This is a genomic window from Streptococcus sp. 449_SSPC (assembly GCF_001073005.1).
In the GTDB taxonomy this organism is placed as follows: domain Bacteria; phylum Bacillota; class Bacilli; order Lactobacillales; family Streptococcaceae; genus Streptococcus; species Streptococcus salivarius_F.
The window spans coordinates 1-57671 of the sequence record NZ_JVGR01000030.1 but is presented as its reverse complement, the minus strand read 5'-3'; the positions used below and the strand labels follow the sequence as shown (position 1 = coordinate 57671).

At 41.3% G+C, this 57671-nt stretch carries 53 protein-coding genes, 3 tRNA genes, 1 other RNA gene, 1 pseudogene and 1 riboswitch; of the genes and pseudogenes, 48 read left to right on the top strand and 10 right to left on the bottom strand.

The genetic code is table 11. The features are described 5' to 3' along the window. The first annotated feature begins 34 nt into the window (after nt 1–34). From ald to ADH51_RS08430, 4 genes are all read left to right on the top strand, one after another. The gene (gene ald / locus ADH51_RS08445; RefSeq protein ID WP_048676091.1) at nt 35–1147 is read left to right on the top strand and encodes an alanine dehydrogenase; all 1113 of its coding nucleotides are present in this window, start codon (nt 35–37) and stop codon (nt 1145–1147) included. A 221-nt stretch (nt 1148–1368) separates the two neighbouring features. Beyond that, nucleotides 1369–1731 (top strand): hypothetical protein, encoded by a 363-nt coding sequence (locus tag ADH51_RS08440; RefSeq protein WP_048676088.1) that lies wholly within the window; start codon nt 1369–1371, stop codon nt 1729–1731. A 36-nt stretch (nt 1732–1767) separates the two neighbouring features. Beyond that, entirely contained in the window at nt 1768–2568 is an 801-nt protein-coding gene (locus ADH51_RS08435) for an alpha/beta fold hydrolase (protein WP_048676085.1), read from the top strand. A gap of 141 nt (nt 2569–2709) precedes the next feature. Beyond that, nucleotides 2710–4026, top strand: coding sequence for an FAD-containing oxidoreductase (locus tag ADH51_RS08430; RefSeq protein ID WP_002886137.1), 1317 nt, complete (start codon nt 2710–2712; stop codon nt 4024–4026). A gap of 219 nt (nt 4027–4245) precedes the next feature. Here the strand turns inward: ADH51_RS08430 and ADH51_RS08425 are convergent, their stop codons facing one another. Next, entirely contained in the window at nt 4246–4809 is a 564-nt protein-coding gene (locus ADH51_RS08425; RefSeq protein WP_048676081.1) for a nucleotidyltransferase family protein, read from the bottom strand. A gap of 262 nt (nt 4810–5071) precedes the next feature. Between ADH51_RS08425 and mvk the strand changes: the two genes are divergently transcribed. The 16 genes from mvk (at nt 5072) to ADH51_RS08345 (ending at nt 26526) form a co-directional block, all read left to right on the top strand. Further along, nucleotides 5072–5950, top strand: a complete 879-nt coding sequence (mvk, locus tag ADH51_RS08420) for a mevalonate kinase (RefSeq protein WP_048676078.1) — start codon at nt 5072–5074, stop codon at nt 5948–5950. Beyond that, nucleotides 5932–6876, top strand: a complete 945-nt coding sequence (mvaD, locus tag ADH51_RS08415; RefSeq protein ID WP_048676075.1) for a diphosphomevalonate decarboxylase — start codon at nt 5932–5934, stop codon at nt 6874–6876. The genes mvk and mvaD overlap by 19 nt, the downstream gene beginning before the upstream one ends. Next, nucleotides 6869–7864, top strand: coding sequence for a phosphomevalonate kinase (locus tag ADH51_RS08410; protein WP_048676072.1), 996 nt, complete (start codon nt 6869–6871; stop codon nt 7862–7864). The genes mvaD and ADH51_RS08410 overlap by 8 nt, the downstream gene beginning before the upstream one ends. Nucleotides 7865–7912: 48 nt before the next feature. Further along, on the top strand, nt 7913–8917 hold the full coding sequence (fni, locus tag ADH51_RS08405; protein ID WP_048676069.1) for a type 2 isopentenyl-diphosphate Delta-isomerase: 1005 nt from the start codon (nt 7913–7915) through the stop codon (nt 8915–8917). 464 nt (nt 8918–9381) lie between these two features. Next, nucleotides 9382–9537, top strand: a riboswitch (M-box (ykoK) riboswitch). Between the two features lie 224 nt (nt 9538–9761). Continuing rightward, nucleotides 9762–12422: a magnesium-translocating P-type ATPase gene (mgtA, locus tag ADH51_RS08400; protein WP_048676066.1), complete on the top strand. Its 2661-nt coding sequence runs from the start codon at nt 9762–9764 to the stop codon at nt 12420–12422. Nucleotides 12423–12706: 284 nt separating this feature from the next. Further along, nucleotides 12707–14089 carry a bifunctional UDP-N-acetylglucosamine diphosphorylase/glucosamine-1-phosphate N-acetyltransferase GlmU gene (gene glmU / locus ADH51_RS08395; RefSeq protein WP_048676063.1) on the top strand — a complete coding sequence of 461 codons (1383 nt, stop codon included), beginning with the start codon at nt 12707–12709 and terminating at the stop codon, nt 14087–14089. Between the two features lie 73 nt (nt 14090–14162). Beyond that, nucleotides 14163–14711: an NUDIX domain-containing protein gene (locus ADH51_RS08390; RefSeq protein WP_002886219.1), complete on the top strand. Its 549-nt coding sequence runs from the start codon at nt 14163–14165 to the stop codon at nt 14709–14711. Nucleotides 14712–14714: 3 nt separating this feature from the next. Further along, on the top strand, nt 14715–14975 hold the full coding sequence (gene macP, locus ADH51_RS08385) for a cell wall synthase accessory phosphoprotein MacP (protein WP_048676060.1): 261 nt from the start codon (nt 14715–14717) through the stop codon (nt 14973–14975). 66 nt (nt 14976–15041) lie between these two features. After that, on the top strand, nt 15042–15734 hold the full coding sequence (locus tag ADH51_RS08380) for a 5'-methylthioadenosine/adenosylhomocysteine nucleosidase (RefSeq protein WP_048676057.1): 693 nt from the start codon (nt 15042–15044) through the stop codon (nt 15732–15734). Between the two features lie 392 nt (nt 15735–16126). Further along, nucleotides 16127–19153 carry a Spy0128 family protein gene (locus ADH51_RS08375; RefSeq protein ID WP_048676054.1) on the top strand — a complete coding sequence of 1009 codons (3027 nt, stop codon included), beginning with the start codon at nt 16127–16129 and terminating at the stop codon, nt 19151–19153. A 130-nt stretch (nt 19154–19283) separates the two neighbouring features. Then, a complete protein-coding gene (locus ADH51_RS08370) occupies nt 19284–20282 on the top strand; it encodes a glycosyltransferase family 4 protein (RefSeq protein ID WP_048676051.1) in 999 nt (332 codons plus the stop codon). Next, nucleotides 20283–21605: a glycosyltransferase family 4 protein gene (locus ADH51_RS08365; RefSeq protein WP_037610833.1), complete on the top strand. Its 1323-nt coding sequence runs from the start codon at nt 20283–20285 to the stop codon at nt 21603–21605. It begins immediately after the preceding gene. A 458-nt stretch (nt 21606–22063) separates the two neighbouring features. Further along, nucleotides 22064–22459: a hypothetical protein gene (locus tag ADH51_RS08360; protein ID WP_048676048.1), complete on the top strand. Its 396-nt coding sequence runs from the start codon at nt 22064–22066 to the stop codon at nt 22457–22459. 44 nt (nt 22460–22503) lie between these two features. Continuing rightward, complete coding sequence (gene thrS / locus ADH51_RS08355) at nt 22504–24450, top strand: threonine--tRNA ligase (protein ID WP_048676045.1); 1947 nt, start codon at nt 22504–22506, stop codon at nt 24448–24450. A 49-nt stretch (nt 24451–24499) separates the two neighbouring features. Beyond that, entirely contained in the window at nt 24500–25438 is a 939-nt protein-coding gene (locus ADH51_RS08350) for an alpha/beta fold hydrolase (RefSeq protein ID WP_048676042.1), read from the top strand. A 29-nt stretch (nt 25439–25467) separates the two neighbouring features. Continuing rightward, the gene (locus ADH51_RS08345) at nt 25468–26526 is read left to right on the top strand and encodes a DUF3114 domain-containing protein (protein WP_022495921.1); all 1059 of its coding nucleotides are present in this window, start codon (nt 25468–25470) and stop codon (nt 26524–26526) included. Between the two features lie 73 nt (nt 26527–26599). On the opposite strand, the gene ADH51_RS08340 is transcribed toward ADH51_RS08345, so the two are convergent. The 5 genes from ADH51_RS08340 to ADH51_RS08320 form a co-directional block, all read right to left on the bottom strand. After that, nucleotides 26600–26791, bottom strand: a complete 192-nt coding sequence (locus ADH51_RS08340) for a PspC domain-containing protein (RefSeq protein WP_002886147.1) — start codon at nt 26789–26791, stop codon at nt 26600–26602. A gap of 56 nt (nt 26792–26847) precedes the next feature. Beyond that, nucleotides 26848–27525, bottom strand: a complete 678-nt coding sequence (gene trhA / locus ADH51_RS08335; RefSeq protein WP_002886236.1) for a PAQR family membrane homeostasis protein TrhA — start codon at nt 27523–27525, stop codon at nt 26848–26850. Further along, complete coding sequence (locus ADH51_RS08330) at nt 27518–27967, bottom strand: DUF1836 domain-containing protein (protein ID WP_002885964.1); 450 nt, start codon at nt 27965–27967, stop codon at nt 27518–27520. The genes trhA and ADH51_RS08330 overlap by 8 nt, the downstream gene beginning before the upstream one ends. Before the next feature lie 168 nt (nt 27968–28135). After that, entirely contained in the window at nt 28136–29407 is a 1272-nt protein-coding gene (locus tag ADH51_RS08325; RefSeq protein WP_021144513.1) for a hydroxymethylglutaryl-CoA reductase, degradative, read from the bottom strand. Between the two features lies 1 nt (nt 29408). Next, the gene (locus ADH51_RS08320; protein ID WP_021144512.1) at nt 29409–30575 is read right to left on the bottom strand and encodes a hydroxymethylglutaryl-CoA synthase; all 1167 of its coding nucleotides are present in this window, start codon (nt 30573–30575) and stop codon (nt 29409–29411) included. Nucleotides 30576–31046: 471 nt separating this feature from the next. Between ADH51_RS08320 and ADH51_RS08315 the strand changes: the two genes are divergently transcribed. The 9 genes from ADH51_RS08315 (at nt 31047) to ADH51_RS08275 (ending at nt 37833) form a co-directional block, all read left to right on the top strand. Next, nucleotides 31047–31907, top strand: a complete 861-nt coding sequence (locus ADH51_RS08315; protein WP_048676038.1) for a thymidylate synthase — start codon at nt 31047–31049, stop codon at nt 31905–31907. A gap of 107 nt (nt 31908–32014) precedes the next feature. Next, complete coding sequence (locus ADH51_RS08310; protein ID WP_048676035.1) at nt 32015–32518, top strand: dihydrofolate reductase; 504 nt, start codon at nt 32015–32017, stop codon at nt 32516–32518. Between the two features lie 4 nt (nt 32519–32522). Further along, nucleotides 32523–32693, top strand: coding sequence for a hypothetical protein (locus tag ADH51_RS10135; protein WP_002886174.1), 171 nt, complete (start codon nt 32523–32525; stop codon nt 32691–32693). Between the two features lie 17 nt (nt 32694–32710). Further along, nucleotides 32711–33937, top strand: a complete 1227-nt coding sequence (gene clpX / locus ADH51_RS08300; RefSeq protein ID WP_002890340.1) for an ATP-dependent Clp protease ATP-binding subunit ClpX — start codon at nt 32711–32713, stop codon at nt 33935–33937. Nucleotides 33938–33946: 9 nt separating this feature from the next. Next, nucleotides 33947–34546, top strand: coding sequence for a ribosome biogenesis GTP-binding protein YihA/YsxC (gene yihA / locus ADH51_RS08295; protein WP_048676032.1), 600 nt, complete (start codon nt 33947–33949; stop codon nt 34544–34546). A gap of 129 nt (nt 34547–34675) precedes the next feature. Beyond that, nucleotides 34676–36052, top strand: a complete 1377-nt coding sequence (locus ADH51_RS08290; RefSeq protein WP_048676029.1) for an amino acid permease — start codon at nt 34676–34678, stop codon at nt 36050–36052. Nucleotides 36053–36063: 11 nt separating this feature from the next. Next, nucleotides 36064–37014: a homocysteine S-methyltransferase gene (gene mmuM, locus ADH51_RS08285; protein ID WP_048676026.1), complete on the top strand. Its 951-nt coding sequence runs from the start codon at nt 36064–36066 to the stop codon at nt 37012–37014. Nucleotides 37015–37126: 112 nt separating this feature from the next. Continuing rightward, on the top strand, nt 37127–37381 hold the full coding sequence (locus tag ADH51_RS08280; RefSeq protein ID WP_002886199.1) for a DUF1912 family protein: 255 nt from the start codon (nt 37127–37129) through the stop codon (nt 37379–37381). 74 nt (nt 37382–37455) lie between these two features. Then, nucleotides 37456–37833 (top strand): helix-hairpin-helix domain-containing protein, encoded by a 378-nt coding sequence (locus ADH51_RS08275; protein ID WP_002885939.1) that lies wholly within the window; start codon nt 37456–37458, stop codon nt 37831–37833. A 121-nt stretch (nt 37834–37954) separates the two neighbouring features. Here the strand turns inward: ADH51_RS08275 and plsY are convergent, their stop codons facing one another. Next, complete coding sequence (plsY, locus tag ADH51_RS08270; protein ID WP_048676023.1) at nt 37955–38596, bottom strand: glycerol-3-phosphate 1-O-acyltransferase PlsY; 642 nt, start codon at nt 38594–38596, stop codon at nt 37955–37957. Nucleotides 38597–38733: 137 nt separating this feature from the next. Between plsY and parE the strand changes: the two genes are divergently transcribed. The 14 genes and pseudogenes from parE (at nt 38734) to ADH51_RS08205 (ending at nt 50819) form a co-directional block, all read left to right on the top strand. Continuing rightward, a complete protein-coding gene (gene parE, locus ADH51_RS08265) occupies nt 38734–40683 on the top strand; it encodes a DNA topoisomerase IV subunit B (RefSeq protein ID WP_048676020.1) in 1950 nt (649 codons plus the stop codon). A 155-nt stretch (nt 40684–40838) separates the two neighbouring features. Beyond that, nucleotides 40839–41387 carry a hypothetical protein gene (locus tag ADH51_RS08260; RefSeq protein WP_048676017.1) on the top strand — a complete coding sequence of 183 codons (549 nt, stop codon included), beginning with the start codon at nt 40839–40841 and terminating at the stop codon, nt 41385–41387. Between the two features lie 618 nt (nt 41388–42005). Further along, on the top strand, nt 42006–44462 hold the full coding sequence (gene parC, locus ADH51_RS08250) for a DNA topoisomerase IV subunit A (protein WP_048676007.1): 2457 nt from the start codon (nt 42006–42008) through the stop codon (nt 44460–44462). 156 nt (nt 44463–44618) lie between these two features. Beyond that, nucleotides 44619–45650 (top strand): annotated as a pseudogene (locus ADH51_RS08245) (branched-chain amino acid aminotransferase); the annotation flags it as partial. Nucleotides 45651–45768: 118 nt separating this feature from the next. Beyond that, on the top strand, nt 45769–45999 hold the full coding sequence (locus tag ADH51_RS08240) for a DUF2969 domain-containing protein (RefSeq protein ID WP_002886057.1): 231 nt from the start codon (nt 45769–45771) through the stop codon (nt 45997–45999). A gap of 60 nt (nt 46000–46059) precedes the next feature. Then, nucleotides 46060–46140, top strand: a tRNA-Tyr gene (locus ADH51_RS08235). 68 nt (nt 46141–46208) lie between these two features. Next, a tRNA-Gln gene (locus tag ADH51_RS08230) sits at nt 46209–46280 on the top strand. 120 nt (nt 46281–46400) lie between these two features. Beyond that, the gene (gene rpsA / locus ADH51_RS08225) at nt 46401–47603 is read left to right on the top strand and encodes a 30S ribosomal protein S1 (RefSeq protein WP_003094841.1); all 1203 of its coding nucleotides are present in this window, start codon (nt 46401–46403) and stop codon (nt 47601–47603) included. 68 nt (nt 47604–47671) lie between these two features. Continuing rightward, nucleotides 47672–47743: transfer RNA gene (locus ADH51_RS08220), tRNA-Arg, on the top strand. A gap of 252 nt (nt 47744–47995) precedes the next feature. Beyond that, nucleotides 47996–48345, top strand: a transfer-messenger RNA (tmRNA) gene (gene ssrA / locus ADH51_RS09705). A gap of 45 nt (nt 48346–48390) precedes the next feature. Beyond that, entirely contained in the window at nt 48391–49011 is a 621-nt protein-coding gene (locus tag ADH51_RS08215; protein WP_048675996.1) for a DUF3862 domain-containing protein, read from the top strand. Between the two features lie 82 nt (nt 49012–49093). After that, entirely contained in the window at nt 49094–49558 is a 465-nt protein-coding gene (locus ADH51_RS08210) for a TVP38/TMEM64 family protein (protein ID WP_239682185.1), read from the top strand. 33 nt (nt 49559–49591) lie between these two features. Beyond that, entirely contained in the window at nt 49592–49777 is a 186-nt protein-coding gene (locus tag ADH51_RS10230; protein ID WP_239682184.1) for a hypothetical protein, read from the top strand. Nucleotides 49778–49856: 79 nt separating this feature from the next. Next, nucleotides 49857–50819 carry a Gfo/Idh/MocA family protein gene (locus ADH51_RS08205; RefSeq protein WP_048675993.1) on the top strand — a complete coding sequence of 321 codons (963 nt, stop codon included), beginning with the start codon at nt 49857–49859 and terminating at the stop codon, nt 50817–50819. 45 nt (nt 50820–50864) lie between these two features. On the opposite strand, the gene ADH51_RS08200 is transcribed toward ADH51_RS08205, so the two are convergent. The 3 genes from ADH51_RS08200 to ADH51_RS08190 all read right to left on the bottom strand — a co-directional run bounded on the left by ADH51_RS08200 (nt 50865) and on the right by ADH51_RS08190 (nt 54048). Next, the gene (locus ADH51_RS08200; RefSeq protein ID WP_002885967.1) at nt 50865–51167 is read right to left on the bottom strand and encodes a DUF1827 family protein; all 303 of its coding nucleotides are present in this window, start codon (nt 51165–51167) and stop codon (nt 50865–50867) included. A gap of 9 nt (nt 51168–51176) precedes the next feature. Next, on the bottom strand, nt 51177–51635 hold the full coding sequence (locus ADH51_RS08195) for an NUDIX hydrolase (RefSeq protein WP_002885978.1): 459 nt from the start codon (nt 51633–51635) through the stop codon (nt 51177–51179). Nucleotides 51636–51777: 142 nt separating this feature from the next. Next, complete coding sequence (locus ADH51_RS08190) at nt 51778–54048, bottom strand: ATP-dependent Clp protease ATP-binding subunit (protein WP_037620401.1); 2271 nt, start codon at nt 54046–54048, stop codon at nt 51778–51780. A gap of 242 nt (nt 54049–54290) precedes the next feature. Between ADH51_RS08190 and argF the strand changes: the two genes are divergently transcribed. The 5 genes from argF to tnpA all read left to right on the top strand — a co-directional run. Then, the gene (argF, locus tag ADH51_RS08185; protein ID WP_048675988.1) at nt 54291–55271 is read left to right on the top strand and encodes an ornithine carbamoyltransferase; all 981 of its coding nucleotides are present in this window, start codon (nt 54291–54293) and stop codon (nt 55269–55271) included. Nucleotides 55272–55339: 68 nt separating this feature from the next. After that, on the top strand, nt 55340–55570 hold the full coding sequence (locus ADH51_RS08180; RefSeq protein WP_002885970.1) for a DUF1797 family protein: 231 nt from the start codon (nt 55340–55342) through the stop codon (nt 55568–55570). A gap of 313 nt (nt 55571–55883) precedes the next feature. Then, the gene (locus ADH51_RS08175; protein ID WP_002886081.1) at nt 55884–56564 is read left to right on the top strand and encodes an amino acid ABC transporter permease; all 681 of its coding nucleotides are present in this window, start codon (nt 55884–55886) and stop codon (nt 56562–56564) included. Next, nucleotides 56564–57298 (top strand): amino acid ABC transporter ATP-binding protein, encoded by a 735-nt coding sequence (locus ADH51_RS08170; protein WP_002886191.1) that lies wholly within the window; start codon nt 56564–56566, stop codon nt 57296–57298. Before ADH51_RS08175 ends, ADH51_RS08170 begins: the two co-directional genes overlap by 1 nt. 196 nt (nt 57299–57494) lie before the next feature. Next, on the top strand, nt 57495–57671 hold a 177-nt coding region (tnpA, locus tag ADH51_RS08165; RefSeq protein WP_048675224.1), incomplete at its 3' end, for an IS200/IS605 family transposase.

The following is a 57671-nucleotide window of genomic DNA, read 5'->3' as shown; positions in this document are numbered from 1 at the left end:
TTTTACCTTATAACTTCCGAATAAGGAGAAACGTATGTTAATTGGTATTCCAAAAGAAATCAAAAATAACGAGAACCGTGTGGCTCTAACGCCTGCTGGGGTGCAAAGTCTTGTAGCTAAAGGTCATGAAGTCCTTATTGAAACCAATGCAGGTCTTGGCTCTGGTTTTACTGATGCAGACTACGAAAAACAAGGTGCCAAAATTGTTGCAACTGCTGCTGAAGCATGGGCAGCTGAGCTCGTAGTTAAGGTTAAGGAGCCTCTTGCTGCAGAATATGGTTTCCTTCGTGAGGATCTCTTACTCTTTACCTACTTGCACATGGCAGCAGCTCCAGAATTGGCAGATGCTATGGTCAATGCTAAGACAACAGGTGTGGCTTACGAAACAGTACGTAGCCAAGAAGGTCACCTACCACTTTTGGTTCCAATGAGTGAAGTTGCAGGACGTATGGCTGTTCAAATCGGTGCGCATTTCTTGACTAAACAAGAGGGTGGCTCTGGTGTTCTCCTAGGTGGTGTGCCTGGTGTTCCTAAAGGTAAAGTAACGATTATCGGGGGTGGTGTCGTAGGGACACACGCAGCCCGTATCGCTCTTGGACTTGGAGCTCAGGTGACTATCCTTGATATCAGTGCTAAACGTTTGTCTGTCCTTGAAGAGGTCTTTGGTAGTCAAATTCAAACGCTCATGTCAAATCCGTTCAACATTGAGGCAAGTGTTCGTGATGCTGACGTGGTTATCGGTGCAGTTCTTATCCCAGGGGCAAAAGCACCAAAACTGGTTACTGACCATATGGTTAAACAAATGCGTCCAGGTTCAGTTATTGTGGACGTTGCTGTCGACCAAGGTGGGGTTGTTGAAACTGCGGATCGCGTGACTACTCACGATGAGCCTGTTTATGAAACACATGGTGTTCTTCACTATGCCGTTGCCAATATCCCAGGAGCTGTGGCACGTACATCAACTATTGCCCTTACCAACGTCACTTTGCCTTATATCGAAGCCCTTGCAGGAAAAGGATTCAGAAAAGCCATTAACGACGACGAAGGTCTTCGTCAAGGGGTTACAACCTACCAAGGTCATATTACTAGCAAACCGGTTGCAAAGGGCTTAGACAGAGAGTATACATCAATTGATGAATTGGCATAAATAGATTATTTAGCATAAACAAAGAGGAGTCGCACCATGATTTGGTTGGCTCTTTTTTTGTGGTCTGAGACAAGAAGTGAATCATTTTTTTGCTAGTTGAGGGGTGAGTACTTGCAAAGGATGGATTTTTTCTAATTTTGGTCTTATTTTATGCTATAATGAGTAGAAATATTAAGGGGAGTAATGAGTATCTATAATGCTTGCCATTAGGAGGTTTTATCGTGGCCAACCATATTCGCGTTTTCACAGCAATTGTTTTCTCTCAGCTTGTCGTTCTTTATTTTGGTTTTCGTATGGATGTCTCTTTGACTGAACTGCTAACTACAGTAGTTGTGGCATCCCTGGTTGAGATTATTTATCATGTGAGGCTTGTTCGTAAGATAGGAGCCAATATTTCTTTTGAAACTTTTTGGAAAAATTGTGACCAACTTTTTAGAAAAAATGCTGTGCTATTGGCTATTTTAGTTTGTGACCTACTTATTTTTAAAGGTGGGGATTTCATGGCCTTCACTCTTTGGCAAGTTACCTTTGTTGTTTTGGTAAGTATTATCATCATGGCATCAAATAATGCCCCGGACGCATGATACTACTTAAATCTTACAATAGAAAGTGTGTAGATAATGTTTACCATTCAAAGAAATCATTTGTCGGACCCAGGTGTAGATTATGTCACTTTTGGTAAGGGAGACAAAACTCTTATTATCATTACGGGATTAAGTTTGCAACGATTAGGTGATATGTCCAACCTGACTATTTACTCACTATTTTATCGATACGCTAAGGAGTACAAGGTCTATATTTTTGATAGAAAGGACCATATCGAAGAAGGCATTTCAATTGAAAATATGGCTGATGACCTCTACCATTCTTTACAAGAATTGCATATTGCTAATGCCTCTATCATAGGTATATCACAAGGTGGTATGATTGCTCAGCTGTTTGCTATCAAGTATCCTCAAAAGGTGACTAGTCTGGTGTTAGCTCTGACATTCTCTCGAAATAATGCTATTAGTAGAGAAACCATCAGAGGATGGATAGAGATGGCAGAAAATGGTGATATGGACCAGCTAAATATGGATTCCGTGAGTAAATCATTTTCGTCACCTGTTTTAAAGAAATTATATGTGATTAACAGATTATTTTTGAAGTCTGTAAGCAAGGAAAAACGCCATCGATTTGTTGGTTTAGCCAAGTCAATTCTAGCCTTTGATTGCTATAGTTCGCTTGATAAAATCACTTGTCCGACCCTTGTTCTGGGAGCCAAAAACGATTTGGTTCTGGGAGTGGATGGTGCAAGGGAACTTGCAAATAGCATTCCAAATGCTTCCTATCACGAATTTGACAAACTAGGACACGCGACCTTTATTGAAAGTAAGCAATTTAATAAAATGATATTAGAATTTCTGCGAGAAAACACTTAGGTAGTGGACTTATGAAAATCTATTAAAATAGAATGAGAAAGGGGTTACAGTGGAGCTTGTAGCCTCTTTTTATTTCCAGTTCAAATATGTGCAGTCTGAAAAATTAAATGATAGAATGGCGATAGATAGGAGGATACAGAAATGTTAAACTATGATTTGATTGTTATCGGTTTCGGTAAAGCCGGTAAAACTCTGGCTGCTAAGATGAATGCAGCTGGTAAGAAAGTTGCTGTCATCGAGCGCAGTAAAGCGATGTATGGTGGTACTTGCATTAATATTGCTTGTATCCCAACTAAGACTATGATTGTTGCGGCTGAGAAGGGCTGGTCATTTGACGATACCATGAAAGAACGTGGTGCAGTGACTGGTCGTCTTAATGCTAAGAATTATAAAATGTTGGCAGACAATGGCGTTGATGTCATTGATGCAGAGGCACATTTTGTGTCAAATAAGGTTATTGAAGTAGTGGCTGGTGATGATCGCCAAGAGCTAACAGCTGAGACTATTGTCATCAACACAGGTGCCGTGTCTAATGTCTTGCCTATTCCTGGCTTGACAACAACTAAGCATGTCTACGATTCAACTGGTATTCAAACCCTTGAAGCCTTACCAAAACGTTTGGGTGTCCTAGGTGGTGGTAATATCGGCCTTGAATTTGCTGGCCTTTATAACCGTTTGGGAAGCCAAGTGACTGTCTTGGATGCAGCGACTAGCTTCTTGCCACGTGTGGAGCCATCTATTGCTAAGTTGGCCAAGGAATACATGGAAGAGGACGGCATTGTCTTTGAGCAAGGTGTTAAAACTTCCGAAGTGAAAAATGACGGTGATGAAGTTGTCGTTGTTACTGACAAAGGTGAGTTCCGTTTTGATGCACTCCTCTATGCGACAGGACGCAAGCCTAATATCGAACCTCTTCACTTGGAAAATACTGATATTGCCTTGACTGAACGTGGTGGTATCCAGGTCAATAAACATTTGGAAACAAGTGTTCCTGGTGTCTTTGCAGTTGGTGATGTTAATGGTGGTCTTCAATTTACCTATATCTCACTAGACGATTTCCGTATTGTCTTTAATTACCTAACTGGTGATGGTAGCTATAACCTTGAAACACGTGGAGCTGTTCCAACTGCTATGTTTCTCAACCCACCTTTGGCACAGGTTGGTCTTACTGAAGATCAAGCCAGAGCAGCAGGTGGACCGGTTGCAGTCAAGGAACTTCCAGTTGCTGGCATGCCGCGTGGCCATGTTAACGGTGATTTGCGTGGTGCCTTCAAAGCTGTGGTAAATCCTGAAACTAAGGAAATCTTGGGTGTGACCCTCTTTGGTCAAGAATCTCATGAAATTATCAATCTAATTACCCTAGCTATGAATCATCACATTCCATACACAGATTTAGCTAAACAAATTTTCACTCACCCAACTATGGCTGAGAACCTAAACGATTTGTTTGCGATTTAAAATGAAAAGAGCCGAGAGGCTCTTTTTTTATGTAGAAGAAAAATTTTTCTAAGACTTTCCTTAGGTGAGTACGGTCGTCAGCGACCTTCTTCGAAGTTCCATGACTAATTTTTGAGCCTAAGGTCTCAAAAATTCCGAGTTCCTGAAACTTAATAGTTCCAGGAACTTTTCTCACAGCGGAAAGTCTTGAAGAAAGTAGATCTCAAATAATAGTTTAATCTATTTGATAAATTCTATAGAAATGTTGGGCCATATTGTATTCCAATTTTTCTTCTTTACTCTCTCGTTATAGACCGTTTGTCGTTCTTTATCTGAAAAGTAATGCGGTGTGGGTGATACTCTGAAGTTAATCAAATCGTCTGTTCCAAAAGGAATAAATACCTCTAGTTCCTGATTGTCATTTAGTCTAGCAGCTATAGCAGTACATTTTTCGGGAAATTTTGAAACAGCATCTGTAGAGCTGATATACTTTTCAGTATTAGGACTATGTATATTCATATAATACTGATTTTTTATTTCCCAATTGTATTCAGGATGTCTTCTCTTTATCTGATTCTCTATTTCAACAGTTCGTTCATATGATATATTTTTATCAAAGAAAATGACATCGATATCAGATAAATTGATATTTGAAGATGTATTTCCGGTACTTAAGTAGTCCCAAATATAATTGCGTATAGTTTCAGCACAAAGCCAACAGTCATTTAGTTGGAAAGAGTGGATAATCTTTAATAGTGCCATTAGTTCGGAGTTCTGTTTAATTAGTTTTTCGACATCAATCATTTTAAAACCTCATTGGTATTGTACTAGTTTAAGATAGAAATATCAAAATAAGATCATATCTCTAATGCAAAGCGACACTCTAGGTTAGATGTCGCTTTTTTTACGCTTTGATGATAAGATAGAAGTGACATAGGAAAATACCTTAGATTGGTGTTCTCTGTCTTCTTCAGATGCTGGATAGACCTTGAGTCACCACTAGAAACTGTATGAAAAACTTAGAAAGATACTCGTATGCCAACTGGTCTGTGAGTGTGTATAGCTTATGACTAAGAAAGTAGGAGTGGGCAAGGCCCACAGTAAGATTATTTTGATGGGGGAGCACTCGGTTGTCTATGGTCATCCTGCCCTTGCTCTCCCTCTTAAGGATATTGAGGTTATCTGTCAGATTCAGGCGGCTGAGATTCCTTTAACTCTTAAGGCTCAAGATCCCTTGACGACGGCGATTTTTTCAGCCCTTAACTATCTGAAAATCAAGAATCGGCCTATCAGTTATGATATTTCGTCTAGCGTCCCTGAAAAGCGTGGCATGGGGTCATCTGCTGCAGTGGCCATTGCGGCTATTCGTGCGGTTTTTGATTATTTTGACCAGGAGCTTAGCCAGGAGACCTTGGAAATGCTGGTCCATCAGGCAGAGACTATTGCCCATAGTAAACCTAGTGGCTTAGATGCCAAGACCTGCTTGAGTGACCAAGCCATTAGCTTTACGCGAAACATTGGTTTCAAGGAAATCGAGGTCAATTTAGGTGCCTATCTGGTCATTGCTGATACGGGCATCCATGGAAATACCCGTGAGGCCGTGGAAAAGGTTGAGGCCATTGGTTTAGATGCCTTGTCAGACCTGAACCGACTGGGCGAATTAAGTCAGCAAGCAGAAGGAGCCCTCAAAGCCAAGAATCAAATGCTTCTTGGTCAGCTCATGTCTCAAGCCCATAATCACCTTAAATCTTTAGGGGTATCTTGTGACTTGTCGGACCTTCTAGTAGCAACTGCTCTGGAGCATGGTGCACTGGGTGCTAAGATGTCAGGCGGGGGACTGGGTGGTTGCATTATTGCCCTAACAAGTACCAAGGATCAAGCCCAAACGATTGCTAAAAAACTTCAAGAAAAAGGAGCCGTAAACACGTGGATAGAAAGCCTGTAAGCGTCAAATCGTACGCAAATATTGCTATTGTCAAATACTGGGGTAAGGCGGATGCGGAGCGTATGATTCCTTCAACCAGTAGTATCTCACTGACTTTGGAGAATATGTATACGGAAACCAAGTTGTCTTTTCTGCCTGAGGATGCGACTGGAGATGTCATGTATATCGATGACGAGCTCCAAGGGGAAAAAGAAACAATCAAGGCCAGCAAGGTTTTAGATCTCTTCCGTACAAATCCTAACCAACATGTCAAGATTGAAACTTGGAACAACATGCCGACAGCTGCAGGTTTATCATCAAGTTCCTCAGGTCTTTCTGCCCTAGTTAAGGCGGCTAACGAACTCTTCCAAGTCGGAAAAACACAGTCTGAATTAGCTCAAATTGCCAAGTTTGCCTCAGGCTCATCATCACGGTCTTTCTTTGGTCCATTGGCAGCTTGGGATAAGGATAGCGGTGAGGTTTACCAAGTTGAAACAGACCTCAAATTGGGCATGATTATGCTGGTTTTGACAGATAAAAAGAAACCCGTATCAAGCCGTGATGGTATGAAGTTGTGTACCGAAACATCGACATCCTTTCCAGAGTGGATTAAACAGTCCGAGCAGGATTACGAGGATATGTTAGGCTACCTCAAGTCTAATGATTTCCAAGCGGTCGGTGAGCTCACGGAAGCCAATGCCCTTCGTATGCACCAAACCACAAGTACGGCTAACCCTCCATTTTCATATCTGACGGATGCTTCCTATCAGGCTATGGACAAGGTTAAGGCTCTCCGTGCTTCTGGTGAGCAATGTTATTTCACAATGGATGCAGGACCAAATGTTAAGGTGCTTTGTCTGGAAGAAGACCTGGATCGACTAGCAGACCACTTCCGTAAGGACTATCAGGTCATCGTTTCACGTACCAAGGAGTTGCCAGATGCCTAAGCAGTCGGTTAGTCGAGCCAGGGTAAAAACTGGTGGAAAACTCTACATTGCTGGAGAATATTCAGTCCTAACACCGGGTCAGACAGCCCTCATTCAGTTTATCCCTATCTTCATGTCAGCAGAGGTCAAGGAAGCACCAAGCACACAGCTATCTTCTGATATGTTTGACTATAGTGTTAACCGTGAGCCAGACGCAAATTATGCCCTCATTCAAGAGGCCTTGAATACTTTTGAAGCCTATTGTGGTGAGGATTTGCCCGCTCTGGACCTTTCAATTACTGGAAAGTTGGAACGAGATGGGGTTAAGTTTGGTATTGGCTCATCTGGTTCAGTTGTGGTTTTGACCATCAAGGCCTTGGCAGCGGCTCTGCAGAAAGACTTATCCAAAGACATTCTCTTTAAATTAGCTAGCTACACCCTTCTCAAGCAGGGAGATAATGGTTCTATGGGAGATTTAGCTTGTATCGTATACGAGGATCTGATTTCCTATCGTTCCTTTGACCGTGAAAAAATAGCAGAGCTTATAGACCAAATAACTCTATCAGAGCTTTTGGAAAAAGACTGGGACTATCGTATCAGTCCTGTAGTGCCAGTTCTCAAAGCTCACTTTTTGGTGGGGTGGACCAAGCAAGCTGCTATCTCAAAAGACATGGTTAAAATGGCCAAATCTCGCATATCAAGCAAGTATTTAAGTGAAACAGAAGTTGCCGTCCAAGATGCCCTCAGGGCACTGGAAACAGGAAATAAGAATTTACTTAAGAGCAGCCTTCAAACTGTCAGTGACCAGTTGGAATCACTTAGTCCAGATATTTATGTGGACAAGCTGAAAAAACTCAAAGAAGCTGAGCAAGGCCTAGATGCCATTGCTAAGTCCTCTGGAGCAGGAGGTGGAGACTGTGGTATCGCCTTTGCCTTTGACCAAGCTAGCCGAGATAGCCTAGTTGATCGCTGGCAGCAGGAAGGTATAGAGCTTTTGTATGAGGTTTAGGGGTCAGCTAAGTAGACATTATCACGCAAGAAAGTAAAGAAATAACCTATGACAAATCGTAAAGACGATCACATCCGTTATGCCCTCAAGTACCAGTCGCCCTACAATAGTTTTGACGATATGGAACTTATCCACAAGTCTCTACCGACTTATGATTTAGATCAGATTGACTTGTCCACACATTTTGCGGGACGAGATTGGGATTTTCCCTTTTATATCAATGCCATGACAGGTGGTTCTGCCAAGGGTGGGGCTGTCAATCGAAAACTAGCTGAGGTGGCCAGTCGAACAGGTATTCTCATGGTGACAGGTTCCTACAGTGCTGCTCTAAAGGGGGAAGCACCAGGATCCTTTGACTATCGCCAAGAGTTTCCAGACTTAGACCTTGCAACCAATATCGGTGTGGATAAGCCTGTGGACTTGGGGATTAAGACTGTGGGAGCAATGAATCCAGTCTTTTTACAGCTCCATGTTAATCTTATGCAGGAGCTCCTCATGCCTGAGGGAGAGCGTATTTTCCACACTTGGAAGGAAAATGTGGCGGCTTATGCACAGAAAATAGAGGTTCCTCTTGTGCTTAAGGAGGTCGGCTTTGGTATGGATATGGAAACCATTCGTTACGCCATGTCTCAGGGCATCAAAACTGTGGATATCTCAGGTCGTGGTGGAACTAGCTTTGCCTATATTGAAAATAGTCGAGGCGGCAACCGTGATTACCTAAATGACTGGGGACAAAGTACGGTTCAGACCCTCCTGCAAGCCCAAGATCTTCGTGAAGATGTGGAAATCTTAGCCTCTGGTGGCGTGCGCAATCCACTTGATATGGTTAAATGTCTGGTCTTAGGAGCAAAAGGTGTAGGCCTCTCACGAACTGTCCTTGAATTGGTGGAACGTTACCCTGTGGATAAGGTTGTGGCTATCGTTAATGGCTGGAAGGATGACCTTCGTCTCATCATGTGTGCCCTTGATTGTCGAACTGTTGATGAGCTCAAGTCTGTGGATTACATCTTACATGGTAAGCTACAAGGGACTTATATCAAGCAAAGAAAGTAGGAAAGAGCCAAGTGCTCTTTTTTAATTTTTAAAGATGGTAAAACAATTTCTCTAGGCGATGATATTATGGAGACATGATTTTAACACCGGTCAAGGATAAATAATGACATTCTTGATTTGACTTGTTTCTAGCGAGCAAAGCGAGCACTTAACGAGACTTTCCGCTGTGAGAAAAGTTCTAGAAATACAAGTATTTCTAGAACTCGGAATTTTTGAGAGTAAAACAGTTTGGGGAACTGTTTTAGCCTGAGCCTAGAAATTAAAAAGTGAAGGGGCTCAAAAATTAGTCATGGAGCTTCGAAGAAGTTCGCTGACGTCCCTACTCACTTAAGGAAAGTCTAAAAAAATCCATTTTACAAAAGAATATCTTACAAAAAAGAGCGGAAGCTCTTTTTTTATTACCCACTCAAGCAAAAAAGTAACTTTTCCCCTTGACAAGTTACCGCCTTAGGAGTATTATTTTCAGTGAAATACGGTAGGTGAGGCTACCACAAGGATACGGATGACTACCGCAAAGCAGTGGAGACACTACTCGTTGGTCAACAGTCCTGATCGCCAAGGTCAAGACTAAGCTCATTTCATCGCCTTGCGGGGCTAAAGCTTGAACGGTCCATTTTTTGACAGAATCTATTAAAAAATCAACCTCGAGTTTATAGAGTCTTACCTGTATATGGGTAGGACTCTTTTCTTTTGTCTGAGGTCCACCCACTATGTAAAAAAATGAAAGGAGAAACCTATGAGACTAATCGACGATCACCCCGAACCGCACCTAACCAGTCAATCGCTGATTAGTGTCTTAGGGACTCCATAAGTGATTGGCTCCTGATTAAATAAGGAGATTCCAATGTCAACAAATAAAGAAAGACTTATTGCTGCTCTTCAAGAGCCACTTGAAACAACCCTTACTCGCTACAAGACTCATTTGGATGGCTTGAAGGAAGACCAAGTAGAAGAAAACCGTGACCTTTATGGGGAAAATGTCATAACTAAAGGACAAGAGGATTCTATCATCAAAAAGATTTATGAATCTATCATCAATCCCTTTACTGTTATTCTCTTAGTCATTGCTCTGGTTTCCTTTATCACCAATGTCTGGCTTGCTAAACCGGGTGAAGAAGACCCAACGACTTCTATCATCATTGTCACTCTAGTTTTGATATCTGGTGGTATCCGTTTTATTCAAGAACTTCGTAGCGACAAGGCTGCCAGTAATTTGTCTCGCATGATTGTCAATACAGCAACAATACTTCGAGATGGCAGTGAGCAAGAAATCCCAATTGATGAAATTGTGGTTGGAGATGTGGTCAAACTAAGTGCGGGAGATATGATTCCGGCTGATGTGGTCTTACTAGATTCTCGTGATTTCTTTGTTCAACAGTCTGGCTTGACAGGTGAAAGCGATGCTGTGGAAAAAGCTTGTCTGGCTAAAGCAGATGGTCAAAATCTAGAGAGCCTGCTTGAGAGTGAGAGCCTCGCTTTCATGGGAACTAATGTTATCTCTGGTCGTGCAACAGCCTTGGTTTTAGTTGTTGGTGATGAAACCATGATGGGAGCAATTGAGCAGACCATCAATACTTATGACGAACCAACTTCATTTGAACGTGAGATGAATTCCATTTCTTGGCTCTTGATTCGACTCATGTTGGTTATGGTTCCTGTTGTTTTTGTGATTAACGGTTTAACAGATGGGGACTGGCTTGAAGCCGGCGTCTTTGCCCTTAGTGTGGGAGTCGGTTTGACCCCAGAAATGTTGCCGATGATTATCACAGCCAGTCTTGCCAAGGGTTCTATCATTATGGCCAAGGAAAAGGTGGTCATCAAAAAACTTAATGCTATTCAAGACCTAGGTGCTATCGACATCCTTTGTACGGATAAGACAGGAACCCTGACTCAGGATGAAATCGTTCTTGAGTACCCTCTTGATATCCATGGTGACCTTGACCTATCAGTACTTCGGAGAGCCTATCTTAATTCTTATTTCCAAACTGGCTTAAAAAATCTTATGGACCGTGCCATTATTAGCCGAACTGAAAGAGAAGCTAAGAAACATGACATCGTTCGTGACCTTGACCAGACCTTCCACAAGATTGATGAGCTACCTTTTGATTTTGAACGTCGTCGCATGAGTGTCATTGTTCAAGACACTGATGGATTTGTTAGCATGGTGACAAAAGGTGCCCTTGAAGAAATGCTCTCTGTTTCTAACTATGTGGAATACAAGGGAGACATTATCCCATTGACTGACGATGTTCGTGAGGAAGTCCTTGCGGAAGTTGCACAGTTGAATGAACAAGGTTTGCGTGTTCTCGGTGTTAGCTACAAATCACAACTTAATGAAAATGACGTCTTTAGTGTTGAAGATGAAAGTGATATGATTTTGACGGGATATCTTGCCTTCCTTGACCCACCAAAACCATCAGCAGCACCTGCTATCAAGGCTTTGGCGGAATATGGTGTGACCACAAAAATTTTGACTGGAGACAATGATAAGGTGACACAGGCTGTCTGTGAAAAAGTTGGTCTAGATGTGACGCACATTCTACTTGGAAGTGATCTTGATACCATGTCAGATCAAGATTTGGCTAAGGCTGTGGAAACGACAACAGTCTTTGCTAAGTTATCCCCAGACCAAAAGGCACGAATTATCCTAAGCCTTAAGGAAAATGGGCATAAGGTAGGCTATATGGGTGATGGTATCAACGATGCCCCATCCATGAAGGTGTCAGATGTGGGGATTTCTGTGGATACAGCTGTTGATATCGCCAAAGAAACTGCAGATGTTATCTTGCTTGATAAGGATTTAATGGTCTTGGAAAAAGGTTTGGTTGAAGGACGGAAGGTCTATGCTAATATGACCAAATATATCAAGATGACCGTTTCTTCAAATTTCGGGAATATCTTTTCTCTCCTCTTTGCCAGCATTTTCTTACCATTCCTACCAATGGCACCTGTGCATTTGATTGTCCTAAATCTTGTCTATGATATCTCTTGTATCGCCCTTCCATTTGACAATGTGGACAAGGAATTTCTTAAAGAGCCACATATCTGGGAAGCCAAATCAATCATGCGTTTCATGGCTTGGATAGGACCTATTTCGTCCGTATTTGATATTTTGACATATATCTTGCTCTATTTCATCATTGTGCCAATGATTTTGGGGCATGGCTATGTTCATGGTTCACCAGAAGCAGCAGCCTTTATCATTATTTTCCAAACAGGTTGGTTTATCGAATCTATGTGGTCTCAAACCATGGTTATCCACATGTTACGTTCACCAAAACTACCATTTATTCAAAGTCACCCAGCACTATCAGTTGTTGTGACAACCTTATTTGCTGCTTTCTTTGTGACTTCTCTTCCATACAGTCCATTGTCTAGTCTCTTAAAACTCAGCCATCTAAACGGTCTCTATTTCATTCTCTTGTTTATCATCATTACTTTGTATATGCTTAGTGTTACCTTTGTGAAGCATATCTATATTAAGAAATACAAAGAATGGTTATAGGATAACTATTCTTAGAAAAAGAGCGTCAGCTCTTTTTTCATTACCTTTCATTCTGCCAAAACCTTTTCATTTATGGTATAATAGGGCGATTATAGATAATCAGAGGCCCTAAAAAACGTCAGTTATGAGGACATCTTTTCTAAGAAATGAGAGACTATGTTTTCAAGGCCCCTTTCTTTCGTAGGCTATCCCAGTGGGAGGTGGAGGCCCTGAGATTTGGGGCTCAAGGCTAAGACCGCCTCGAAGGAAACCATCACAAAAAAATCTTAAGAAGGAAAAAGAAAATGAGTAATTACGCTATTATCCTTGCTGCGGGTAAAGGAACTCGCATGAAATCAGATCTTCCAAAAGTATTGCACAAGGTTTCAGGCATCACTATGCTTGAGCATGTTTTCCGTGCAGTTTCAGCTATCGAACCAGCTAAAAACGTTACTGTTATTGGTCACAAGGCTGAGCTTGTTCGTGAGGTTTTGGATGGTCAATCTGCCTTCACTATGCAAACTGAGCAGTTGGGGACTGGTCATGCAGTAATGATGGCTGAAGAAGAGTTGGCTGGACTTGAAGGGCAAACGCTTGTTATCGCCGGTGACACGCCTTTGATTACCGGTGAAAGCCTTAAAAACCTTATTGATTTCCATGTTAATCACAAAAATGTTGCCACTATCTTGACTGCAACTGCGGACAATCCGTTTGGTTATGGTCGTATTATCCGTAACGAAAATGGCGAAGTGACTAAGATTGTTGAGCAAAAAGATGCCAACGAATTCGAACAACAGGTTAAAGAAATCAATACAGGGACTTACGTTTTTGATAATAAACGTCTCTTCGAAGCACTTAAAAACATCAACACTAACAACGCTCAAGGGGAATACTATTTGACAGACGTCATCTCTATTTTCCGTGAGAATGGTGAAAAAGTAGGTGCCTTCACCCTTCGTGATTTCGAAGAAAGTCTTGGGGTTAATGACCGTGTTGCCCTAGCTACAGCAGAAGATGTTATGCGTCGTCGTATCAACAAAGCTCACATGGTCAACGGTGTTACTTTCCAAAATCCAAACGCTACTTATATCGACGTGGATGTGGAAATTGAGCCAGATGTTGTCATTGAAGCTAATGTGACACTTAAAGGACAAACTAAGATTGGTGCAGAGTCAGTGCTTACTAATGGTACTTATATTGTTGATTCAACTATCGGTGCCAAAACGGTTATCACTAACTCTATGATTGAGCACTCAGTGGTTGAAGAGGGCGTTACCGTTGGTCCATTTGCCCATGTTCGTCCAGATTCAACCCTCAAAAAAGATGTTCATATCGGTAACTTTGTTGAGGTTAAGGGTTCTACTATCGGTGAAAATACCAAGGCTGGTCATTTGACCTATATTGGTAATGCGGAAGTTGGTTCTGACGTTAACTTTGGTGCTGGAACCATTACCGTTAACTATGATGGCCAACACAAGTTCAAGACACAAATTGCCAATAACGTCTTTATCGGAAGCAATTCAACCTTGATTGCACCGCTTGAAATTGGGGCTAACGCTCTCACAGCGGCTGGCTCAACCATCACAGATGATGTGCCAGCTGACAGTGTAGCCATTGGACGTGGCCGCCAGGTCAATAAAGAAGGCTATGCCATTAAGAAACCTCACCACCCAAGTCAACAAAAGTAGGCTTAAGGCTATCTGAGTTTGGTTGTTTATAAAAACAGCTTAGAATGAGGTCAGAAGTAAAAGGAGTCAATTCATGGATTTTGAAGAAAAAACACTCAAACGTGAGTCAAAATTTAAGGGACATATTTTTGAAGTCGCAGTAGACGAGGTCCTCTTGCCAGACGGTAAGACAGCTGGTCGTGAACTCATCTTCCACAAGGGTGCAGTAGCTGTTTTAGCAGTTACCCCAGAAGGAAAAATCATTATCGTCAAACAATACCGTAAGGCTATTGAGGCGGTTTCTTACGAGATTCCTGCGGGTAAGCTGGAAGTCGGTGAAGCTGGCGATGAGATGGCTGCAGCGGCGCGTGAACTTGAAGAGGAGACTCAATACAAGGGTGATCTGGAATTGATTTATGAATTTTACACAGCCATTGGCTTTTGTAATGAGAGAATCAAGCTCTATGTAGCGACTAACCTTAAACCTGTGGAAAATCCACGTCCACTTGATGATGATGAGTTCCTTGAACTCTATGAATTGACCTATGAAGAGTGTATGGAACTTGTAGCGTCAGGGGCTATCCAGGATGCCAAAACTATCATCGCCCTCCAATACTATGCACTTCATTTCGGAGGAAAATAAGCTATGGGAAAACCACTTTTGACCGACGATATCATTGAGCAGGCCAAGCGTGGGGAAATCGATTTAGAGGAATATCCTTATTATGAGGACTATGAGCAAGAGTTCTACGATGAGGATTATGAGGCTGATTACCAGCCTTCTGCCTACAAGAGCCGTCGAATTGAGAATGCTAAACGCAATCAATTTCAACACAAGCTTAATCGCATCCTCTTTTGGGTTGTGGTCCTCTTGATTCTTCTCTTCATTGCTGTCTTTTATTTCTAAAAAGTCTATGAGTCAGATAGCCCTAGCTACTGATTCAGGAAAGATTACAAGCTGAAAAGGAACTATATGAAAATCGGAATTATCGCTGCCATGGAGCAGGAGTTAGTGCTTCTAGTGGAGCAATTGGAAAATAAGGTTGAAGAAACTGTTCTTGGCAATACCTACTACACAGGACGTTTGGGAAAACACGACGTCGTTTTGGTACAATCAGGTGTTGGTAAGGTTATGTCAGCCATGTCTGTGGCTGTCTTGGCAGACCATTTTGGCGTTGATGCCCTCATTAACACTGGTTCTGCTGGAGCAGTAGCACCTGGACTTAAAATTGGAGATGTGGTTGTGGCGTCAAAATTAGCCTATCACGATGTTGATTTGACAGCCTTTGGCTATGATTATGGGCAAATGTCTATGCAGCCACTCTACTTTGAAAGTGACTCTACCTTCGTAGAGACTTTCGAAAAGGTCTTAGCTCAGGCTTCCATTGATTCTAAGATTGGGCTTATCGCTACGGGTGATAGCTTCATTGCGGGTCAAGACAAGATTGATGCTATTAAGGATCATTTCCCAGAAGTCTTGGCTGTAGAGATGGAGGGAGCAGCTATTGCTCAAGCCGCACACAGTGTCAAAAAGCCTTTCATCGTTGTACGTGCCATGAGTGATACAGCTGCTCATGATGCTAACATTACCTTTGATGAATTCATTATTCAGGCGGGGAAACAATCAGCTGCTATCTTGGTTGAGTTTCTCAAAGAACTTGCTTAAAATACATTAAATGAGTGCTTATGCTCATTTTCTTAATTAATTTAAAGACGACTGCTATTCATTTAAGAATGGCAGTTTTTTTCTGCTTTTAGATAAGATAAGCTTCTCATTTTTTAAAGAAAAAATCTGAATTTTAGCATTTTTCAGACGGAAATTGAATTAAAATTATGGCAATAAAATGAGAAAGAAAAACAATATTAAAAGAGGGACTCCGAAAGAAAGCTTATAATATAAGGGTTTGAAAATTTCACTATCTATTGATATCTTAGAAAGCTTTACAAAACCTCCAAAGGGGTAAATAATTATCTTGCAAAGTTCTGAAAATAGTGTATAATTCAGAATGAAAAGGGTTACAAAAATGTTAAGATTTGTAAAAATGGGAGGATAGAATCATGAATAACCGATTCGGTGATTCGAGGCAGCGTTTCTCCATACGTAAGTTTACGGTGGGCGTTGCTTCGGTCTTACTTTCGTCTGCAGTTTTTGGTGTAAGTACCGCCAAAGCAGATCAAGCTGAAGAGCCTAAAGGCCAACCAGCGACGAGTGTACTTGAGGAAGCCAGTGAGTCTGATGGTGGGGGCCAAAGGACAAGCACTAGTGCCTCAAGTCAAGAAGTGACAGCTGAACCTACCGTTCAAGCAGAAAGTACTAGTGCTATCTCAGTAACTGCTGTTTCTAGTGAAGTTGCGCTTCAAGAGCAAACGGTTGCAAGCTCTGAGCAAACAAGTTCATCACAAGATAAGACTAGTGAGGGGCTCAGTGAGAAACCTGTTACAGTCAATGAAACACGAGAAGCTAGCGCTAGCGACCTCGCTGCAGCAAACAATACGAGTTCCGCTTCGTCTGATAATTTCGGACTTAAGGTTACCAACCTAAGTCGCCCGATTCCATCGGATGTCAAGGTGACAAAGACAGGAACTGAAATCACTGTTCAAAATCCTGATGTGGAAATGGAATTTCCGAACGGAAATAGTAAGTACGCTACTAGCAAGGTTGTCTACCACAATATTCCTTTCCCTGATGATATGACCATCAATGAAGGGGATCAGGTCATTTTTAATTTGCCTGAGCAGTTGCGATTCCGTACTAGCTACGATATCAATGTCTATAATCCAGACAATCAAATTGTAGGTCTGGCTCAAATTGATCCTGAGAAGAATCGTGTCACTACGACCTTTAATAACTATTTCCAAACACATCCTAACAATAAGCTCATGAGTTTGGAGTTGGATACCCTTTATTCTGAAGAAGTAGATGAAGGGGAACATCTTACTCTTGATTTTGAGGGACGTATCATTCATGTTTCAGTGGGTAAAGTGCAGTCACCTCCTCCAGGTCAAGAGGTTATTTCTAAGTGGGGTAGTCAAGACAAGCATGATCCAACTATCCTAAATTGGCAGATGCGTCTTAATTACTCACGACGTCTCCTTAACAACTTGAAACTGGTTGATACTTGGTCTGACAATCAAAGATTTGTGGACGGTTCTTTGCAACTTCGCTACATTGATTCGGCAGATCCTTGGATTGACAAGGGTTCAGCTATGGATTTGATTAAGAGTTTCTCTTATGATGATAGCCATTTTGAGCTTAAACTCAATCAGTTGGACCGCATGGTTTATGTTTGGTATCAAACCCGTTTGACAAAACCTGTTGAAGAATCAACCAACCCTGTCAACCGTATTAAACTCCATGCGGATGTTGTTTCTGATTCTTACAAGTCAACCATTCGCTTAGTTGGAGGTCGTGGAGATGCCATCGGGGATAATCTCGCTCATTTCAATCTTGAACTTGAGAAGGACTTGGCAGGCAGAGACCTCAAGGACAAAGAATTTACCTTCAAACTGGTTGATGTGACGGATAGTGCCAATCCTGTTGACTTAGGGGAAACCACTAATGATGCCAAGGGTAAAATTGTCTTTTCAAATCTCTCACTCAGTAAGCCAGGCGTCTATCATTATCGTGTGACTGAAGTTCCAGGTAATGACGAAGATGTGGTCTATGACAAACTAGAAGCCAATATCACCATTCAGGTTGTTCGTGAAACTGTGGACAATCAAGTCAAATTGGTTGCCAAGGTTGCCTATCCAGAAGACATTATCTTTAACAATAAATTGGTAACACCAGCCAAGGCCAAAATTGCATTTGGTAAGGAATTGACCAAGGCAGGCGTTAAACAAGATCTAAAAGCAGATCAATTCCAATTTGTTCTTAAAGACCGTTTTGGAAAAGTCCTTGAAACTGTTGGTAATACAGCTGATGGTCAGGTTGCTTTTAGTGAGTTAACCTTTAACAAGGTAGGTACTTACAACTACACTGTTGAAGAGCTTACAGGTAAGGATGACTCAATTGTTTATGACAGCATGAAAGCTGCTGTTTCTATCACGGTAACACGTGATGGCGACGCCCTTGTTTCAACCGTGGTTAATCCTAAAGACACTATCTTTAACAACAAGTTTGTGACTCCAGCTAAGGCCGCTATTCAGTTCAGTAAGGAATTGACTAAGGCAGGTGTCAACCAAACTTTGACTGCTAATGAGTTCCAATTTGTTCTCAAAGATAGTGCCGGTCATATTGTCGAAACAGTTGGTAATACAGCTGATGGTCGTGTTGCCTTTAGTGAACTTCACTTTGATAAGGCAGGAACTTACACTTATACTGTTGAAGAAGTTAAGGGAACTAACGAAGATATCATCTATGATGGTATGAAAGCAACTGTCTGGATTACAGTGACACGAGATGGTGATGCTTTGGTATCAACAGTTGCTAATCCAAAAGATACTGTTTTCAATAACTATGTGAAAGACGTGCAACCAGCTAAGGCCAAATTCGAATTGACCAAGGTTCTTACAGGTCGTAACCTCAAAGATGGTGAGTTTAGTTTCGTTCTCAAGGACGACAAGGGTAATGTTATCCAAACAGTGACCAATAATGCACAAGGAAACATTAGTTTTGAAAATATTGTCTACGACAAACCAGGTGTTTACTACTACACTGTTGAAGAAGTCAAGGGCAATGAAGCTGACGTGGTTTATGATAACATGGTGGCTAAATTCCAGGTGACCGTTACTAAGACTGTAGGTGAAAAGGAAAATCTGCTCGTAGCAGCCGTTCTCCTTCCTTTGGATACAGAATTTAACAATAGTTACATTCCTCCAAAACCTCCTACACCGCCAACACCACCGACACCACCAAGTGTCCCACCTAAACCACCAGTGGTTCCGCCAACACCACCAACTCCGCCTACTCCACCGGTGACTCCAAAACCAGCTAAGCCAGTTCAATCCTCTGAGAAATCAGGACCTCAACTTCCAGAGACTGGTCAAGCTAATGATACTGCTTTGCTTGCCCTTGGTGTGGCAGCAGAAGTGGCAGCAGTCATGGGTGTAGCATATAGCCATCGTCGCCGTAAAGACGTTTAAGATGATGACCTAAAAGATCGAGTATTCTCGATCTTTTTTAGTATTTGGCCGCCTATCTCATTAAATGAGAAATCAAGATAAAGCCAACTGCAAGATGAAATTTCTACTAAATTAAGCTATAATGAAGAGTATGAAAGTTCTACTTTATCTTGAAGGAAAATCGGTTCTTGAAAAATCAGGAATCGGACGGGCTCTCCACCATCAGATGCATGCCTTGGACTTGGCGGGGATTCCCTATACAACGGACATCTTGGGTGATTACGATGTCGTTCATATTAATACTTATGGGCCACGCAGCTTGATGTTATTGCATGCTGCAAAACGCCGTGGCAAGAAGGTCATCATGCATGGTCATTCGACACGTGAAGACTTTGAGAATTCATTCATCGGTTCTAACCTTTTGGCTCCACTTTTTGGGAAATACTTGGCCCACATGTATCAAAAGGCCGATTACGTGATTACGCCATCTGAGTATTCCAAAAAATTGATTCAGTCTTACGGAGTTACCACACCAATCATTGCTGTTTCAAATGGGATTGATTTGAAAAAATACGGTAAGGATCCACGTAAGGAAGAAGTTTTCCGAGACTACTTTGGTATCAAGGAAGGACAGCCAGTGGTGATTTGTGCGGGTCTTTATTTCCAACGCAAGGGAATTGAAGATTTCGTCAAGGTTGCCGAAAAGATGCCTCATGTTCGTTTCATTTGGTTAGGTAGTATTAGCAAATGGTTGATTCCTAAGAAGATTCGAGACATTGTCAATGGTAAGCATCCTGATAATGTCAGCTTCCCAGGTTATTTCAAGGGAGCCGTCTTCCAGGGAGCTATGAGTGGTGCTAATGCTTTCTTTTTCCCATCTTACGAGGAAACAGAAGGGATTGTGGTGCTAGAAGCCTTTGCCAGTCACCAGCATGTGGTTTTGCGTGATATTCCTGTTTATGAAGGCTGGGTTAATGACAAGTCGGCTTCATTCGGGCACAACGTGGACGAATTTGTAGTAGCCTTGCAAGATCTTATCGATGGTAAAGTGGACAAACGTGAAGAAGGCTATAAGGTTGCAGAAAGTCGCTCGATTGATGATGTCGCCCAAAAGCTTGTTGAAGCCTACAAAGAAGTATTGGAGATTTAAATGCGTATCGGATTGTTTACAGATACCTATTTTCCGCAGGTATCAGGTGTTGCGACCAGTATTCGCACGCTGAAGACGCAGTTGGAAAAAATGGGACATACAGTCTTTATCTTTACCACCACTGATAGAGATGTTGACCGCTATGAAGACTGGCAGATTGTCCGTATTCCGAGTGTGCCTTTCTTTGCTTTTAAGGATCGCCGTGTAGCTTATCGTGGCTTTTCCAAGGCACTAGAGATTGCTAAACAATATAAGCTTGATATTATTCATACGCAGACAGAGTTTTCATTAGGTCTGCTAGGGATTGCCATTGCACGCGAACTTAGGATTCCTGTTGTGCATACCTACCATACTCAGTATGAAGACTATGTCCGCTATATTGCCAAAGGTATGGTTATCCGTCCAAGTATGGTTAAGTACATTGTTCGTGGCTTTATGAGCGATTTGGATGGAGTCATCTGTCCGAGTGAGATTGTTTATGACCTTTTGCTCAAGTACAAGGTTGCAGCTGAAAAACGTGTCATTCCAACTGGAATTGAACTTGAAAAATTCCAACGTCCAGAGATTACTGAAGATGATGTGGCAGACTTGAGATCCAAGCTTGGTATCGCCTCTGATGAGACCATGTTGTTGAGCCTCTCTCGTGTGTCCTATGAGAAAAACATCCAGGCTGTGCTGGCTGCTCTCCCTTCTGTTTTGGAGGAAGACGACAAGGTGCGTTTGGTTGTGGCTGGTGACGGTCCTTACCTACCAGATCTTAAGTCTCAAGCCAAAAAACTTGGTATTCAGGACAAGGTGGTTTTCACTGGTATGATTGCGCCTAGTGAGACAGCACTTTATTATAAGTCTGCTGATTTCTTCATTTCGGCATCAACCAGTGAGACTCAGGGCTTGACCTATCTGGAAGCCTTGGCTAGCGGTACCCCTATCATTGCCCACGGAAATCCTTATTTGGATAATGTGATTACAGACCAGATGTTTGGAACGCTTTATTATCATGATAATGATTTAGCCGGGGCCATTTTGGAAGCTGCCATTGCAACACCAGAAAAAGACGAAACTAAGTGGGCTGACAAGCTTTATGAAATTTCTGCGGAAAACTTTGGAAAACGTGTCTATGAGTATTACTTGGACCTTACGATTTCTAAGGATTTCCACAACGATTTGAATGGTGAAGACAGTACCATGAAACGCTTGACGCGTATGGTAACTTATTTGCCGACTAAGGCTATTACCTTGCCTGTTAACGGCTCTGTTCGTATCCTCAAAGGATCAGCCAAACAGGTCAAGAAAATCAGAAATATCACGAAACTTTTGGATTAGGAAAGCTACCAGATTTTCCTAGTCAGATAAAATCTTAGAATTGATTAATAAAAGAGATAATTAGCTTGAAAAATTACAGTTTCATGCTATAATAACGCATAGAGACATATCAGTCATGGGAAATCTTTCAGAGAGCGTGTGGTGCTGGAAATCACGCAGAGGACATGATTGGGACTACTCGATTAACTTTTTATGCAAACATAAAACGGTGGCCACGTTAGAGCCAATCAGAGGTGTAGGACAGACTCATTTTTTGTCGTACACGAACTAAGGTGGAACCACGTTGCGACGTCCTTTTTAGGATGTCGCTTTTTGTATTGTTTGGTATGCTTTACAATTTTTAGAATGTCTAGTTTAGATAGAAAAGCTTTACTTTGTGACTAAATATTTTCTCTTTGATTACTAAAAGGATTGTTTAGAACGAGGTGACACTATCTTTTTAGTTGAGGGAGAATTTTATGGGGTTCAAATATGAAGCTATCAAGGCCTACTTGATTGACCACGGTGTGGATGCTAGTCTTGCTGAGACTATGCACGCTATCTATGCTACTCAAAGACTTGGTGGAACAGCCAATGCCTATTTTCTTATTGTTTTTACAGAAAAAGAGGTTTTCATTATCTCGATTACTCCTTTAGGAAAATTAGGGGAGATTATTGCTACACTTCCTGAAGAGATGATTAAGTCCTATCAGTTTAAGAAACGTTTGTTTATTGGTTACAAACTTCGTTTCTTTCTAACTGATGGCAGGGATCTAGACTTTAATGTCAACAAGATGATGATTGGTGCTGGTTGGCATAAGAAGGAATTGCAAAGCATCCTAGAAACAAACTATTACAACAAAAAGATTAAATAGAAAGGAAGAAGGGGCTCATCCTTTAGGGCTCTGACATCTTAATTATGATTAACATTACTTTCCCAGATGGCGCTGTTCGTGAATTTGAATCTGGCGTTACAACTTTTGAAATTGCACAATCTATCAGCAACTCTTTGGCTAAAAAGGCACTTGCTGGTAAATTTAACGGTAAATTGATTGACACAACTCGTGCGATCACTGAAGATGGAAGCATCGAAATCGTGACACCTGATCACGAAGACGCTCTTCCAATCTTGCGTCACTCAGCGGCTCACTTGTTTGCCCAAGCAGCTCGTCGCCTTTTCCCAGATATTCATTTGGGTGTTGGTCCAGCCATCGAAGATGGTTTCTACTACGATACTGACAATGAAGCTGGTCAAATTTCTAACGAAGACCTTCCTCGTATTGAAGAAGAAATGAAGAAAATCGTTAAAGAAAACTTCCCATCAATCCGTGAAGAAGTGACTAAAGACGAAGCGCGTGAAATCTTCAAAAATGACCCATATAAATTGGAATTGATTGAAGAGCACTCAGAAGACGAAGGTGGTTTGACTATCTACCGTCAAGGTGAGTACGTTGACCTTTGCCGTGGCCCACACGTACCATCAACTGGTCGTATCCAAGTCTTCCATCTTTTGAATGTTGCAGGTGCTTACTGGCGTGGAAATAGCGATAATGCTATGATGCAACGTATCTACGGTACAGCTTGGTTCGATAAAAAAGATCTCAAGGCTTACCTTAAACGTCTTGAAGAAGCTAAAGAACGTGACCACCGTAAACTTGGTAAAGAACTTGATTTGTTCATGATTTCTCAAGAAGTTGGTCAAGGTCTTCCATTCTGGTTGCCAAACGGTGCGACAATCCGTCGTGTCTTGGAACGCTACATCGTGGACAAGGAAGTAGCAGCAGGCTACCAACACGTCTACACTCCACCAATTGCCTCAGTTGAGCTATACAAAACTTCAGGTCACTGGGATCACTACCGTGAAGATATGTTCCCAACAATGGATATGGGAGATGGTGAAGCCTTTGTCCTTCGTCCAATGAACTGTCCTCACCACATCGAAGTTTACAAACACCATGTGCACTCTTACCGCGAATTGCCTATCCGTATCGCTGAAATTGGTATGATGCACCGTTATGAAAAATCTGGTGCCCTTACAGGACTTCAACGTGTGCGTGAAATGTCACTTAATGACGGTCATACTTTCGTAACACCAGAACAAATCAAAGATGAGTTCCAACGTACGCTTCAATTGATTATCGACGTTTACGAAGATTTCAACTTGACTGACTATCGTTTCCGTTTGTCATACCGCGACCCTAAAGATACTCACAAATACTTTGACAATGACGAAATGTGGGAAAATGCTCAAAGCATGTTGAAATCAGCCATGGATGACATGGAACTCGACTACTTTGAAGCAGAAGGTGAAGCTGCCTTCTACGGTCCAAAACTTGATATCCAAGTGAAGACTGCCCTTGGTAATGAAGAAACACTTTCTACTATCCAATTGGACTTCTTGCTTCCAGAACGTTTTGACCTTAAATATATCGGAGCTGATGGAGAAGAACACCGTCCAGTTATGATTCACCGTGGGGTTATTTCAACAATGGAACGCTTTACAGCTATCCTTATTGAAAACTATAAAGGAGCCTTCCCAACTTGGTTGGCACCTCAACAAGTAACTGTTATCCCAGTTTCAAATGAAGCCCACACAGATTACGCTTGGGAAGTTGCTAAACAACTTCGTGACCGTGGTATCCGTGTTGAAGTGGATGAACGTAACGAGAAAATGCAATACAAGATTCGTGCGTCTCAAACACAAAAAATCCCTTACCAATTGATTGTTGGTGACAAGGAAATGGAAGACGGAACTGTTAACGTTCGTCGCTATGGACAAAAACAAACACACACTGAAACTGTATCAGAATTTGTAGAAAATATCCTTGCTGATATCGCCCGCAAATCACGCTCAGATGCCGAATAAATCAGAAAGTCGGTTAGCTAAGCTAGCTGACTTTTTAGTAGGATAAACCATGCACGTTTTTATGAAAAGACTCTTATTCCTGGTGGGAGCAGTTCTGGTTTTGTTACTGGCGAGTTTTACTTATCATAGATTGGCCTTGCAAAGGGAAAAGGCTTCTCTTAAACCTATGGGACAAATGGTGTCTGTTAATGGCCATGAAATGAGCGTCTTTGTAAAGGGGGAGGGGTCACAAACTCTAGTTTTTCTATCTGGTGCTGGAACGGCCTCTCCCATTCTAGATTTTAAAGACTTGTATGATGGGCTTTCGAAGCAATACAGGATAGTCGTTGTAGAGAGGGCTGGTTATGGTTACAGTGAGGACACTTCAGAGTCCAGAGATGTTTCTGAGGTTCTGTCAGAAACACGTCAAGCCCTAGCCAAGGCTCATGTCTCAGGTCCTTATATAATCCTTTCTCATTCGATGTCCTCCTTAGAGACACTTCTGTGGCAGGAAAAATACCCTAGTGAAGTGAAAGCTATCATTGGTTTAGATTGGGCCCTACCAGAAAGTTATGCACATTTAACAATACATCCCCAGATTTTACGTATGGCTCGTTGGGGAAGTCAATTAGGCTTATTAAGGTATTTACCGGGTCGCTTATATGTGCCTAATGCCAATCTCAGTAGTAGTGACCACCGCCTCTATCAACGGATAGCCTATCGTCAAATTTTGTCAAAGGCTATGTTAAATGAGAGCCTGTCTGTTAAGGAAAATGCGAAAAAGGTTACTTCTAGCATTGATTCACAAATTCCAACCTTACTGATGGTCTCGAATGGTGGGGGTACTGGTTTTAGCCAGAAGGACTGGCGGCATTATGCGACTAGCTTTGCAAAGGACCAGAAAAATATCGAAGTGACTTTTTATGATGCTCCGCATTATCTTTATCACTATCAGACCAAAGAGGTGGCCGAGAAGATAGAGGAGTTCATCAAAGAGACGACTGAATGAATTTACATATATTATCGAGGAGGGATGTGATGCTCATTGGTTCAAAAGCCTTTCGACACTTATGGGAGGACTGGCGAAGGGACTACCAGCCATTGCAAGTACTAAAGCTATTGTTAGCTTATATAGGGATGCCAGAGGATTTATCGGGAGAGCTTGAAGAAACCCAACACCTTTTATCTTATTTTGATCCTGACTTGGCACCGCATGATTCCTTCTGGAAGGATGTCGTTAAATTGGTAGACCTGGCTTTTCCTGGTGATAGTTTGTCTAAGAATGCCTCTATTGAGAGACAAATCCATCAGCTACGTTACCTGATTTCTAGTCAACAGGCTCAGTATGTGCGGACGCATTATAAAAAGCCAGGGATGACAGATAAAGAAGCTTTGGCTGTCTATCTGAGATGGAAGCCTTTCACCATGTTTGATCAGGGACGTTTGCACCAGAAGGTTTCTATCTGTGATGGCAAGGCGGTTTATCCTGATGGGATTCCAAGTGTTAATCTAAAAATTCTTCTCTATAATCGGATTGAGTTTATTCTGGATAGTCAGGGAAACTTTCTCAATGAGGTCGATGCGGAGCAGGTGACCGAGAGTGGGGTGGTTAATGGTGCCAGTTTTAACTATGGTAATTTCAAGCGCCACTGGCAATTGGATGTGGAGCCGGTCCAACCACATGACCCTGATTTTCGTAATCGAATGACTAGGGGCTTTCGTTCACCCAACAAATTGAAAAAACGTTGGGGACAGCAAGCGCCTGAACAGTTTGATAAATCTTTCTACAATCCAAAAGGCATCTATGCTCAGTCTCATAGGTCTTTGGCAAATGATGTCAAACGCCAAGCCAGACTTTTTCTCGCTCTGGTTTATGGCTTTAAACCGGATCAGACCAAGCAATCAAAGGAGGTTCATATGTCTAAACAACCACAAAACAATAAGGGAACAGCAGTTCTAGGCTCACTAGTCTTTATGGCCTTATACGCCCTAGGTATTTGGCACAATGCTGTCCGAGGAAATATTCCCTTTCTCATTCTTTGGAGTGTTTTACTCCTTGTTAATGTCAGCTATTTTATTTTCCGCTTGAGAAAATAAAAAAGAAAGTGATACAGACCTAAATAGTAAGAAATTTAGGTCTGTATCACTTTTTTGTATATTCAATGATAACTTACCACTTGCTTTCTTCTGGGATAATAATCCAGCAGATGATGTAGAAAAGAAAGCCTGTTCCGAATAAGAAAATCGCTGCAGCCCAAATGAGGCGAATAATGACAGGGTCGATGTCAAGATATTTAGCGATACCAGAACAAACACCGGCAATGATTTTGTTGTTTGGATCTCGTCTGAGTTCTTTTTTCATATGATTTACCTCCGTATGCCTTATTATACCATAACACCTAGAAGTCTAGTATTAGCTTAAGGAAGCATGAAGTAGACGATACCCAGATATTGGAGTGCTGAAGCCAGCATGATGAAGAGGTGCCAAATCATGTGGAAGTATGGTTTTTTCTTAGCGTAAAAAGCTGCTCCAACCGTGTATGACAATCCTCCAGCAAGCATGAGCCCCCAAAAGGCTGGTCCTGTCTTAGTGACGATAGCTGGAATGATAAAGATAACCAACCATCCCATCATCAGATAGAGGAAGAGGGAGAACTTTTCATTGATTTTTTTAGCAAAAATTTTATAGAGAATACCAAAAATTGTTGTTCCCCATTGAAGGATGATGATGCTATAGCCTAGCCAACCGCCAACCAATGAGAGGGCAACAGGGGTGTAGCTTCCAGCAATGGCGATATAAATCATGCTGTGGTCAATAATTCTTAGAACCATCTTGTGGGGTGAGTTGTAATCCATAGCATGGTAGATGGCTGAGCTCAAAAACATGAGGAATAGGCTGATAACGAAAACAGACATCCCGACAGCAGCAGTCATACCATAGCCGTTGTTGGCATGAACAGCAGTAATTGGCAGTAAGACTAGCATGGCCACAGCACCGACGGCGTGTGTCACGCTGTTTGCCACTTCCTCACCAAAGCTAAGTTTTTTACTGAGTTTGAGGTTGGGAGAAGTATTAAAAGTAGCAGTATTAGACATTATTTCCTCCTTCAAGGTCGTTCAAAAGTTGATGGGTAGCTCGGTAGCATTGCAGCGTCTGACAGGCTGAGAGTATGACTTGCGGAGCTTCTTGAGGAAACTGACCATTCATACAGGCTACAAAGTCATTGTAGTAGCTCTTTTGGCTTTCAGCATCTGTTCGTAGGATTTCTAAGGTTTTGGCAATCTCAGAAATCTCAAAGACGGTCTTCAGACTAGTGATGACAATAAGTCTAGCTACCTGAGCAGCATTATATTTTTTCTTGATGGGTTTTGCGACATGGCCATGTTTGACATAATTATTGACCATAGAGGCGGTTAGCCCCTTGTCGTTTGGTCCCAAAGTACTTTGGGTGACCTGGTTGACATAGAGCAAAACCTGATCCAAATAGAGTTCAATCTCTGGTAATTCTTCCCAGAGAGGGTATTGTTGTGTTGTCAAATTATAAAAACCTCTTTATCTAGTTTTCATAACTAGATTATAACATTATAGAAATTCAAGTCAAGTCAGAACTTGTAAGATATGAAAAAGATGTTGAGATAAAATTTCCAACATCTTTATTTTTTATGTGATAAGGCAGGTTGATTTTTTATGCTTTTGGATCACTTCTTATGGGGTTCTGAGTTTCTCCAAAATTGCTTGTGCAGTTTCTTGGTTCATATGTTTGGCCTTGAGAAGTTCAGCCAAAACCTGAGGCATTTCTTCAGGAATAGCCCCAGCTAACAAAGCTAGGGATTTGGCTTGGAGTTTCATATGTCCTGCCTGTATTCCTGTTGAAGTCAGAGCTTTGAGAGCAGCCAGATTTTGTGCCAAACCAAGAGAGACGATGATACTGGCTAGAGTTTTGGCATCTGGATGATTAAGCAAGTCATGGGCGATAGAAGCACTAGGGTTAAGTCCGATAGAACCTCCACGAGTTGCGATTGGCATGGGGAGGGTTAATTCTCCCACTAGTTCCTTAGCTTCATGATCATAAGTCCATGTGGAGAGACCACGGTAGCTACCATCCTTGCTAGCATAGGCATGGCTACCGGCCTCAACGGCTCGCCAATCGTTTCCGGTCGCGATAACTAGGGCATCGATACCATTGAAAATTCCCTTGTTATGGGTAGCTGCTCGGTAGGGGTCCACCTGAGCCAGTTGGCTAGCCATCTCCATTTTCTTGGCTAGGTCATGTGCCTCTTCCTTATTACGACTGAGGAAGCGTGTGCTAAGACGACAAGTCGCTGTCACAAGACTCTCAGTGGCTAGATTTGAGAGAATAGCCATGAGGCTTTGACCTTTTGAGAGGTTTTCCAATTCTGGCACCAGGGCTTCCATCATGGTGTTGACCATATTGGCTCCCATGGCTTCTTGGGTATCAACGGCTAGATAGACAATGAGGAAGTTTCCTTTAGTCTCAGTCCAGAGCTTGCGAGGGCCACCCCCACGCTTAACAATAGAAGGGTGAGCCTCTTTGGCAATCTCTATAAGGTCCTGACTGGCTGCTTGAATTTTACTTGAGGCAGCAGCCTTATCAGGAACGTCAAAGAGGGCAACTTGGCCAATCATCTGACGGTCATGAATCGTAGTCGTGAAACCACCAGAACGCTTAATGAGCTTGCTAGCGTAGGAAGCAGCAGCCACAACTGAAGGTTCTTCGGTAACCATGGGAACCTGATAAGTCACACCATCTACCAATACATCTGGGCAAATGGCAAAGGGAAGTGTGAATCGACCAATAACATTTTCAGCCATTTGATTGGCTGTTTCAAGGGTGAGTTGTTGGTTCTTATCCAGAAGATCTTGATTTTCCTGAGACAAAAGAGCATTCGTTTTCAAATGCTCTTTACGTTCTTGCGGTGTCTTCTTGGAAAAACCAGTCCAAGAGAGTTTAGTCATATTAATGTCCTTTATAGATACGTTGGTGTTCAGAGATTTCAGCTAAACGGAAAGCTCCGGTTTGGTAATCAGCGAATTGAGTAGAACCAGTGTCATCCAACTGCGCCTCCTCATAGAAAAGTTTTTCATAATCAGCAACGCTTAATTGTTGACGTTTGGCAAAGGTATCTAGGCGGTCCGAACGAAGCAGGTCTTTGTAACCTTCAACCAGACGTCCTGAGAAAATTTCAGAGACAGCTCCAGAACCGTAAGAGAAGAAGCCAATCTTATCTCCGGCTTTAAGGTCTTGCGACTGTTCAAGCAAAGACAGAAGTCCAAGATAGAGTGACCCTGTATAGATGTTTCCAATTTGACGACTATAGGTGATTGAAGCGTCAAAGTTATTTGTCAGACGCTCTTTATTCTCTGGATTCAAATCTTTTGGAATAATCTTGTTAAGTCCCTTAAGAGCTAGCTTAGGATAAGGGAGATGGAGACAAAAAGCGGCAAAATCAGCAAAGTTAGTCTGATGGCGTTCTTGATAAGCTGCCCAAGTTGTCTTCAAACTGTCAAGGTACTGCTTGGTTGAATAGATGCCTTGAACATAAGGCGTTGAACTGTAGTTTGGACGCCAGAAGTCCATGATATCACGAGTTTGAGCTACATTATCATCAGCAAGTTCCAAAATACGTGGATTCTGACTGACTAGCATAGCTACAGCACCAGCTCCCTGAGTTGATTCACCAGAAGATTCCACACCATAGCGGGCAATATCACTAGCGATAACCAGAACCTTGCTATCTGGGTGGGCTGCCACGTGCAATTTAGCATAGTTAAGTCCAGCAGTTGCAGCGTAACAAGCTTCCTTCATTTCAAAAGAACGAGCAAAAGGCTGAATACCTAAAAGACTGTGGACATAGACAGCAGCAGCCTTAGACTGGTCAATGGAAGACTCAGTAGCTACGATGACCATATCGATAGCATTTTTGTCGTCGTCATTTAAAATATCAGCCGCCGCATCAGAGGCAAGCGTCACGATATCTTCTGTAATCGGCGTAATACTGGTTGCATCAAGCATCAGCCCCTTGCTGAATTTTTCAGGCTCCGCCCCACGGGCAAGAGCGAGATCAGCCATGTTTAGAACATATTGACTGGTCGCAAAACCAATCTTATCAATTCCAATAGACATATGATGTTTCCTTTTTTCTTCATTGTAGAGTATCCAGAAGATACTAATCTATAGTGATTTTACCATAAAAGAGCGCTTTCGCCTTGAAAAAACTTTGATAGTTAGTTATATCTCATTTTTTGATAGGAACTAGGGGATTTTAAACGACTTACTTTTACTATTCCCATAGCTTATATTTCTCATTTACACCAGAATAAGGTAAAATTGAAGTGGTAATCTACTTGTTTTTTAGCTATGTTAGAAAAGTAAAATTGTTGTTATATATTGAAATCATTGCGAGCGTTAAGTGAGACTTTCCGCTGTGAGATAAGTGTCTGTAAATAAAGTGTTTTGTTTACAGACACTCGGAATTTTTGAGACCATAGGCTCAAAAATTAGTCTTGGAACTTCGAAGAAGTTCGCAGACGTCCGTAATCACTTAAGGAAAGTCTCAAAAAATACTTTGTTTTCAATAGAATAAAGAGGAAAATCATGACAAAAGCAGACACTATTTTTAAAGAAAATATCACTAAAATCATGGAAGAAGGCGTTTGGTCGGAGCAAGCACGTCCTAAATACAAGGATGGCACCACAGCCAACTCCAAATACATCACTGGAGCTTTTGCAGAATATGACTTGAGCAAGGGAGAGTTTCCAATTACCACTCTTCGTCCTATCGCTATCAAATCTGCCATCAAAGAAGTGTTTTGGATTTATCAAGACCAGACAAACAGCCTAGATGTCCTTGAAGACAAATACAATGTCCACTATTGGAATGACTGGGAAGTTGAAGGCGTGCCTGCCAATAATGGGGACAAGCGTTCGATTGGTCAGCGTTATGGAGCGGTTGTTAAGAAGCACGATATCATTAACCGTTTGCTGGCACAGTTGGAGGCTAATCCGTGGAACCGTCGCAATGTCATTTCCCTTTGGGATTACGAGGCCTTCGAGGCGACAGCAGGACTTCAGCCTTGTGCCTTCCAAACTATGTTTGACGTTCGCCGTATGGGCGAGGACATTTATTTGGACGCCACTTTGACGCAACGTTCTAACGATATGCTGGTGGCTCATCATATTAATGCCATGCAGTATGTGGCTCTTCAGATGATGATTGCCAAGCACTTTGGTTGGAAATTTGGTAAATTCTTTTATTTCATCAACAATCTCCATATCTATGACAATCAATTTGAGCAAGCTGAAGAACTTCTCAAACGTCAGCCATCTGATTGCCAACCACGTTTGGTCCTCAATGTTCCTGATGGGACTAATTTCTTCGATATCAAACCAGAAGATTTCGAATTGGTTGACTATGATCCTGTTAAACCTCAACTCAAATTTGACTTAGCAATTTAATAAATGCTTATGAATTAAGCCCATAAAGAGCTGGCAAAGTTTTTCCAAGCTCTTTTTCTCTTTTTTTGTTAGAATGGATTGTAAACTTAAAAAGAAAAGGAAATACCGTGTCTAAACAACTCATTGCTATTTGGGCGGAAGCTCATAATCATGTTATTGGGAAGAATCACACCATGCCTTGGCATTTGCCTGCTGAACTGGCACATTTCAAGAAAACGACCATGGGCTCAGCAATTCTCATGGGGCGTGTGACCTTTGATGGCATGAACCGTCGTTGTCTACCAGGACGTGAAACCTTGATTTTGACACGAGACAAGGACTTCGACTGTGAGGGTGTAACGACCGTTACGAGTGTTGAGGAAGCCCTAGCTTGGTTTGAACAGCAAGATAAGGATCTCTATATTGCTGGTGGTGCTGGTGTCTACAAGGCTTTTGATGGGCATTATGATGCACTCATCAAGACAACTATTGAGGCTGATTTAGAGGGAGACACGTATTTTCCACAACTAGATATGACGGCATTTAAAGTGGTATCACACGAACGTGTGGCCAAGGATGATAAAAATGCCTACGACTTTAGCATAAGTCGCTATGAAAAAGAAGGAGACTAGGTTCATGCAACGTAGTGTTTTTGGGTTATTTACTGCATTATTGGGAGTGCTTTGTGTGCTCTCTGCCATTCCTGCCTTTCGCAAGAAACGTTATGGGTTAGCAGTTTTTCTCTTTTTAAATGCTTTTACCAACCTTGTCAATACTATTCACGCCTTCTATGGCACCCTATTTTAGAAAAGAGTGAGGAATAAATGGCTGGAAATCGTAATGAAGAAATGGTTTATTGTTCATTTTGTGGCAAAAACCAAGAAGAAGTAAAGAAAATTATCGCCGGCAATGGCGTCTTTATCTGTAACGAATGTGTGGCCTTGTCACAAGAAATCATTCGTGAGGAAATGGCAGAAGAAGTTTTGGCTGACTTGGCTGAAACTCCGAAGCCAAAAGAACTTTTGGATATTTTGAACAACTATGTCGTGGGGCAAGACCGTGCTAAACGTGCCTTGGCGGTAGCTGTTTACAACCACTATAAACGTATCAACTTCACAGAAAGTCGTGAAGACAATGATGTGGATTTGCAAAAATCAAATATTCTCATGATTGGACCAACTGGTTCAGGGAAGACTTTCTTGGCTCAGACCTTGGCTCGTAGCTTGAATGTTCCTTTCGCGATTGCGGATGCGACCTCATTGACAGAGGCAGGTTATGTGGGTGAGGACGTGGAAAATATCCTCCTCAAACTGATCCAAGCGGCAGACTTCAATATTGAACGTGCGGAACGTGGGATTATCTATGTCGACGAGATTGATAAGATTGCTAAAAAAGGTGAAAACGTATCAATTACTCGTGACGTTTCTGGTGAAGGGGTTCAACAAGCCCTCTTGAAGATTATCGAAGGAACAGTAGCTAGCGTTCCACCTCAAGGTGGTCGTAAACACCCTAACCAAGAGATGATTCAAATTGATACGAAGAATATTCTTTTTATCGTAGGTGGTGCTTTTGATGGTATCGAAGATATCGTTAAGCAACGTCTTGGTGAGAAAATCATTGGTTTTGGTCAAAATAATAAGGCTATTGATGATGACTCATCATACATGCAGGAAATTGTGGCTGAAGATATTCAAAAATTCGGTCTTATCCCTGAGTTTATCGGACGTTTGCCAGTCCTTGCGGCCCTTGAACAGTTAACGGTTGACGACTTGGTTCGTATCTTGACAGAGCCTAGAAATGCCTTGGTTAAACAGTACCAAACCCTTTTGTCTTATGATGGGGTTGAACTTGAGTTTGACCAGGATGCTCTTGAAGCTATTGCAAGTAAGGCGATTGAACGTAAGACTGGTGCGCGTGGGCTTCGCTCTATCATTGAAGAAGTCATGATGGATGTCATGTTTGAAATTCCTAGCCAGGAAGATGTGACTAAGGTTCGTATTACCAAAGAAGCCGTTGACGGTACAGCTGCTCCAGTTTTGGAAACAGCGTAAGGAGGACTTATGGCTGAAGAACAAGTCCTAAATACGCACAATGCTGAGATTTTACTCAGTGCAGCAAATAAGAGTCACTATCCGCAAGATGACCTCCCTGAGGTTGCCCTAGCAGGACGCTCGAATGTTGGTAAATCAAGTTTTATCAATACACTTCTCGGTCGTAAAAACCTCGCACGTACTTCTGGAAAACCAGGAAAAACCCAGTTGCTCAATTTCTACAATATTGACGACAAGCTACGCTTTGTGGATGTGCCAGGTTACGGTTATGCCCGTGTGTCCAAAAAAGAACGTGCCAAATGGGGGAAAATGATTGAGGAGTATCTCGTGACTCGAGACAATCTTCGTGTGGTTGTTAGCTTGGTTGACCTTCGACATGAACCAACTCAAGACGATATCCAAATGTATGAATTTCTTAAGTATTATGAAATTCCAGTGATCGTTGTGGCGACTAAGGCTGACAAGATTCCTCGCGGAAAATGGAACAAGCACGAATCTATCATTAAGAAAAAACTCAATTTTGATAAAAATGACCATTTCATCGTCTTTTCATCTGTCACACGTGACGGTTATGATGAAGCATGGGATACGATTTTGTCAGAATTGTAAGAAAAGCTCGGAGAAATCCGAGTTTTTTTCTTGTGATAGTCTTTAACTATCTCTTTGATAGTTTCCACTTATTATCCAAGGGGATGATATTGTGATAAGCTTGTTTTATCATATATATTGGAGGAATCTATGGAAAACCATAATTATGAAAATGAGGGTCAGTTCCAACGGAAGATGACTTCTCGACACCTCTTTATGCTATCGCTGGGTGGTGTCATTGGTACTGGTCTCTTTTTGAGTTCAGGCTATACGATTGCACAAGCTGGACCTCTTGGAGCTATCCTATCTTATCTTGTGGGGGCTATTGTTGTTTACTTAGTCATGCTTTCATTAGGTGAGCTAGCTGTTGCTATGCCAGTAACGGGGTCCTTTCACACCTATGCTACTAAATTTATCAGTCCGGGGACCGGCTTTACGGTAGCTTGGCTTTATTGGATTTGTTGGACGGTTGCCTTGGGAACAGAATTTCTGGGGGCAGCCATGTTGATGCAACGTTGGTTTCCATCAGTTCCGGCTTGGATTTTTGCGGCATTCTTTGCCTTGGTGATTTTTGGGATTAATGCTCTAAGTGTGAGGTCATTTGCGGAAGCAGAGTCCTTCTTCTCGTCAATAAAAGTCATTGCTATCATGGTTTTCATTATTCTGGGGCTAGGGGCTATGTTTGGATTGGTGAGTTTTGATGGTCACCATGAGGCCATTATGTTCAAGCACTTAACGGCCAATGGTCTCTTTCCAAATGGCGGTATTGCCATTGTGTCAGTTATGTTGGCTGTTAACTATGCCTTTTCAGGAACAGAGTTAATCGGTATAGCGGCTGGTGAAACGGACAACCCTAAAGAGGCAGTTCCTCGGGCGATTAAAACAACAATTGGTCGTTTGGTTATCTTCTTTGTACTGACGATTGTTGTATTAGCTTCGCTACTTCCAATGAAAGAAGCAGGAGTTTCTTCAGCACCTTTCGTTGATGTCTTTGACAAGATGGGAATTCCATTTGCAGCGGACATCATGAACTTTGTTATCTTGACAGCTATCCTTTCCGCTGGAAATTCAGGACTTTATGCATCAAGCCGTATGCTGTGGTCTTTGGCCAATGAGGGAATGCTCAATAAAAAGCTAGTGAAAATTAATAAGCATGGTGTTCCAATGACAGCCCTTTTGATTTCTATGGCAGGAGCAGTTTTATCGCTCTTTTCTAGTATCTATGCAGCAGATACAGTTTACCTAGCTTTGGTATCGATTGCTGGATTTGCAGTTGTTGTTGTCTGGCTTTCTATTCCTATGGCACAAATCAACTTCCGTAAACAGTGGAATTTAGAACATTCCGATGATGAGTTGGATTACAAGACACCGTTTAATCCAATCCTACCTTATATTACAATCATTCTCTTGGCTATCTCTGTTCTTGGTATTGCTTGGGATAGTTCGCAGCGTGCGGGACTCTACTTTGGTATTCCTTTCATGATTTTCTGCTACCTCTATCACTACCTTCGCTTTAAAAAATGGTAAGGAGGCCTTGTATGGCAATATTTAAAGACTATTTAGAGAATAAATCTCCCCTCATTCTTCATGGGGCTCTGGGAACAGAGATGGAGAGCTTGGGTTATGATATTTCTGGCAAACTCTGGTCAGCCAAGTACCTGCTTGAAAAGCCAGAAGTTATTCAAAAAATCCACGAAACCTATGTAGCCGCTGGAGCTGACTTGATTACCACATCGTCTTATCAGGCAACCTTGCCAGGCTTGATAGATGCTGGACTCACTAAAGAAGAATCGGAGCAGATTATTGCTTCGACAGTTCAGTTGGCAAAGAATGCACGCGATAAGGTCTGGGCAACTTTGGATGACAGTGAGAAGGCTAATCGTCCTTATCCATTGATCTCTGGTGATGTCGGTCCTTACGCAGCCTATTTGGCCAATGGTTCTGAGTACACTGGTGATTATGGTCAGATTACCATAGAGGCTCTCAAGGAGTTTCATCGTCCTCGAATTCAAATTCTCCTAGATCATGGTGTCGATTTATTGGCTTTGGAAACCATTCCTAATTATCTGGAAGCACAAGCTTTGATTGAACTTCTGGCTGAAGAATTTTCAGAAGCAGAAGCTTATATCAGTTTTACAGTCCAAGAACCAGGCACTATCAGTGATGGTACTTCTTTAGATGAGATTGGCCAGCTTGTTTCCCAGTCAGACCAAATTTCGGCTCTAGGAATCAACTGTAGTTCGCCTCTGCTGTATAATCAGGCTCTTACTATTCTTAAAAATGCTGGAAAAGCGCTCATTACTTACCCTAACTCAGGTGAGGTTTATGATGGTAGCACGCAGACTTGGAAACCTAAGGACAAGGATGCTCTGACCTTAGTTGAACACAGCAAGGATTGGCATGCTCAGTTTGGGGTGAAGATTTTAGGTGGTTGCTGTCGCACACGTCCAAATGATATTAAAGCCTTATATGCAGAGTTTAGAACCTAGTCAAATTTCTAATTATTTGTTATAATAGGAGACTGTAAGGCTATGAGCTCTACACACTATTAGTAGAAAATGAAGCCAGCGTTAAGCTGGTTTTTAAAATGAAGAGGAAAATATGACCTACGAACAAGAATTTCTAAAAGACTTCGAAGCCTGGGTTGTTACCCAAGTTAAAGTAAACGAAACGGCCTTGGCCGCTAGCAAGAAAATCTGGGAAGAAGATGGCGATGAGCGTGCACGTGATGCAAGTTACCGTTATGAAGCCAAATTGGATGCTTACAATTTCCTAATTGGCAAGTTTGCCAACTATCGTGCTGGCAAAGGTTTCCATGATATGCCGGATGGCTTGTTCGGGGAACGTCACTATTAATAGAGGATGAAAAAGAAAGTGGCGATAGCACTTTATGGAAAGGTGTCGCCGATTAAAATAGGAGAATACTAAACATGGCTAAAGTAAAAAATAAAAAGAAAGCTTTTAAACACCGTTTGAAAAAACAAGGACTTTTCAATAATGTTAAAGCCCCTGTTCCACCAGTTGCGCCTGTTCCACCAGTGCCACCAGTAGCACCACAACCTGTTGCTGAAACTAAGACAGTTGCTAAGGAAGAAGTAGCAGCCAAAGACCTTAGTCTTGAAGCCTTTGCAGAACTTCCAGAAGTTGAAGGCCTTCGTTCAAACCTTGTAGAGACTCTTTACAATGAAGGTTTGACTTCAGCAGAGGCTTTTGCTACTGTGACTGAAGAAGAAGTTCTTGCCCTCAAGGGTGTCGGACCTGCGACAGTTAAAAAATTGAAAGAAAATGGTGTCAGCTTTAAAGCTTAAGCCTAATAAAGATCCGAGGTGTAGACTTCGGATCTTTATTCTTTGTCTTAGGAAGCATTGTTTGATTAGGAGGACAAGAAAACCACTAGCTTTTTACTAGTGGTTGATAGGTCTGGATTATTTATTTCTTTGGATTTTGTTTGGTTAAATTAAGTCCAAAAGGTACCAAGTTTTCTTGATGCCTGCGGATTCGCCCCATATTTTCAGTGTGGCGGAAGATAATAATCAAAGCCATGATGGTAAGAACCCCAGTGAAAATAAGGTCATAGCCATCTAGCAAGAAGTGGATGGCTGGAAAAATAGCCAAGGTAATAAGTCCAACAACTGCAGCAGTGACACTTGAAAATGAAATCATGCTGGTTAGATAGAGTGTTAGGGCAAAGACCAAGAGTAAGAAGACACAGTAGAGTGGGGCAAAACCAAGAAGCACCCCAGCACTTGTCGCAACGGCCTTCCCACCTTTAAATCCAGCAAAGATTGGAAAAACATGTCCGATAATGGCAAAGAAACCAATAACTAAAGGTGAAACCTCTGTAACACCAAGCCAGATAGGAAGAAGAACAGCCAAGGTACCCTTGAACATATCCACCAAGAAGGTGATGGTACCAGCAGTCTTACCTAGAACACGAAAGGTATTGGTTGTTCCAGTATTTCCAGAGCCATGCTCACGAAGATTGGTGTGGAAGAATAGTTTCCCAATCCAGAGGCCGGTCTGAATGGAACCTAGCAAGTAGGCGATTAGGATTAACAATAAGATTTTCATGAGATAATTATAGCATACAGCCTAGTAATTGACAAAGTCAGTCAGCCTTAAGATATCTTTTGAACTTTCTTGATTTCTTTTGCAAATTCTTCTGAAAACTTATAAAATAATAAGGATGAAAATTTTGGAGGTCACTCTTGGCTAAAAATGAAATAAATGTAAATAATTATAATGATGATGCCATTCAGGTACTAGAAGGGTTGGATGCGGTTCGCAAGCGCCCTGGAATGTACATTGGCTCAACAGATGGAACAGGACTTCACCACCTCGTTTGGGAGATTGTCGACAATGCGGTCGATGAAGCTCTTTCTGGTTTTGGTGATGTTATCGCTGTTACCCTAAATAAGGATGGTTCCGTTTCTGTTTCTGACTCTGGACGTGGGATGCCGACAGGTATGCATGCCATGGGTAAACCAACAGTTGAAGTTATTTTCACTGTTCTCCACGCTGGTGGTAAATTTGGACAGGGTGGTTATAAGACTTCTGGAGGTCTTCACGGTGTGGGTTCCTCAGTTGTTAATGCGCTGTCTAGTTGGCTTGAGGTAGAAATTACCCGTGACGGTAGTGTTTATCGCCAACGTTTTGAAAATGGTGGTCACCCTGTAACAGGGCTTGAAAAGATTGGTAAAGCGCCTAAGTCTAAGACAGGTACAAAAGTTACCTTTATGCCTGATGCGAGCATCTTTTCAACAACTGACTTTAAATTTAACACCATCTCAGAGCGTCTCAAAGAATCAGCCTTCCTTCTTAAGAATGTCACTATGACATTGACAGACTTGCGTGGCGAAGAAGAAGTTCGTGAAGAATTCCACTATGAAAATGGAGTTCAAGACTTTGTGTCATATTTGAATGAGGACAAGGAAACGTTGACACCAGTCATCTATATTGATGGAGATCAACAAGAATTTCACTTGGAATTAGCCCTTCAGTATAATGACGGTTACTCTGACAATATCCTTTCCTTTGTCAATAATGTCCGTACTAAGGACGGAGGAACTCACGAAACAGGATTTAAGTCTGCCATTACCAAGGCTCTTAATGATTATGCACGTAAGACAGGGCTTCTCAAAGAAAAAGATAAGAACCTTGAAGGGTCAGATTACCGTGAAGGTTTATCAGCAGTTATCTCGCTTTTGGTTCCTGAAGAACACCTTCAGTTTGAAGGACAAACCAAGGACAAACTTGGATCTCCTTTAGCTCGTCCTATTGTTGATAGTATTGTTTCAGAGCATCTGACTTACTTCCTTATGGAAAATGGGGACTTAGCTTCTAACTTGGTGCGTAAGGCTATCAAGGCCCGTGACGCCCGTGAAGCTGCTAGAAAAGCGCGTGATGCGAGTCGAAATGGTAAGAAAAATAAAAAAGACAAGGGGCTCTTGTCAGGGAAATTAACGCCAGCTCAGTCTAAAAATGCTAAGAAAAATGAGCTTTATCTAGTCGAAGGGGATTCTGCCGGTGGTTCCGCCAAACAAGGTCGTGATCGTAAATTCCAGGCTATCCTGCCTCTTCGAGGTAAGGTCCTAAACACTGAGAAAGCCAAAATGGCTGACATTCTCAAAAATGAAGAAATCAATACCATGATTTACACTATTGGTGCAGGTGTTGGAGCTGATTTTAACCTTGACGATATCAACTACGATAAGATTATCATCATGACCGATGCCGATACCGATGGGGCTCACATCCAGACCCTCTTGCTGACTTTCTTCTATCGTTATATGCGTCCACTGGTTGAAGCAGGACACGTTTATATCGCTTTGCCTCCTCTTTACAAGATGTCTAAAGGGAAAGGTAAGAAGGAAGTTGTCGAATATGCTTGGACTGATGGGGAACTTGAGGAGCTTCGCCAAAAATTTGGTCGTGGAGCTATTCTTCAACGTTACAAGGGGCTTGGTGAGATGAATGCTGACCAGCTTTGGGAAACAACCATGGATCCAGAGACAAGAACCCTTATCCGAGTGACGATTGACGATCTAGCGCGTGCCGAACGTCGTGTCTCTGTTCTTATGGGAGATAAGGCAGCACCACGCCGTCAATGGATTGAAGATAACGTTAAATTTACCTTGGAAGAAAGCGGCGCATTTTAAGTTGCAGGCCAGAAGGGAATGTAATAAGATAGAGTTAGAGAGAGCGTTTACAATCAATAGATGCCTGGGATTATAAAGAAACAAGTTGATTATTTTCTACATCGTTTATTAACTATTTGCAGTGTCATTGACTAGAAATCAATGGAGGTAGAAAAATGGATTTTAATGTTATCGATTACCTAGCTTACCATGCAGATGTAGCTGTTCCTGCGATTATTCTTATGGTTATTGTTTCTGCTATATACTTAATTTTTTATGGCATACGTCCTATAAAAACACGCTTTTTGATCCTCTTTCTCTTATCTATAGTCTCCCTCATAATCTTCGTGCTGGATAACCCCCTCTATTATTATTTGGGTAGTCCATACTCAGGCTTATTATTTGGCTTTTACTACCTGATGGTCTTTTCAGTGTTTTATGTACCATTCTCATTAATAGCTTTTATAAAGAGTCTTCTACATTTAACACGCTTTCAAACCAATTATTCAATCTTATTAGCGATTAATAGTTTCTTCGCCACATTACTGGCTTTCCTCAACCTACTTTTCTTACAAGGGGCTTTGGAATTTCTCCCTGCTTCATCCATGTACTTTATTTTTCTCCTCCTAGCGGCAAGTGGTATTGCTCAAACTATAATAGGAAGAAAGGAAAACGAAAAAAATAAAGACTATATGGCTAAGTCAGGAAAAGACAATGTGAGGTAGACCTATGTTATCTAAGGTATTAAGTTTCATACTTTACTATCCTCAAATAGTCCTTCCTGTTTGTGGAGCGGCAATAGCTTATTTAAGTGTTTATAAAAAGCGACCAATAAAAACACGTTTTTTACTTCTGCCTATACTAGTAGTGGTAACCTTCCTTCTATCTTTGATAGATAATCCATTCTCAGATAGAACCTACTCGGGTTTGTTATTTGTCTTCTATAATGTGTATGTTTTTACTCCCTTAAGTGTTGCTTGTAGTATCACATCTCTTTTAAAAAGTATCTATCATTATAGATTATTTCGTATCTCGCTAGCTATTGTTCTCGTAATCAACGCCTCTATAATGACTTGTTTAACACTCTTAAACTTTATCTTATTCTTTGGTGAACTTTCTACTTCAATGACACTATCTTGTGTATTCTTCATTTTAATTGCGATAAGTACAGTCGTTCAATTTGTGATTGGTGAAATAGAAATTAGGAAGGTTAAAACCATTCTTCTACAGTTGCAAAATCAAGGAAAGACATTGTGAGGCGTGGCAGTGAGGTAGGAAAGTTACTATTTGTCTTTCACATTATTTTAAATCATTACTTAAACTAAAAAATAAAGAGAAATCTTATGTCTAATATTCAAAATATGTCCCTTGAGGACATCATGGGGGAGCGTTTTGGACGCTACTCCAAATACATTATTCAGGAGCGTGCGCTTCCTGATATTCGTGACGGTTTGAAACCCGTTCAACGTCGTATTCTTTATTCCATGAATAAGGATGGCAATACCCATGATAAGGGCTATCGTAAATCTGCCAAGTCGGTGGGTAACATTATGGGTAATTTTCACCCACATGGCGATAGTTCCATTTATGATGCTATGGTCCGTATGTCCCAGGACTGGAAGAATCGTGAAATCTTAGTTGAAATGCACGGTAACAACGGTTCTATGGATGGTGATCCACCAGCGGCTATGCGTTATACAGAGGCGCGTTTGTCAGAGATTGCTGGCTACCTTCTTCAAGATATTGATAAAAACACCGTTCCTTGGGCTTGGAACTTTGATGATACAGAGAAGGAACCAACCGTTTTACCTGCAGCCTTTCCAAACCTCTTGGTTAATGGTGCTACAGGGATTTCTGCTGGTTATGCCACAGACATTCCACCGCATAATCTGTCAGAGGTCATCGATGCCGTTGTCTACATGATTGATCACCCATCTGCTAAACTGGATAAATTGATGGAATTCTTGCCTGGTCCAGATTTCCCAACAGGGGCTATCATTCAGGGCAAGGATGAGATTCGCAAGGCTTACGAAACTGGTAAGGGCCGAGTAGTTGTGCGTTCGCGTACTGAAATTGAACAACTCAAAGGTGGCAAGGAACAAATCATCGTTACTGAGATTCCTTACGATGTCAATAAGGCTGTCTTGGTTAAAAAAATTGATGATGTTCGAGTCAACAACAAGGTTCCAGGCATTGCAGAAGTTCGTGACGAATCTGACCGTACAGGTTTACGTATTGCTATCGAACTTAAGAAGGATGCTGACAGTCAAACCATTCTGAACTACCTTTTGAAATATACGGATCTTCAGGTCAACTATAATTTCAACATGGTGGCTATTGATAATTTCACCCCACGTCAAGTGGGCTTACAAAAGATTTTGTCTAGCTACATTGCTCACCGTCGTGATATTATCGTTGCTCGTTCAAAATTTGACAAGGAAAAAGCTGAAAAACGTCTTCATATTGTCGAAGGTTTGATCCGAGTTATCTCTATTTTGGATGAGGTTATCGCTCTTATCCGAGCTTCTGAAAATAAGGCTGATGCTAAGGAAAATCTTAAGGTCAGCTATGATTTTTCAGAAGAACAAGCCGAAGCTATCGTGACCTTGCAACTTTATCGTTTGACCAATACGGATATTGTCACTCTCCAAAATGAGGAAGCTGATTTACGTGAACAAATCGCGACCTTGACTGCTATCATTGGTGATGAGCGTACCATGTTTAATGTCATGAAACGTGAACTCCGTGACATTAAGAAGAAATTTGGTAATGACCGTCGTTCAGAGTTGCAAGCAGAAACCAAGACCATTGAAATTGATACTGCAAGTTTGATTGTTGAAGAAGAAACCTATGTCAGCATCACTCGTGGTGGTTATGTCAAACGTACAAGCCCACGTTCTTTCAATGCTTCAACGATTGACGAAGTCGGAAAACGTGATGATGATGATTTGATTTTGGTTCAGCAAGCTAAGACGACACAACACCTCTTGATTTTCACTAATCAGGCCAATGTGATTTATCGTCCAATTCATGAGTTGCCAGATATTCGTTGGAAGGATTTGGGAGAGCATTTATCACAAACTATCACCAATTTATCTAAGGATGAAGAAGTGATTTACGCCGAAATCCTGGATGATTTTGAAACGGGTACTTACCTAGCCGCTACCAAGCTGGGTCAGATTAAACGTTTCGAACGCAAGGAATTTACGCCATGGCGTACCTACAAGTCTAAGTCGGTTAAATACGCTAAACTCAAGGATGATAGTGATTTTATTGTCACGGTTACGCCGATTCAATTGGATGATATCATGATTATCACTCAAAAGGGTTATGCTCTTCGCTTTAATGCGGACGAAGTGCCAGTAGTTGGTGCCAAGGCAGCAGGTGTTAAGGCAATCAATCTTAAGGATGATGATACCGTTCAGGCTGTCTTTGTGGCAAATACTCAAAGTTTCTACCTTCTAACACAAAGAGCTAGTCTCAAATGTGTAGCTACAGCCGATATTCCGCAGGCTAAGCGAGCTGGTAGAGGTCTTCAAGTTCTTCGTGAGCTTAAGACGAAACCACACCGTGTCTTCACTGCGGGTCCAGTCTTTACGGAAAATGCTGGTGGCGAAATAGATCTTCTAGCGACACCAGTGGAGGAGACTCCTCAGACCTTGCTTGTAACAGCTACAACAGGTGAAACGGCAGAGGTTGACTTGTCCCTTCTAAATCTTTCAGACCGTACTAGCAACGGTAGTTTCATTGAAAGATTAACAGATAAAGAAGTCTTTTCTGCCAAGATTGTTGAAAAATAAAGATAAGAAAGCTTTGTCCTCTTACTAGAGGGCAGAGTTTTTTTCTTTAACAGGCAAAATAAGTGTTTTAAAAAGAATTGTCAGAATTTTGCAACATAACCTTGAAATTTTCAATGAAAAGGACTATACTAGAAAGCACATAGTAACAGAAAAGAGGATATACACATGACAGTTGATTTAGACTGGGAAAATCTAGGATTTAATTACAGTAAACTTCCATTCCGTTATATCTCATATTACAAAGACGGTAAATGGGATGAGGGGCAATTGACTGAGGATGCGACTTTGCATATTTCAGAAGCATCTCCAGCCCTTCACTATGGTCAAGAAGCTTTTGAAGGCCTCAAGGCTTACCGTACTAAAGATGGCTCTATTCAATTGTTCCGTCCAGATGAAAATGCTAAACGTTTGCAACGTACTGCGGATCGTCTTTTGATGCCACAAGTTCCCGTTGACAAATTTGTAGATGCATGTAAACAAGTTGTACGTGCAAATGAAGAATATGTTCCACCATATGGTACAGGTGCAACACTTTATCTCCGTCCATTGTTGATTGGGGTTGGTGATATCATTGGTGTGCATCCAGCAGATGAGTATATCTTTACCATTTTTGCTATGCCAGTAGGTAACTACTTCAAAGGTGGTTTGGCTCCAACAAACTTCCTTATCCAAGATGATTATGACCGTGCTGCTCCACATGGTACAGGTGCTGCTAAGGTTGGTGGTAACTACGCAGCAAGTATGTTGCCAGGTAAGATTGCACATGATCGTAACTTCTCTGATGTGATCTACCTTGATCCAGCAACTCACACTAAGATTGAAGAAGTGGGTTCTGCAAACTTCTTTGGTATCACAGCCGATAACGAATTCGTTACCCCACTCAGCCCATCTATCTTGCCATCTATCACTAAGTTCTCATTGCTTTACTTGGCTGAAAATCGCTTTGGCATGAAAGCTATCCAAGGTGATGTTAAGATTTCTGAATTGGATAAATTTGTTGAAGCAGGTGCCTGTGGTACAGCTGCCGTTATCTCACCAATTGGTGGGGTACAACATGGTGATGACTTCCATGTCTTCTATTCAGAAACAGAAGTAGGTCCTATAACACGTAAACTTTATGATGAGTTGACAGGTATCCAATTTGGTGATGTTGAAGCACCAGAAGGATGGATTGTCAAAGTTGACTAATTCCTAATAGATAAACGATTATTTTAAGGCTTGCTCTTGCAAGCTTTTTTCTTTTTCGGTAGAATTAAGAAGATACATTAAGAAAGGATGGCTCGAGCCAAGTATCGGGTATAAATCTATGAGTAAAAAAGATAAAAAAATTGAAATCCAAATTAATGATGCTAAAGTAGTTGTCAACAAAGCAACTATCGAAGGTTTTGAACTTCTTGTTGGTAAGAAAGTCATCGGACAAATTGTGGAGATTGATGGTAAGTTTGCCGTTGTTGACAAGGAAAATGTTGTAGGTTTCCACAAAAAAATGGATGATGCAGTAGCTGCCATTATTGAATCATACAATCTTAATCATTAAAATCCAAAGTAAAGGCTTGCTTTGGTCAAGAAACTGTGATATACTATTTCTTGTTCTTAAGGAGAGATAGCGAAGAGGCTAAACGCGGCGGACTGTAAATCCGCTCCTTCGGGTTCGGGGGTTCGAATCCCTCTCTCTCCATGTCTAAGAAACTGAATCGGGATAGTCGATATCAAGTACTTAGATGTTTTTTTATAGCATTTTGCTATTGGGGTATAGCCAAGCGGTAAGGCAAGGGACTTTGACTCCCTCATGCGTTGGTTCGAATCCAGCTACCCCAGTAAAAGGTATCGGGTGCATTGGCACCGTCTATGTTAACCATTGTCTTTGCGGGTACCTTTAAAAATATATTGTTATCAAGGGTCAGAATTGGCTGGCTCTTGTTGGAGGATCTTTTTAGAATGAACGAATTTGAAGAATTGCTAAACAGTGTTAGCGAAGTTAACACAGGTGACGTTGTAACAGCTGAAGTTATCTCAGTAGATAATGATCAAGCAAATGTTGTTATCGAAGGAACTGGTATCGAAGGTGTTTTGACACGTCGTGAATTGACAAACGACCGTGACGCAAACGTTGCAGACCTTGTTAAAGTTGGTGAAACACTTGAAGTGCTTGTTCTTCGTCAAGTTGTTGGTAAAGATACTGATACTGTAACTTACCTTGTATCTAAAAAACGCTTGGAAGCTCGCAAAGCTTGGGATAAACTTGTTGGTCGTGAAGAAGAAGTTGTTACTGTTAAAGGAACACGCGCTGTTAAAGGCGGACTTTCAGTTGAATTTGAAGGTCTTCGTGGATTTATTCCAGCTTCAATGATTGATACTCGTTTTGTTCGTAACACTGAACAATTTGTAGGTCAAGAATTTGACGCTAAAATTAAAGAAGTTGATCCAGCTGAAAACCGTTTCATCCTTTCACGTCGTGAAGTTGTTGAAGCTGAAGCTGCAGAAGCTCGTAAAGAAGTCTTCTCTAAACTTGAAGTTGGTTCAATCGTAACTGGTAAAGTTGCTCGTTTGACAAGCTTCGGTGCTTTCATCGACCTTGGTGGTGTTGACGGACTTGTTCACGTGACTGAATTGTCTCACGAACGTAACGTTTCACCTAAATCAGTTGTATCTGTAGGTGATGAAGTTGAAGTTAAAGTTCTTGCTATCGACGAAGAAGCAGGACGTGTATCACTTTCACTTAAAGCAACAACACCTGGACCATGGGATGGCGTTGAACAAAAACTTGCTGCTGGTGATGTTATCGAAGGTAAAGTTAAACGCTTGACTGACTTCGGTGCTTTCGTTGAAGTATTGCCAGGTATCGATGGACTTGTTCACATCTCTCAAATTTCACACAAACGTGTTGAAAATCCAAAAGATGTTCTTTCAGTAGGTCAAGACGTTACTGTTAAAGTTCTTGAAGTAAACGCTGATGCAGAACGTGTATCACTTTCTATCAAAGCGCTTGAAGAACGTCCAGCTAACGCTGAAGGCGAAAACAACGAAAAACGTCAATCACGTCCACGTCGTCCAAAACGTCAAGAAAAACGTGACTACGAACTTCCAGAAACTCAATCTGGATTCTCAATGGCGGATCTTTTCGGAGATATCGAATTGTAAGATAAAAAAGAGGCATGGAAACATGTCTTTTTTTCTATTTTAGAGTATGCTATAATAGTATACTGTTAGCACCCTTAGTGTAATGGATATCACGTAAGATTCCGGTTCTTGAGATAGGGGTTCGATTCCCTTAGGGTGCAAAAAGGAAAACGTTGAAAGATTTGTTCGCTCAACGTTTTTTTAGTTGCTAAGTTTTAGTGAAATTATTATGTAAAATCTTTTAGTGTTGAAAGGAAAAAGGCAAACATACAGATGAATGGCTACTAGCTTATCCTAAAATCAAAGTTGACTACTGTATTAGCGTCTCTATAGTGGATTTATTGGGGGAGACAGTTTGGCTAATCTTTTGCAATTTATTAAAGAATTTGATATAATACTCAGTATCTCATATTGGGGTCGTTACGGATTCGACAGGCATTATGAGGCATATTCTGCGACTCGTGTGGCGACGTAAACGCTCAGTTAAATATAACTGCAAAAAATACTAATTCTTACGCTGTAGCAGCCTAAACACCTGCTCGCGTGACTTCTAGCAGATAGCTTATGTTTGTTTAGAGGTTTTATTGATTTATAAGCTACGTTTGACCATTGCCTAGCTGGTTGAAAAGAGATTTATAGGCTCGCAGATAGAAGGCTTGAGTTATGTGTCGTCTATCTGTTAAATGAAAGACATAACCTATGGTTGTAGACGAATATGTTGGCAGGTGTTTGGACGTGGGTTCGACTCCCACCGGCTCCATAAATACTTGAGGCGTCAGCCTTTTATTTGTGTATATAGGAATTTATTATGAAAAAACTTTTGTCTTTGACCGTTTTAGGTCTCTCACTTTTTACTCTAGCTGCTTGTGGAAAATCTTCGTCTAAAACTGAGTCGAAGGGATCTCTGGATAATGAGGCTTCAAAGATTTTAACTGTTAAGCACGGGAATGTTCGCCAGAACTTTGATAAAATCACCATGGCAAATGCTTCTCAAGAATTCTCAGGAGGCTCAAATCTTGATAGCTTGAAGGGCTGGTTTGGTGAACCCTCATCAACTGGTCAGGAGCAAGCAGGAGATGCTAAGCTTGATGTTTATAATTGGCAGTATGACAATGTTGTGGTTACAGCGAAACTCTTTAACAATAGCACTGTCGTTAAGTCAATTTCAAACTTTTCTTACGTCCGTGATCCCAAAATCACACTGAAGATGTATGAAAACCTCAAAAATGGAACTAGCTATGATGATGCTGTCAAAACGCTTGGCACACCGGATGTTTATTCAATCGCTGTCTCTTCAGATGCAACAATGACACAGGCTCTTTGGTCATCAAACCTTGTCGCTAAGAAGGGTGAAACAGGTAGCCTTACCCTTAACTTTAAAAATGGTGCCTTGGAAAACAAGTCACAAGCAAATTTGATTAACAAGTAATCACAGTAAAAAATGCCTTTCTAAATCAATGAAGGCATTTTTTTGTTATAATAAAAGGAGTGATTAAAATTGTGGAGATGTAATGACCAAAAAAAGACTATTTTTTATAGGGATAGCAGGTTTAATACTGGTGTTCTTATGGCCTCTTTTAAATAACTTCATCCCCTTAATCAAGGAATGGATCAACGCTAAGCATGATCAAGCCTTTTTAAGAGAAGTTTTTAAGCAGGCTAATTTCCAAAATGCACTTATTCTTATTAGTCTTATGATTCTGTCATCAGCTATTCCTGGAGTTTCAAGTTCTATTTTTTGTATTTTTGTTGGGCTACTCTATGGCCCTTTGCTTGCGATTCCGATGAATATTATTGGTAATACTTTTGGAAATTTGACTAGTTTTGAAATTCTGAGAAGACTTGAAAAGCCAGAGAAGTCCAAACGTATGGAGAAACTCCTAAACTATATTGAAAACTTTAAGCATCGTTTTATTGGGATTTCTTTAGCCTTCTCTATTCCTTTTATACCATCAGCTCTGGTCAATTATGCTTGAGTTCAGATGAATTTACCCACAAGGACGAGGATTTTGGCAACCCTTATTGGAGTGACGCCAGTCTCGATTGTTTATGCAGTTAGTGGAGATTTGTTGCTTAATGTCCGTCCAATCCGAATGCCATTAGTGGCAGTACTTGCCATCTTGCTTTTTATCTCACTCGTCATTTACTTTATCCATTTTAGGAAGGAAAAAAATGAGCTTCATTCAAGTAACTAAAGAAGAATTTAACACACATGCGTTTGTCCTTAGTGTTAGTCCGTTTCAAAGAGAGATTAGAAATTAAGGAGGTAAGTTGATGAAACTTGCACTATTGGGTACAGGGATGATTGTGACAGAAGTTCTTCCTGTGTTAACAACTATTGAGGGCATTGAGCTTGAAGCTATCTTGTCGACACCACGCTCACTTGATAAGGCTGAAGCCCTAGCTAAGCAATATGGTTTGTCTCAGGCGACTAGTGATTATGAGGCAATTTTGTCCAATCCAGAAGTTGATACGATTTATGTGGGAACGCCCAACCATACCCACTATGACTATGCTAAGAAAGCGCTTTTGGCTGGCAAGCATGTTATCTGTGAGAAACCCTTCACCTTACATTTGGAAGAGTTTGAAGAGCTAGCTAAGCTTGCTCAAGAAAAAGAGCTTCTCTTGATGGAGGCTATTACCAATCAATATTTGGCTAATTTTACAGCGATCAAGGAAGCCTTGTCTGATATTGGGGATGTTAAGATTGTGAATATCAATTATTCACAATATTCGTCACGTTATGATGCCTTTAAGCGAGGAGAGATTGCTCCTGCCTTCAACCCTGAAATGGGTGGGGGAGCACTTAGAGATTTGAATGTCTATAATATCCATCTCCTGGTTGGCCTTTTTGGAAAGCCTAATCGTGTGGAATATCTACCTAATGTGGAGCGAGGAGTAGATACGTCAGGAATTCTAGTTTTGGACTATGGTAACTTTAAGGCTGTTGCCATTGGAGCTAAAGACTGTAGTGCAGAGATTCGTTCAACTATTCAAGGGGATAAGGGAGCTATTACCATTTTTGGTGCAACCAATACTCTTCCTGAGATTGGAGTCACTCTCAATGGTCAGAAAGAGAGAACGGCTAATCTTAATAGTCCACAACATCGTATGTATGATGAATTTGTGGCTTTTGAAAAGATGGTGGCTACCAAGGATTTTGACAGTGTTGCCAAGCAGTTGGAACATAGTCGTCAGGTTATGGAAGTTCTGGATCAAGCTTCGAAAGCTTTGTAACATACAAAAAAACAAGCAGTGGTATTAGCCATTGCTTGTTTTGTCTTATACAGTTGTTGGGAATGAGATCTCAATCAATTTGTCAGTGTGTACTGTTCTGAGTTTGTCCATCAAAACGATATCCTTGTCGATTTTTCGTTTGAGGAAGAATTCACGGATAACTTCTAATTCATTGTCTTTAACAGCACGGTGTTTATTTGAAATCAAGAGTTCATAATGCTTAGGTGCTTGTGTAAAGACAACATCAGTATTTCCAGCAGAGTAGGTCTCTACGAGAAAGGCATCTGTATTGTCTAGTTGGTTTTGAACGAGTTCTTGGTGTGTACGGGTCGTATTAATGAGTTTCATAGTTTCCTCCTAGGATTTGCCAGTTGTTGTGTTAGTTTCTTTCCATTGTTCGATTCCCCATTTATGACTGCCACGTTTAAGTTTAGCGATGGCTTCATCAATTGGAAACCAGGCCAGGTTATTGAAATCTTCGAGAGGTTTGCCAATTTTTGAAAAATCTACAACTTCATAAATATAGGCTGGATTGTAATAGTAAGTGTCACGGTGGCTTGAATAGAAGTATTCATCGGCCTGGCCATAGTACTGGCCTAAAGTGGCTGTAAACCCAAGTTCTTCAATTAACTCGCGTTCTAATGCGCTATAGTGATCCTCGCCTGCTTCAATCTCTCCACCTGGGAGAAACCAAGCCCCGTTAGGAGCCTGGACTAAAATAATCTTTGTCTTTTCTTGGTTAGGAATCACAGCATAAACACCGTAACGTGTTTGATAATGAGCTCCCTCAACCTTGTCACCAAATGTTGGATTCATGAGTTGCTCCTTACGTTTATTTGCCTATATTATACTAAAATTTTGCTCATTTTCCTATTGATTTAGGCAGAATTAGGGATAAATTTGAAAATAGGAAATGAAAAGATAAAGAAACCAAGTCATTGCGACTTGGTTTCTTTATTTAATCAGTTTCTTTTGCTGTCTCAGCTTTCTGAGCAGTTTTTTCGGCTTTTTTAGCAGACTTAATGGTGATGTGGCCTTTTGAAGTCATGACTGCCTTGAGATCTTTTTCGTTTGGATTTTCAAGGTAGAAGTCAGTAATAGCGTCTTCAATATGATCTTGGATGGTACGACGTAGTGGTCGAGCACCCATCTTAGGATCGTAACCAAGGTCAACCAATTTTTCCTTAACTTTCTCAGTTACACTGAGGTGGATACCGTTATTAGCCAAGCGTTGGTTGACATTATCAAGCATGAGGTCAACGATAGTAAGGAGATTTTCTTTGCTAAGGGCAGAGAATTCGATAATACCATCAAATCGGTTCATGAATTCAGGGCTGAAGAAATCTCCAAGCTGGTTAAGCACAGAATTGGTACGATTTTCACGGGCAGCTCCAAAGCCAACGCTAGCTTCTACTTTACCTGTACCAGCATTTGAAGTCATGATGATGATGGTATCCTTGAAACTTACAGTTCGCCCTTGACCATCAGTCAAGCGACCGTCGTCAAGAACTTGGAGGAACATGTGAAGAACGTCTGGGTGAGCTTTTTCAACCTCATCTAGAAGAATGAGTGAATAAGGATTACGGCGGACTTTTTCAGTTAACTGACCAGCTTCGTCGTAACCGACATATCCTGGAGGGGCACCGACTAATTTGGCAACGGCGTGTTTTTCCATGTATTCTGACATGTCGAAACGGATCATACTGTCAGCTGAACCAAAGAGTTCAATAGCCAATTGTTTAGAGAGTTCAGTTTTACCGACTCCTGTAGGACCTACAAAGAGGAAGCTACCAATTGGGCGATTTGGAGCACCTAATCCGACACGATTACGACGGATAGCTTTTGCGATTTTATCAACTGCGGCATCTTGTCCAATAACATGTGATTTGAGGTCATCAGCAAGACTAAGAAGTTGTGATTGTTCTTTTTCTTTCAAATCACCGACAGGAATATTGGTTTTTTGTTCCACAATAGCTTCGATATGTTTTTCGGTGATGACAGGCATATCTTGGTCTTTGATGGTTTGTTTTTGCATTTCCTTGTATTTAGCAATTTGATCACGGAAATAGGCAGCCTTTTCAAAGTCTTCGTCACGAGTAGCTTGAGCTTTTAGGTTCTCAGCTTCAATCAAACGTTTGTCGATATCTTTAGGATCAACAAAATTGAGGGTCAAGTTCATCTTAGAACCTGCTTCATCGAGAAGGTCGATGGCCTTGTCTGGCAAGAAGCGGTCTTGAATGTAGCGGTTGGACAATTCTGCAGCTGCAGTAATAGCTTCGTCTGTGTATTTGACATGGTGGTAGTCTTGATATTTAGGTTGGATACCACGCAAAATAGTGATGGTTTCCTCAACCGTTGGTTCGTCAACCTTAACTGGTTGCATACGACGCTCTAGGGCAGCATCTTTTTCGATGATGCGGTATTCGTTGAGTGTTGTTGCTCCGACCAGTTGAAGTTCCCCACGAGCAAGAGCGGGTTTTAGGATGTTTCCAGCATCCATATTGCCATCACCAGCATTACCAGCTCCTACGATTTCATGGATTTCATCAATAAATAGGATAACATCCTGACGTTGACGAATTTCTTCCATGAGTTTTTGCATGCGTTCTTCAAATTGGCCACGAATACCAGTCCCTTGAACCAGGCTGACCACATCAAGACGGATGACTTGTTTGCCTTGGAGTTTTTGTGGCACGCTACCGTCAACGATTTTTTGAGCTAGGCCTTCAACAACAGCAGTCTTACCGACACCGGGTTCACCGATGAGGACGGGGTTGTTCTTGGTGCGGCGGTTAAGAATTTCGATGACACGAATGATTTCCTCGTCACGACCAATAACAGGATCAATGTCTCCACGACGAGCGATGTCAGTGATGTTAATGCCGAACTCTTCAAGAAGACCTTGTGGCTGTTGAGGAGCTTGTTGGCGTGGTCCTCCTGGACGGCCTGGCCCTTGTGTATTGCCACCGTTTCCTCGGTTACCACCTTCTTGTGTTGGAGGTGTATTGGGAAGATCGCCGTTAGAAGAACGGAAGTTATTTAGGTCGCTGAAGAAATCATCGAAGAAGTTGGAACCTCCTGTTTGATTGAATTGATTGAGGGGGTTCTCTGGGTCAGATTTCATGATTTTATAACAATTTTGACAGAGGTCAACTTGTTGCTGATTACCGTTTACATTGGTATACAAATGAATACTAGCTTCATTAAGGTTACAGTTTTGACAGAGCATATCAGTACCTCTTTTCTATCTGAATTGGGAAAGACCTTTATTGAAAACAATCTTGGTCAAAAAAGGTCAAATCTATGACTCCATTATAGCATGCGGAAGGTAGATTGCAAGTAAAAAGCATCTAGGTTTGGCACTCTCTTAACAAGAGTGCTAACATTGAATTTTAATTCAAAAACTCTTGTCTAAAATGTATAAATATTATATAATGTTTTTATATTATTCAGAACGAAAGAGAGATACCTATGACACAAGCTAAATCATTTTTGAAAGAAATCGACTTTACCAAGCAGGAACTTGAGGAGTTAATCGATTTATCTATAAAATTTAAACAGCTAAAGAAGGAAAGAATTCCGCATAAATATTTAGATGGCTTAAATATTGCCCTGATTTTTGAAAAAACATCTACAAGAACTCGCTCAGCTTTTACAGTGGCTGGTCAGGATCTAGGTATGAATGTGACCTACCTTGGTGCTGGAGACATTCAGTTAGGTAAAAAGGAATCTGTAGTTGATACAGCCAAGGTGCTTGGTTCTATGTTTGATGGAATCGAATACCGTGGTTTTAAGCAAGAAGATGTCGAAGACTTGGCTAAGTACTCAGGAGTTCCGGTCTGGAATGGTTTGACGGATACCTGGCATCCAACGCAAATGATTGCGGATTTCATGACTTTGAAGGAGCGTTTTGGTAGTTTGGAAGGTTTGACCATCGCCTATATTGGAGATGGTAGAAATAATATGGCCAACTCACTTTTAGTCACTTCGGCTATTTTAGGCGTTAATGTCAAGATTATTGCCCCAGAGGTGCTGCAACCCGAAGATGAGATTGTAGCCCTAGCTCAGAAACATAATAATGGTGCCGATTTAACCATTACAGATGATATTTCAGAGGTCAAGGGAGTGGATATGCTTTATACGGATGTCTGGGTGTCAATGGGTGAAGAAGTAGACTTTAAATCTCGTATTGATTTACTCCTGCCTTATCAAATTAATGCAAACCTACTTGCCAAGACGGAAAATCCAGATGTCATCGTTATGCACTGTCTCCCAGCTTTTCATGATCTCAATACCCAAATTGGGCAAGAAATCTATGACAAATATGGTTTGGCAGAGTTAGAAATCACCGATCAAGTCTTCCAAAAATACAGTGATATCATCTTCCAAGAAGCTGAGAATCGTATGCATTCTATCAAGGCCATTATGTACAATTCCTTGAAAAATATTTAAAATTCCCCCATTTTTCCCATAAGTGTGATAAAATAAGTAAGAAATACACAATTAATAGGAGAAATAACATGGAATCACATTTGGTGAGAATCATTAACCGTCTTGAAATGATGGCGGCTGATGGTGGTAATTTGAAACGTAATTTTGAACGTGAAGGAGTGGTTGTTGCCGAAGTATCATTTAGCAACGATCCTGAAAATGGTCCAGTTTTCACATTGCGTGACGTTGAAGCACGTGAATCTTATTCATTTGATAGTATCGACTTGATTGCAATGGAAATCTACGATTTGCTTTACTAATAAATTATTTTGGAACTTTACAAGGTTCCAAAAATCAGAATGCCTGAAACTATCGAGTTTCAGGCATTTTTATCAGGATGAAAGCATGGGGTGATGCTTGTATGGCTTGTCAAAACAGTCAGTGTTTCAACTCATTGGCAAAGCTTTTGGCGTGGTGTCGTCTTGGAAATACATGAGGTGTATTGCTTGAGAGTTTTGATAGCTAGGTCTATAACTTAGTTTTTATACTGAAATATCGCATTTATAAGAAAATACTTTATTATTATACAGTCTTCTGATATAATATTGAAGAATATTAGTAAGGAGTATCTAGATGAATTTTTCATTTCTACCACAGTTTTGGTCTTACTTTAACTATGGTGTCTTAGTAACAATTATGATTTCGGTCTGCGTGGTCTTCTTCGGAACCATCCTTGGGGTTTTGGTATCCTTGGCCAAGCGTTCTGGAATCAAACCTTTGGAGTGGTTGGTAAGCCTTTATGTTTGGGTTTTCCGTGGGACTCCTATGGTTGTGCAGATTATGATTGCTTTTAACCTTATCCACATGAATCTCCCAACTGTTCAGTTTGGTATTTTAAACCTTGATTTGTCACGTATCGTTCCAGGTATTATCGTCCTTTCTTTGAACAGTGGTGCTTATATTTCTGAGAGTGTGCGTGCAGGTATCGAGTCTATTCCTAAAGGTCAGGTTGAAGCTGCCTACTCACTTGGAATCCGTCCATGGAATACCATGCGTTATGTGGTCTTGCCTCAAGCTATTAAAAATATCTTGCCTGCCTTGGGTAACGAGTTTGTTACTATTATCAAGGATAGTTCGCTCTTGCAAACCATCGGGGTTATGGAATTGTGGAATGGTGCACAAACTGTTGCAACAACAACCTACTTGACCTTGACACCGCTCTTGTTCGCAGCCTTCTATTATTTGATTGTGACAACAGCTATGACGGCACTCTTGAAACAAATGGAAAAACGACTTGGGGAGGGACGTAAATAATGGCAGAAACAATTATTGAGATTAAAAATCTTCACAAGTATTTTGGTAAGAATGAAGTTCTCAAAGGGATTGATCTAGATATTAAAAAAGGTGAAGTAGTGGTTATCATCGGTCCTTCAGGATCAGGAAAATCAACCTTCCTACGCTCAATGAACTTGCTTGAGAAACCTACAAAAGGTGTTATCTCCTTTGAAGGTGTGGATATTACAGATAAAAATAACGACATTTTCAAAATGCGTGAGAAGATGGGAATGGTTTTCCAACAGTTTAACCTCTTCCCTAATATGACAGTTAAAGAAAATATCACCTTGTCACCAATTAAGACTAAAGGTGTTTCTAAAGCTGATGCAGAAGCAAAGGCTATGGAACTTTTAGAAAAGGTTGGCTTGAAAGATAAGGCAGATGCCTACCCAACAAGTCTATCAGGTGGTCAGCAACAACGTATTGCTATCGCACGTGGTTTGGCTATGGATCCAGATGTTCTCTTGTTTGACGAACCAACATCAGCCCTTGACCCAGAAATGGTTGGTGAAGTTCTTGCAGTTATGCAGGACCTTGCTAAGTCAGGGATGACAATGGCAATCGTTACCCACGAAATGGGCTTTGCTTATGAAGTGGCTGATCGTGTTATTTTTATGGATGGCGGTGTCATTGTCGAAGAAGGCACACCACAAGAGATTTTCGACAATACTAAGGAAGATCGTACCAAGGATTTCTTGAGTAAAGTTTTGTAAGATATTCATTAAGTATGTATACATTGTTTGTGAAGGCTGGAACTTTTCCGGCCTTTTCTTTGTTGTCTCACGAAAACCACTAGCTGTGCTAGTGGTTCCGAAAAGCTTTTAGCGATGTATCAAAAAAGTCCCCCTAAAGTGTTATATTAGATAAGGTTTCCCGACCACTAACTAATATACAAAAGGAGGACCCCTGATGAGACAGGATAATAATAGTTTAGCACATACTACATGGAATTGTAAGTATCATATTGTTTTCGCCCCAAAATATAGACGTCAGATAATCTATGGGAAATACAAAGCAAGTATTGGTCAAATCTTACGGTTATTATGTGAAAGAAAAGGCGTAGAAATTCATGAAGCAGAAGCTTGC

Bases quoted from the DNA above. Each gene is read 5' to 3' on its own strand.
- ald (WP_048676091.1), top strand. From the start codon at position 35: ATGTTAATTGGTATTCCAAAAGAAATCAAAAATAACGAGAACCGTGTG.
- ADH51_RS08435 (WP_048676085.1), top strand. From the start codon at position 1,768: ATGTTTACCATTCAAAGAAATCATTTGTCGGACCCAGGTGTAGATTAT.
- ADH51_RS08430 (WP_002886137.1), top strand. From the start codon at position 2,710: ATGTTAAACTATGATTTGATTGTTATCGGTTTCGGTAAAGCCGGTAAA.
- ADH51_RS08425 (WP_048676081.1), bottom strand. From the start codon at position 4,809: ATGATTGATGTCGAAAAACTAATTAAACAGAACTCCGAACTAATGGCA.
- mvk (WP_048676078.1), top strand. From the start codon at position 5,072: ATGACTAAGAAAGTAGGAGTGGGCAAGGCCCACAGTAAGATTATTTTG.
- ADH51_RS08410 (WP_048676072.1), top strand. From the start codon at position 6,869: ATGCCTAAGCAGTCGGTTAGTCGAGCCAGGGTAAAAACTGGTGGAAAA.
- fni (WP_048676069.1), top strand. From the start codon at position 7,913: ATGACAAATCGTAAAGACGATCACATCCGTTATGCCCTCAAGTACCAG.
- mgtA (WP_048676066.1), top strand. From the start codon at position 9,762: ATGTCAACAAATAAAGAAAGACTTATTGCTGCTCTTCAAGAGCCACTT.
- glmU (WP_048676063.1), top strand. From the start codon at position 12,707: ATGAGTAATTACGCTATTATCCTTGCTGCGGGTAAAGGAACTCGCATG.
- ADH51_RS08390 (WP_002886219.1), top strand. From the start codon at position 14,163: ATGGATTTTGAAGAAAAAACACTCAAACGTGAGTCAAAATTTAAGGGA.
- macP (WP_048676060.1), top strand. From the start codon at position 14,715: ATGGGAAAACCACTTTTGACCGACGATATCATTGAGCAGGCCAAGCGT.
- ADH51_RS08380 (WP_048676057.1), top strand. From the start codon at position 15,042: ATGAAAATCGGAATTATCGCTGCCATGGAGCAGGAGTTAGTGCTTCTA.
- ADH51_RS08375 (WP_048676054.1), top strand. From the start codon at position 16,127: ATGAATAACCGATTCGGTGATTCGAGGCAGCGTTTCTCCATACGTAAG.
- ADH51_RS08370 (WP_048676051.1), top strand. From the start codon at position 19,284: ATGAAAGTTCTACTTTATCTTGAAGGAAAATCGGTTCTTGAAAAATCA.
- ADH51_RS08365 (WP_037610833.1), top strand. From the start codon at position 20,283: ATGCGTATCGGATTGTTTACAGATACCTATTTTCCGCAGGTATCAGGT.
- ADH51_RS08360 (WP_048676048.1), top strand. From the start codon at position 22,064: ATGGGGTTCAAATATGAAGCTATCAAGGCCTACTTGATTGACCACGGT.
- thrS (WP_048676045.1), top strand. From the start codon at position 22,504: ATGATTAACATTACTTTCCCAGATGGCGCTGTTCGTGAATTTGAATCT.
- ADH51_RS08350 (WP_048676042.1), top strand. From the start codon at position 24,500: ATGCACGTTTTTATGAAAAGACTCTTATTCCTGGTGGGAGCAGTTCTG.
- ADH51_RS08345 (WP_022495921.1), top strand. From the start codon at position 25,468: ATGCTCATTGGTTCAAAAGCCTTTCGACACTTATGGGAGGACTGGCGA.
- ADH51_RS08340 (WP_002886147.1), bottom strand. From the start codon at position 26,791: ATGAAAAAAGAACTCAGACGAGATCCAAACAACAAAATCATTGCCGGT.
- trhA (WP_002886236.1), bottom strand. From the start codon at position 27,525: ATGTCTAATACTGCTACTTTTAATACTTCTCCCAACCTCAAACTCAGT.
- ADH51_RS08325 (WP_021144513.1), bottom strand. From the start codon at position 29,407: ATGACTAAACTCTCTTGGACTGGTTTTTCCAAGAAGACACCGCAAGAA.
- ADH51_RS08320 (WP_021144512.1), bottom strand. From the start codon at position 30,575: ATGTCTATTGGAATTGATAAGATTGGTTTTGCGACCAGTCAATATGTT.
- ADH51_RS08315 (WP_048676038.1), top strand. From the start codon at position 31,047: ATGACAAAAGCAGACACTATTTTTAAAGAAAATATCACTAAAATCATG.
- ADH51_RS10135 (WP_002886174.1), top strand. From the start codon at position 32,523: ATGCAACGTAGTGTTTTTGGGTTATTTACTGCATTATTGGGAGTGCTT.
- clpX (WP_002890340.1), top strand. From the start codon at position 32,711: ATGGCTGGAAATCGTAATGAAGAAATGGTTTATTGTTCATTTTGTGGC.
- yihA (WP_048676032.1), top strand. From the start codon at position 33,947: ATGGCTGAAGAACAAGTCCTAAATACGCACAATGCTGAGATTTTACTC.
- ADH51_RS08290 (WP_048676029.1), top strand. From the start codon at position 34,676: ATGGAAAACCATAATTATGAAAATGAGGGTCAGTTCCAACGGAAGATG.
- mmuM (WP_048676026.1), top strand. From the start codon at position 36,064: ATGGCAATATTTAAAGACTATTTAGAGAATAAATCTCCCCTCATTCTT.
- ADH51_RS08280 (WP_002886199.1), top strand. From the start codon at position 37,127: ATGACCTACGAACAAGAATTTCTAAAAGACTTCGAAGCCTGGGTTGTT.
- ADH51_RS08275 (WP_002885939.1), top strand. From the start codon at position 37,456: ATGGCTAAAGTAAAAAATAAAAAGAAAGCTTTTAAACACCGTTTGAAA.
- plsY (WP_048676023.1), bottom strand. From the start codon at position 38,596: ATGAAAATCTTATTGTTAATCCTAATCGCCTACTTGCTAGGTTCCATT.
- ADH51_RS08260 (WP_048676017.1), top strand. From the start codon at position 40,839: ATGGATTTTAATGTTATCGATTACCTAGCTTACCATGCAGATGTAGCT.
- parC (WP_048676007.1), top strand. From the start codon at position 42,006: ATGTCTAATATTCAAAATATGTCCCTTGAGGACATCATGGGGGAGCGT.
- ADH51_RS08240 (WP_002886057.1), top strand. From the start codon at position 45,769: ATGAGTAAAAAAGATAAAAAAATTGAAATCCAAATTAATGATGCTAAA.
- rpsA (WP_003094841.1), top strand. From the start codon at position 46,401: ATGAACGAATTTGAAGAATTGCTAAACAGTGTTAGCGAAGTTAACACA.
- ADH51_RS08215 (WP_048675996.1), top strand. From the start codon at position 48,391: ATGAAAAAACTTTTGTCTTTGACCGTTTTAGGTCTCTCACTTTTTACT.
- ADH51_RS08210 (WP_239682185.1), top strand. From the start codon at position 49,094: ATGACCAAAAAAAGACTATTTTTTATAGGGATAGCAGGTTTAATACTG.
- ADH51_RS08205 (WP_048675993.1), top strand. From the start codon at position 49,857: ATGAAACTTGCACTATTGGGTACAGGGATGATTGTGACAGAAGTTCTT.
- ADH51_RS08200 (WP_002885967.1), bottom strand. From the start codon at position 51,167: ATGAAACTCATTAATACGACCCGTACACACCAAGAACTCGTTCAAAAC.
- ADH51_RS08195 (WP_002885978.1), bottom strand. From the start codon at position 51,635: ATGAATCCAACATTTGGTGACAAGGTTGAGGGAGCTCATTATCAAACA.
- ADH51_RS08190 (WP_037620401.1), bottom strand. From the start codon at position 54,048: ATGCTCTGTCAAAACTGTAACCTTAATGAAGCTAGTATTCATTTGTAT.
- argF (WP_048675988.1), top strand. From the start codon at position 54,291: ATGACACAAGCTAAATCATTTTTGAAAGAAATCGACTTTACCAAGCAG.
- ADH51_RS08180 (WP_002885970.1), top strand. From the start codon at position 55,340: ATGGAATCACATTTGGTGAGAATCATTAACCGTCTTGAAATGATGGCG.
- ADH51_RS08175 (WP_002886081.1), top strand. From the start codon at position 55,884: ATGAATTTTTCATTTCTACCACAGTTTTGGTCTTACTTTAACTATGGT.
- ADH51_RS08170 (WP_002886191.1), top strand. From the start codon at position 56,564: ATGGCAGAAACAATTATTGAGATTAAAAATCTTCACAAGTATTTTGGT.